We start from the raw sequence: 57671 nt of genomic DNA, 5'->3' as shown, positions 1-57671 counted from the left end.
GACAATTTGCTGAACAGGCAATCAGGACCTATATCGAAACGTCCAGGGGAAAACTGTTGAAAACGGAAGAGCATCCTTTTTTATTTGTTAACCAGAAGGGCAGTCCACTCACCGCAAGAGGTGTGAGGTACATTTTAACAAAGCTCGTTGACCAGACATCGATGACAAGCTCGATTCATCCTCATATGATCCGGCATACCTTTGCCACTCATATGCTGAACAGCGGCGCTGACTTGCGAACGGTACAGGAGTTGTTAGGTCACGCGCATTTATCTTCTACACAGTTATACACACATGTGACGAAAGAACATTTAAGAAAGACTTATCAATCTTTTCATCCAAGAGCATGAAAATGAAGGGGGAAAAGGAAATGGATCAGTTCCACGCGACTACTATTTTCGGGATCCATCACAATGGCCGTTCTGCTATGGCGGGTGACGGACAGGTAACCATGGGAAATGCAGTGGTCATGAAACATACTGCACGAAAGGTTCGAAAGCTGTTTAACGGCCAGGTCATTGCTGGATTTGCAGGGTCAGTGGCAGATGCCTTTACACTTTTTGAAATGTTTGAAGGAAAGCTTCAGGAATATAACGGAAACCTCCAACGCGCAGCTGTAGAAGTCGCCAAGCAGTGGCGGAGTGACAAAGTACTTCGGAGACTTGAAGCAATGCTGATTGTAATGGATAAAGACGGACTATTGCTTGTATCAGGAACCGGGGAAGTGATTGAACCGGATGATGGGATTCTTGCGATCGGCTCAGGCGGGAACTATGCAATGTCAGCAGGTCGTGCATTGAAAAAACATGCGGGTGACCATATGAGCGCAAAAGAGATTGCAGACGCTTCTTTACATATCGCAGCGGATATTTGCGTGTATACAAATAACAATATCATTGTTGAAGAACTGTAAGGGGGAGAGGCAGTGAGTACAGTAGAACTGACACCAAAACAAATTGTTGAGAAGCTGGATCAATACATTGTTGGACAGCGGGATGCCAAGCGGGCTGTTGCTGTAGCGCTCCGAAACCGTTACCGTCGAAATCTGCTCGATGAGTCACTGAGAAATGAAGTCATCCCGAAAAATATTTTAATGATGGGGCCAACCGGCGTAGGTAAAACGGAAATTGCCAGAAGGATTGCAAAACTTGTAGGAGCTCCTTTCGTAAAAGTTGAGGCTACAAAGTTTACAGAGGTCGGTTATGTCGGCCGGGATGTTGAATCCATGGTAAGGGACCTGATGGAAACGTCAGTACGCATCGTGAAAGAAGAAAAGATGCAGTCCGTTCAGGAAAAAGCAGAAGAAAATGCAAATAAGCGGATCGTCAAGTTGCTCGTTCCTTCTGCCAAAAAGGTGCAGAACTTTAAGAATCCGTTTGAAATGATGTTTGGGAATTCAGACCAGAATCAAAATGACACACAGGATCAGCAGGACGACGAGTCTGCATTAAAGGATAAGCGCCGTGAAATAGCTGATAAGCTTAAAAACGGTCAGCTCGAAGAACGCATTATCACGGTTGAAGTGGATGAACAGCAATCTGCTTCCATGTATGATATGCTGCAGGGCTCAGGGATGGAGCAGATGGGCATGAATTTTCAGGATGCCCTAAGCAACCTGATGCCTAAGAAAAAGAAAAAGCGCAAGCTCACTGTAAAAGAGGCTAGGAAAGTCCTGACGCATGATGAAGCAGTCAAATTGATTGATATGGATGAAGTAGCGCAGGCTGCTCTTTACCGTGCTGAACAGATGGGGATTATCTTTATTGATGAAATCGATAAAATCGCATCTAAATCAAGCGGTTCAGGTTCAGCTGATGTATCCAGAGAAGGGGTGCAGCGGGATATTCTTCCGATTGTCGAAGGGTCAACCGTAAACACGAAGTACGGCCCTGTGAAAACAGACCACGTTCTATTTGTTGCGGCTGGAGCCTTCCACATGTCGAAGCCTTCGGATCTCATTCCTGAGCTTCAGGGGCGTTTTCCGATCCGTGTTGAACTTCAGAAACTGACGGTTGAGGATTTTGTCCGTATTCTGGTTGAACCTGATCATGCGCTTATTAAGCAATATAAAGCGCTGCTTGAGACTGAAGGCATTCAGGTTGACTTTACAGAAGATGCAATCAGAAGGCTTGCTGAAATAGCTTATTCGGTAAACCAAGAAACAGACAATATCGGTGCCAGAAGACTTCACACGATTATGGAGAAGCTGCTTGAGGATCTTTCCTTTGAAGCCTCAGATATTCAGCTTGGCACAATCTCCATTACGCCGGCTTATGTGGATGAAAAACTCGGAGCGATTGCAAAAAATCGTGACTTGAGTGAGTTTATTTTATAGAGGTTTTGGGAAATCAGCTTTAGGGAAAGATAATATAAATGAGATATGATCGTAGGAGGAATTCAGGAATGAATTTACTAGGGAAAACAAGACAAATTAACTCAATGCTTCAGCAGTCAGCCGGAAAACCGGTTAATTTTAAGGAAATGGCTGAAACACTAAGCGGAGTCATTGAATCAAATGTATTTATCGTAAGCAGAAGAGGAAAACTCCTCGGCTTCGCTGTAAACCAACAGATCGAAAATGAGCGTATGAAACAGATGCTCGAAGATCGTCAGTTCCCGGAACAGTATACTAAAAATCTGTTTAACATTACAGAAACTTCACCAAACCTTGATATCGACAGTGAATATACAGCTTTTCCAGTTGAGAACCGTGATTTATTCCAGAAGGGATTAACGACAATGGTTCCGATTATCGGTGGAGGAGATCGTCTTGGAACGTTAATCCTCGCACGAGTGGAACAGGCGTTTGAAGATGATGACCTGATTCTTGGTGAATACGGTGCAACGGTTGTAGGAATGGAAATTCTTCGTGAGAAGGCTGACGAAATTGAAGAGGAAGCAAGAAGCAAAGCAGTAGTCCAGATGGCGATCAGTTCCCTGTCATACAGTGAGCTTGAAGCAATCGAGCACATTTTCGAAGAACTTGATGGAAACGAAGGGTTACTCGTCGCTTCAAAAATCGCTGACCGAGTGGGAATTACACGTTCCGTCATCGTCAATGCACTCCGAAAGCTGGAAAGTGCCGGTGTTATTGAATCACGTTCTCTCGGAATGAAAGGAACGTATATTAAAGTACTGAACAATAAATTCCTTCTTGAATTGGAAAACCTTAAGAAAAACTAAATATTCAACAAAAAATGCCAGAGGTGAAATGCGCCTTTGGCATTTTTTTTGCGTAAATTTTTATAAAAATTTTGTGTCTAATGTAGATTAAAGTCCTAATTCATGTTAAGGTGTTTTTTGGAAAAAAGATTACGTTTAGGTTTCAATTATGTCGAACATTCAAGTGAAGACGTAAAAAATAACACGAAAAATGGCTAGAATACGAGAAAGAAATGTGATATTAATAAAAATGGTCATAAAGTATTGGTTTTATAAAACAATACTTTATGACTATAAATCTTTTGGAAGAATCTATAGACTATAACTGGTCATACCATTAAAATGATGTATAAGTGATTTTTTATATAGTCTGATAATTCGACAAAACATTGATTCTTAGAGAAGTGAGGTGTTTATGTGAATTTATTTGCTGGAACAATTCAACAGCTTGAGCAGGGACTTCAATATTCGTCAATTAAGCAAAAAGTCATTGCGAATAATGTCGCGAATGTTGATACACCAGGTTATAAGTCGAAAGGCGTAAGTTTTCAGAAAATGTTACAAAGTGAAATACAAATGTCATCTAATGCGATACATAAGACGGATCCAAGGCATTTTGACTTATCTGTAAGCGGGCAATCAGTCTCGGTCAGCAAAAGACCATACAGTGTGAGAGAGAACGGAAATGGTGTCGATATGGACAAAGAAATGGCGGACCTTGCGACGAATCAGATTTATTACAACTCACTAATTGAGCGTATTAGCGGAAAATTCGGATCCCTGAACAGTGTGATAAAAGGAGGACCTCAATAATGTCCATGTTTAACGCCATGAATACGACAGCATCTGCATTAACTGCACAGCGACTGAGGATGGATGTTATTTCATCCAATATGGCCAATGTTGATACAACCCGGGCAACCTTTGAAAACGGTGAATGGCAGCCGTATAAAAGAAAATCTGTTGTTTTAAAGCCAGAGGGTGAGCAGTTTTCATCATTTTTAAACATAGCGATGAATCGCAAGGGAAATGCAGGAGAAGGTGTGACTGTATCAAGAATAATCGAAGACAACGAGACACCGGGAGAATTGCTTTATGATCCTGAACATCCTGATGCTAATGCAGAAGGGTACGTTGAATTGCCAAATGTAGACCCTCTTCGGGAAATGGTGGATTTAATGTCAGCAACACGTTCATATGAAGCGAATGTAACAGTGTTTAATGCGAATAAATCCATGATGATGCAGGCGCTTCAAATCGGCCGGTCATAATTTATAGAGAAGGGAAATAAAAAATGTCCATACAAAATATACATTCGATGGGGATTGAGAGTTTAAGTCCGTCCACATCCCAACTTTCAACAAAAGTTTCGCCATATAATGCACAGCAGAATTTTGCTCAAATGCTAAAGAGCTCTATTAACAGTTTGAACGAAGCTCAGCTGCAAAGTGATCAGATGACGCAAAGGATGATCAACGGGGAAAATGTTGAATTGCACGATGTCATGATAGCCTCCCAGAAAGCTTCTGTTTCTCTTAATCTGACAATGGAAATGCGGAATAAGGCAGTGGAAGCATATCAGGAAATTATGAGAATGCCAGTTTAACGGCGTTGTATTTAATTGATAGACCGGAGGATTGTCATGAACGAGAGATTTCAGCAATATAGCGCAAAATTTAAAGCATTCGTAACCAGCCGGTCAAAAAAATATTGGCTTTTGGCCGGCGGGATTGCGGGGCTGTTGGTGATACTGCTCATTACAGCGGTGTTTTTTTCTACAAGAACAACAATGGTACCTTTATACAGCAATTTAACGCCTTCTGAAACAGGTGTCATTAAGGAAACGCTTGATGGACGTGGAATTCAATCTGAAATCGTTGAAGGTGGCACCGGCATTCTGGTTCCTGAAGCGATGGCAGAAACATTAATGGTGGAGCTGGCTGCTGAGGGGATCCCTGATTCCGGCCAGATCGACTATTCATTTTTCAGTGAAAATGCCGGGTTTGGTATGACGGATAATGAGTTCAGGATCATGAACATTGATGCTATGCAAACTGAAATAGCAAATCTGCTTAAAGGTATTGACGGTGTTCAGGCTGCTGAAGTGATGCTTTCCATTCCTGAACAAGGCGTGTTTTTAAATGACAGTCAGGAGCAGGCATCTGCTTCAGTCGTACTGAATACACAGCCTGGTTATCAGTTTAATGAAGCACAGGTTGACGCATTGTATAGACTTGTTTCGAAAAGCGTGCAAAACCTCCCTGTTGAAAATATCGTCATCACAAATCAGTTTTTTGAGTATATCGATCTTCAGGGACAGGAAAATGTAGCTGGTGTCAATATGACAAACCAGATGGAGATCAAGAAAACGATTGAACGTGACCTTCAGCGTGAAGTTCAGCGTATGCTCGGAACGCTTATGGGGCAGGACAAGGTGGTTGTATCTGTCACGACGGATATCGATTTTGATCAGGAAACACGTGAAGTGAATGAAGTGCTTCCGGTTGATGAAGAAACGATGTCAGGAATTGAAATCAGCTCACAGCGGATATCGGAAACTTTTGAGGGAACTAATCCTGCTGGTGGCGTTCCCGAAGGAGAAGATCCTGCTGATAATCTGACAGGCTTTGTTGAAAACGGTCAGGGCCAGGGGGATTACGAGCGTGAGGAAGAAACGATCAATAATGAAGTTAACCGTATTCGCCGCAACATTGTTGAAAGTCCATACAGAATTCGGGATATCGGGTTACAGGTTCTTGTTGAGCCCCCAAACCCTGACGACCCGGCTTCGCTGCCACCGGAGAGTATCAATGATATAGAAACAATGCTTCAAACGATCATCCGAACTTCAATAGATAATGATTTCGCAGCTGATCTGACAGAAGAAGAACTTGGTGAAAAAGTTCTTGTGTCTGCACAGACGTTCAACGGCAGGGCTGACTTTGAAGATCAGCAGGCTGCAACAGTCATTCCGTGGTGGGTATATGCTGCTGGAGGCGTACTATTACTCATCATTATCGGTTTAATCTTCTTTATTGTACGTTCAAGAAGAAGAGCGCAGGCTGAGGAAGAAATCTTTATTGAGCAGGAAGAAGTTTTTGATGTTCCAGATGTCAACGATGAAAAAGAAACAGAAGGAACACTCAAACGAAAACAACTTGAAAAAATGGCAAAAGAAAAACCTGAAGACTTTGCAAAGCTCTTAAGGTCCTGGATTGCAGATGAATAGGAGTGGGAACATTGGCTAAAAAAGAAAAAGAATTAACGGGGAAACAAAAAGCAGCGATATTGCTGATCTCCCTTGGCCCGGATGTTGCCTCTTCTGTTTATAAGCACTTGGATGAAGAGGAAATTGAGAGACTGACACTTGAAATTTCCGGTGTCAAAAAAGTGGATTCAGATGTGAAGGATGAAGTGCTGGAGGAGTTCCATAATATCGCTCTTGCTCAGGATTATATATCGCAGGGAGGAATCGGGTATGCGAAGTCAGTGCTTGAAAAAGCCCTCGGAGCTGATCAGGCAAATGCCGTCATTAACCGATTAACTTCTTCTTTACAGGTAAGACCATTTGATTTCGCGAAAAGAGCAGACCCGCTGCAGATTTTTAACTTTATTCAAAATGAGCATCCTCAAACGATTGCTCTTATTCTTTCGTACCTGAATCCGCAACAGGCCGGTCAAATTCTCTCAAGTATGCCGCAGGATGTGCAGGCTGATATTGCGAAACGTATAGCGGTTATGGACAGTACAAGTCCCGAGGTCATCAGTGAAATTGAATCAGTGCTTGAACGTAAGCTGTCATCAACGGTTCAGCAGGACCACACTGAAACAGGCGGAATTGAATCCGTTGTGGAAGTGCTTAACGGGGTTGATCGCGCAACGGAGAAAACAATTCTTGATTCTCTTGAAATTCAGGATCCTGAACTGGCAGAGGAAATTAAGAAACGTATGTTTGTTTTCGAGGATATTGTTACGCTTGATGGAAGATCCATACAGCGTGTGATCCGGGATTGTGAAAATGAGGATCTGCTTCTTTCCATGAAGGTTTCCACTGATGATGTTAAAGAAATTTTATTTAAAAATATGTCCCAGCGTATGGCTGAGAATTTCAAAGAGGAAATGGATTATATGGGACCTGTGCGTTTGCGTGATGTGGAAGAGGCACAGTCGAGAATTGTTGCTGTCATCAGACGACTGGAGGAAGCCGGTGAGATTATCGTTGCTCGCGGTGGAGGAGATGATGTCATTGTCTAGAGTGATAAAATCCGGGTTTGTTGGCAGCAATCGTTCTGAAGGGATTGCAATACCTTTTAAATCAATCATACAACCTGATGAACATTCAGATCAGACCCTTTCCTGGACAGTAGAACAGGCAAAGAGAGAATCTGGACAATTGCTACATGATGCCAAAATCAAAGCCCAGGAAGTTCTTGGAGAGGCACAACTGACGTATCAGCAGACGATGGACTGGATCGAACAGCAAAAAAACAATTGGGAAGAAGAAAAGCAGCAGCTTCAGAAGAATGCATACGAAGAGGCATTTGCACAGGGATATGAGGAAGGTAGAAATAAAGGTTACGACGATTTGACCCACCTTTTGGAAGAAGCCAAGGAAATTGTCGCTTCTTCAAAGGATACTCTTCATAAACAGCTTGAGGAAAATGAATTCGTTATTCTGGAACTTGCCATCAGGGCATCTGAAAAGATCATGTCAGTGAAGCTTGAAGATGACCCTTCCGCTTTTCTTCCAATCGTAAAAAAAGGAATTAAAGAAGCGCGCGAGATGAGAGAAATCAAGATCTACACGGCAATTCAGCAATTTACCTTTTTACAGCAGGAAAGAGAAGAGCTTCTTTCCATCTTTCCGGTGGACGTCAAACTATACATTTATCCGGAAGAAGAACTCGAACCATTTCAATGTTTCATAGAAAGCAGTCAGGGCAGAATCGATATCAGTATCGATACGCAGCTAACTGAATTGAAAGCCGGATTAGCAGAAGTACTTGGGAGTGGAAAATGAAAGCAGCAGAATTGATTCAATACATTCCATCCATTAAAACAGTCAGACATTATGGAAAAGTGAAACGCGTTGTCGGCCTGATGATTGAATCACAGGGGCCGGAAAGCTCTATAGGTGAGGTATGTTACATACACGTTCACTCTAGTTCAAAGAAACGAACGATCCAGATTAAAGCTGAGGTAGTTGGATTTAAAGATGAAATGGTTGTGTTAATGCCTTTTACTCACGTTCAGGATATTGCACCGGGAAGTATTGTGGAAGCAAGCGGCCGTCCGTTAGAGATCAAAGTTGGCGAAGCACTGATCGGTAAAATTGTAGATTCTCTCGGTCACCCAATTGATGACAGCACGCTTCCTGCCGGAATGAAAGCTGTACCGACTGAACAGGATCCTCCCAATCCACTGACAAGACCGCCAATTGATGAAGTGATGGAGGTCGGGGTCAGGGCAATTGATGGAATGCTTACTGTCGGAAAAGGCCAGAGAATCGGTATTTTTGCAGGAAGCGGTGTTGGAAAAAGTACGCTTCTTGGGATGATTGCGAGAAATACGGAAGCAGATCTTAATGTGATTGCCTTAATCGGTGAGCGAGGAAGAGAGGTCAGGGAATTTATTGAACGTGACCTTGGTCCGGAAGGCGCAAAACGCAGTATTATCATTGCAGCAACATCAGACCAGCCGGCGTTAATGAGAATTAAAGGTGCTTTCACCGCAACGGCGATCGCTGAATACTTCAGGGATAAAGGTCTGAATGTCATGTTAATGATGGATTCCGTTACCCGTGTTGCGATGGCGCAAAGAGAAATAGGACTTGCTGTTGGTGAACCACCGGCAACAAAAGGCTATACGCCTTCTGTATTTGCTCTTCTGCCAAAGCTTTTGGAAAGAACGGGAACCAACCTGAATGGCAGTATTACCGCCTTTTATACCGTGCTTGTGGACGGTGATGATATGAATGAGCCGATTGCTGATACGGTACGGGGAATTCTTGACGGGCACATTGTGCTTGATCGCTCTATTGCCAACAAAGGACACTATCCTGCGATTAACGTGCTCAAAAGCGTCAGCCGTCTTATGAATCATCTGGCTGAACCGGAGCACAGGCGCTCAGCTGAAAAACTCAGAGAGCTGATGAGCACATATGAACAGGCGGAGGATTTAATCAACATAGGTGCCTACAAAAAAGGATCTTCAAAGGACATAGATCAGGCGATCCAATATCAGCCGCAGATAAAAAGACTGTTAAAACAAGCATTTGACGAAAAGATTCCCCTTTCAGACAGTGTCAGACAGCTTGTTCATCTCTCGGAAAAAGGTGAGTGGTAACAATGGCTTATCAATATCGTTTTGAACGTGTTCTGACCGTCAAGGAAAGAGAGCAGAAGGAAGCGGAAGACCGGTACCGGGATGCAGTCGCATCATTTGAGAAAATCGCGCAGAAGCTGTATGACCTGTTAAGAAAAAAAGAATTGATGGAAGCGGCACAGGCTGATGAAATGAAAAGTGGAATATCTGTCATCTCATTACGCCACGGTCAGCATTTCTTATCAAATATCGAGAAAAGCATCTCGTATCAGCAAAAGCTCGTCATTGAAGCGAGAAGCAATATGCAGCGGCATGAACACAGGCTGATGGAACGGAATATAGAGGTTCGTAAATATGAAAAAATTAAAGAACGGGATTTAAAGCAATATATTCAACTCGCTGAATCAGCTGAACGTGAGCAGATGAATGAGCTGTCGATCGTTCAATTTATGAACCGCAGAAACAGGTGATGCAAATGAATAAACAGCAGTCAATTAAGGAAGAAGCGGAAGAAACCAGGTCCCCCGGCAAACTTCAGGTGTTTTTTTTACTGATTTTTGTTCCGATCTTATTTCTTACTTTTGCCACGCTAATCGTATTAACCATATTGGATATTAATGTTTTTGAAAAAATTGAAGAAGCAGGTATTGATATTCCTTTCACAGGTGAAGACGAAGTCTCTGAAGAAATTAATGGCCCTGAAGACCAGGCACAGCAGATTGTCAGTCTTGAAGCGCAACTCGAGGAAAAAGACCTGGAACTTCAGAGATTCGAACAGGAAATCATATCTCTTGAAGACGAAAATGATCTGTTGATTGAAGAGCAGAAGCAACTGCTCGCTGAAATAGAATCTCTGGAAAATGCAGGAGAATCCGCGCGTAAGGAATTTTCAGAAGTTGTAGCGGTATATGATGAAATGGACGGTAAGGAAGCCGCACCAGTAATTTTGAATCTCAATGATGAAAATGCCATTCGAATATTATCCTCACTGTCTTCTGAAAAACTGGCAGAAATTTTTGCGGAAATGCCTTCAGAGGACGCAGCCAGATATACGGAATTAATTGCTAATCGTACGCCGTGAAGGGAGGTGAAACAAACGTGATCGGACAAATTGCCATACAACCTGTTCAGCAGGTAAACAGACTTGGATCTGTAAGTGATAAACAGCAGTCCGGAAGCAGCTTCGGTGCAATCCTTTCATCAGCTGGAGAACCATCAGGGAATCTCCTAACAGGTGTTGAGGGGAATGATGGAAATCAGGTGCTACAGGAGCTTGCTGGGATTCTTGATACTGACGACATGAAGGATTTTATGAACAGTGTCGAAGAACTTGACCCGATGATACAGCAGCTTTTTTCCGAATTTTCGAAAGAAGAGCTTGCTGAAATGAGCATTGAAGAATTGTTTATGGCAGCAGGTGTGGATCTCGGATTACTGGACAGTCTGTCTGAAACCATAAATATGTCAGAACTTGAAGGGTTTGAGCCTGCTGACATCATTGCTGTCATCCTGTCCCAGGTATTAATGGGTAAAGAGGAATCCAATTCTGATAAGCCATCAATAAATGTGATGGAAATGACTCTTTTGGAATTAAAGAATAATGCATCCTTAAATCCAGCCCAGGATCTGTCCAAAACCTCAACGAAGGGTCAAAACGATTTGTTGAAAATGGTTTTGATGATGAAAGGTCTCCTGCTCAGCGACTCTAAAGCAATGCGAATTGATAACAAAACATTGTCTGTACAAAATGTTGAAAATGTACTCGAACAGGTTCAAACGATCTTAAAAACTGCATTAACTGCAGAAAAATCTGCATTCAAGCCTATGATTTTTTCTGAAAGCATGGAAAGAGCTGCTTTCCAAAACGGGTCAACTGAAATGGTAAAGACAGAAGTTACAGCGATCAGTCTTCATTCACTGCAACTTCAGTCAGGGCCGGTAAAATGGAGCCTGCCGTTACAGCAAAGACAGCCGGATCAGGCTCAACAGCTCATGCAGCAATTTCAAAACATTATGAAACAGTCTCAGTTCGGCAAAGTAAACGGTACAGAAAAACTGATGATCAGGTTACAGCCTGAACATCTCGGTACTTTAAAAATCGAATTGATTCAACGAAATGGAATGATGACTGCAAGAATTGTGGCGTCAACGGCCGTTGCAAAGGATATGATTGACTCCCAGCTAACACAGCTAAAACAGTCATTTGTAAATCAAAATCTTCAGGTGGAGAAAATAGAGATTCAGCATTTACCAACGGGAGAAACGAGACAGGAAAAACAATCCTCTGATCAGTCAGGTCAATCTCACAAACAGCATGAACAAAATCAGCAGGATAACAATGATAACGAAGATGGTCAGTCTTTCCATGACATATTCTTAAATATTGAGGTGTAATGAGTGAACCCAACGAGTATAAATGAAAGTTTATTTCTTTCCTCACTTGAAAAACGGAAGCTTGAATCTAAAGATCAATCTGCGATGGGAAAGGATCAATTTTTGAAGCTTCTGATCGCACAGCTTCAAAATCAGGACCCAACACAGCCAATGGAGGATAAAGAATTTATCTCGCAGATGGCTAACTTCTCAAGCCTCGAGCAAATGACAAATATGGCGAGCTCCTTTGAAAAATTCGCTTCCATGCAGGAGCAAACATCTCTTATTCAGTACAACGAATTTGTTGGCAAAGAAGTAAAGTGGGACAAGCTCGAGGAGATAGATGGGGAAGAAGTTGCCACTAATGGTACCGGTGTGATTGATGTTGTTAAATTCACAGGCGGATCTGTTGAATTCACCCTCCAGGATGGAACAAAGCTCACCCCTGGGAATGTATCTGAAGTGATCCAGGCAGGTAGCCGTGACTCACTCCAGCAGGCAAGCATGCTGATTGGAAAGCAGATCAGCTGGATGGAAGAGGATGAAGAGAAGAAGAGCAAAGTTGTGTCTGTGTCTAAAAAAGACGGTGCAATTTGGCTTCTCACTGAAGACGAACAGAAGGTTTCCGTAGATGAGCTGATCAAAATAGCCCAGTAAAGGATTGAACAGGATGGAGCATATTCGATTTAACCCGCTCCCATCACCGCCCGTTTTACCGGCTAAGAAACAGCCACCTGTTAAAAGCAGAGGCTTTGCTGAAGCTTTCAAACAGGAAATCAGTCGTAATGAATTGAAAATCAGCAAACATGCTGCTGAACGTATGACTTCAAGATCAATTAATCTCACTCAGGAACAATGGAACAGAGTGAATGAAAAAGTGCATGAAGCAGGCGAAAAGGGCATAAAGGACTCACTCGTTCTGCTGAGTGATGCAGCGCTGATTGTCAGTATTAAGAACCGCACCGTTATAACGGCGATGGGAAAGCATGACATACACGACCAAATATTCACGGACATTGATGGAACAATAATTTTAGAATAGGTGGACCTTTTTAAAGGGACCTATTGGCTGCCGACCGATTGACGCAGCCTCCATAAGAAGGGAGAACAATTAAATGATTCGTTCAATGTATTCAGGTATCGCAGGTCTGAAAAACTTCCAGACAAAGCTGGACGTAATTGGTAACAATATTGCAAACGTTAATACTTTCGGATTCAAAAAAGGCCGTGTAACATTCCAGGAAGCGATGAACCAGACGATCCAGGGTGCCAGTGCAGCTGTAGAAGGCCGTGGAGGTAAAAACCCGCTTCAGGTAGGACTTGGTTCTGTAACAGCAACGATTGACAGTGTTCAGACACAGGCTTCACTTCAGACGACTGGACGTTCACTTGATTTAGCAATTAATGGAGACGGATTTTTTGTGGTTCAGGGTCCTGGTGGACAGAATCTTTACACGCGAGGCGGTAACTTTTATCTTGACCAGACAGGTATGGTTGTTACAGGTGATGGATATCGTGTACAACAATTTACCGGAACAGGTGAACTTGAAGATATTTTCGTTAATAGCTCTGCAGTTTTGGCCGCTCAGGTAACTGATACAATAACTATGCAAGGAAACTTACCTAACAATCTCGCCGATCCGAATTTCGAATTTGATACTCAGTTTAAAATTACTGATAACGTAGGTGTCGAGCACGTAGTAAGAGCAACAATTACGCCTCAAGTAGCGGCAGGAGTTGTTGTTCAAGATGAATGGAACATGGAGTTTGTAATAGGTAATGGAACTCCTTCCACAGCGACACTAGATATGACAACAGATCCTGCAGTTATGACTCCTGCAAATTTAACAATCGAACGTCCTGATGGTACTAACTTTGCTGTTCCTACCATCAATTTTGAGAACGTTTCAAACGATCCAAATGATATGACTTTCCAAACATCTGCTAATGGAAATCAGGAAGGCGTTCTTGAAAGCTTTTCAGTAAGTGCTTCAGGTGTTGTCAATGGCGTTTATTCTAACGGTCTTGTAGAAGAAATTGCAACATTGAGTATGGCTATTTTCAACAACCCATCAGGTTTAGTGAAAGTAGGAAACAATCTCTTTCAGGAGTCTGTTAACTCAGGTGTAGCAAACCTTGGTACTACAGACGATGCAGGTGGAACAATATCTTCCGGTACGCTCGAAATGTCAAACGTTGACCTATCAGAAGAATTCACAGAAATGATTACGGCACAGCGTGGATTCCAGGCGAATACTCGTATTATTACAACGTCTGATCAGATTTTAGAAGAACTTGTGAACTTGAAGCGATAATCAGGTGAAGGGGGTGACGGTGCCTTCTTAATCAGAGGGCACCGGCTGCTATGATTCAAGTAAGAAGATTAAATGGAAAAGAGTTTATGATAAACGCCATTTATGTTGAAACAGTAGAGGCTTTTCCTGACACCACGATTACTCTGACTAATGGGAAAAAATATATAGTGAGAAACTCCATGGAGGAAGTACAGGAGCAGATACGATCATTTTACCGGTCAATCCATGTACTAAATTTGAGTCAGCTGAAAGGAGATGATGACGATGAAGAATAAGTTGCTGATGATTATGCTCATCATTCTTGTATCGATCACACTCATAGGTGTTATAGCAGTCGTTGTGTTTAATCAGCTGGCTTCTGACGGTGAAGAGGGCGAAGAAGAAGCTGTTGAACTTTCTGTTGAAGAAATAGCGGAAGCGACCGTGAGTATTCCGGAAGTGACCACAAACATTAATGGTGATAATTTTGCCAGAGTGACGGTTTCAATTCAGACAGACAGCAAAGAAGCAGCAGAAGAACTGACGCAGCTTGAGTTTATGGTGAAGGATATCCTGATTGGTGAACTTTCAGAAATGTCTAAAGCGGACCTAGAAGGAAGTGCAGGAAAAGACGCCTTTAAAGAAATTATTAAAAACAGAGTGAATGAATTTATGCATGAAGGCGAAGTTCTTCAGGTGTATACGACAGATATTGTCGTCCAATAATGAATGCAGCAGATGGACGGAGGTGAATGGAAGTGGCTGGAGATATACTCTCTCAAAATGAAATTGATGCATTATTATCAGCTATCTCTACCGGGGAGATGTCTGCAGAAGAAATTAAAAAAGAAGAGCAGGAAAAGAAAGTTAAGGTCTATGACTTTAAAAGGGCGCTTCGTTTTTCAAAGGACCAGATCCGGAGTATCTCCCGGATCCATGAAAACTTTGCCCGACTGCTCACTACATATTTCTCTGCGCAGCTCCGGACATTTGTTCAAATAAATGTGGCCTCGGTGGACCAGATTCCTTATGAGGAATTTATCAGGTCCGTGCCAAAAATGACGATTTTAAATGTTTATGAGATTCCGCCGCTTGATGGGAAAATTCTGATGGAAATTAACCCGAATATCGCTTATGCGATGATGGACCGTGTGCTCGGCGGACATGGATCCAGTGTAAGTAAGGTCGATAATCTGACTGAGATTGAGACAAAAATCATGTCCACTATGTTCGAACGGGCTTTTGATAATTTGAGAGAAGCTTGGGGAACGGTTGCAGAAATTGATCCGATCCTGACCGATTTTGAGGTAAATCCTCAATTTTTACAAGTCATATCGCCTAACGAAACGGTTGTCGTGATTTCACTCAACACAGTCGTTGGTGAATCAACAGGTATGATTAATATTTGTCTCCCGCATGTGGTGCTTGAGCCGATCATGCCAAACCTGTCCATTAAGTACTGGATGCAGTCAGAAAAAAAGGCAATCAAACCGGAAGAACAGCTTCAGCTTGAGCGCCGTGTGAAAAAAGCAGATCTTGTTATTTCAGCAGAACTTGGTACATCAGTGATGGAAATAGAAGACTTTCTGATGCTTGAAGTTGGGGATGTGCTCGAACTGAATCACCGATTTGATGAGCCGGTTACGCTGAAAATTGGCGATGTGCCAAAGTTTACAGCACAGCCGGGACAGCTTGGTAAGAAAATTGGTGTTCAGATTATTGAAGAATTGAAAGGAGGAGAGGACGATGATGAGTGATGACATGCTCTCCCAGGATGAAATTGATGCTTTGTTAAAAGGAACAGCTGATGAGGAAGATGACACAGAAACAAAACCTGCAGATAATGAACCAAATCTGTCCGACTATCTGGACGATATGGCGATTGATGCTTTAGGTGAAATTGGTAATATCTCGTTTGGAAGCTCAGCTACCGCTCTTTCCACACTTTTAAATCAGAAGGTGGACATTACTACACCCGAAGTAACGGTTGTAAAAACAGAAACAGTATCCAAATCATTTCCTCACCCTTCTGCTGCTATTAATGTGCATTACACAGAAGGTTTGAAAGGAAATAACTTACTAGTTATTAAACAGCAGGACGCAGCCGTTATTGCAGACTTAATGCTTGGAGGAGATGGTACGGATCCATCCGGTGATCTCGGGGAAATTCAGCTGAGTGCCGTCCAGGAAGCCATGAATCAGATGATGGGGTCTGCTGCTACATCTATGTCGACAATTTTTGGAGCAAAGGTGGATATTTCGCCGCCGAGCATTGATCTTGTAAATCTTGATCAGTCTGAAGGGATGCATAACCTGCCAGATTCAGAGTTTGTGATTCAAATATCTTTCAATTTGAAGATTGGTACACTGATTGACTCAAATATTATGCAGCTGATTCCGCTTGAGTTCGGTCAGATGATTGTTGATCAGCTTACTGGTGCGAATCAATCGCAGCCTGATCATGAAGCTGCCGCCTCATCTGCCGTGGCAGAACGACCGGCACCTGCAGCAGTGCAAGAGCAGCCGGTTCAAAAGCAGCAGCCGGAGCCATCCAGGTTTGCTGAAGAACCTGTCGATGACGATAGAATTCAGCTTAATCGTGAGCGGCCTGCTAAAACGGTTGATGTCCAGCCGGCACAGTTTTCACAGTTTGACTCACCGGGGTTAAGTGCTGGAGAGTCCAGAAACCTTAATCTTCTTCTTGATATCCCTCTTTCAGTCACGGTTGAGTTAGGAAGAACGAAGAGATCGGTTCAGGAAATTCTTGAATTGACATCAGGTTCCATTATTGAACTTGATAAATTGGCTGGTGAACCGGTAGACATTCTCGTTAATAACCGGTTAATTGCTAAAGGTGAGGTAGTCGTTATTGAAGAAAACTTCGGTGTTCGCCTGACTGATATTGTAAGTAAATCAGATCGCTTAAATAAATTACGCTAATTATAGCTTGGGGGTATATTGAAATGGCAAAGAAGATATTAATCGTTGATGATGCAGCGTTTATGAGAATGATGATCAAGGATATTCTGACGAAAAACGGATTTGAAGTAGTCGGAGAGGCTGCTGACGGTCAGCAGGCTGTTGAAAAATATAAAGAAACATCACCTGACCTTGTTACGATGGACATCACGATGCCTGAAATGGACGGTATTACTGCGCTGAAGGAAATCAAAAAGATGGACAGTTCAGCAAAAATTATTATGTGTTCAGCAATGGGTCAGCAATCAATGGTTATTGATGCTATTCAGGCTGGAGCAAAAGACTTTATCGTTAAACCTTTTCAGGCTGACCGGGTTGTTGAGGCGATTAGTAAAGCGATAGGTTGATCAATATGAAAAAATGGTTTTGCATTTTTCTCCTCCTTGGCATCGTGATGCTGGGAGGAGAAAAATTTAGTTATGCCTCACCGGGAAATGTTTCTGATTGTATGGGTGAAAACCCTTCAGCGGAATGTGCTGAACAGGAAATTCCTTCAGTTGGTTCGTCTGAGAACTCCGGAACAGAGATTAATTTTATGACATTTGTCAGACTGATTGGAGCGCTTGCGCTTGTCATTGTGCTTTTATATGGATTGTTGAAGTTTGTTAACAGTAAAACGAGAAATTTTCAACAGTCTAAAATGATCCGGAATCTTGGCGGTACAACACTCGGAGGAAATCGTTCCATACAGATCGTTAAAGTGGCAGGAAGCTACTATATTCTCGGGGTAGGTGAAGACGTTCAGCTCATTAAGGAAGTCACCAGTGAAGAAGAAATTGAAGAACTGGAAGCATTTTATGACGAAAAAAATCATCAGGCCGTTCAAACAAGCCCGCTGTCTAATCTGTTATCAGTTAAGAAAAAGATAGCAGGCAGCCAGTCGGCAAAAGCATCTAACGAATCATCGTTTACAAAGCTGTTCGAGAGCCAGCTTAAACAGCAAAAGGAAGATCGAAAGCGGATTTTTGAAAAAGCCAAGAGCAAGGAGCGTAACGAAGATGGATGAGTTTATACAGTTTTTTAATGACAGTCCTCCGGATGACGTCGCAACCTCCGTGCGGCTTTTACTGCTATTAACGGTCCTTTCACTGGCACCTGGCATACTCATTTTGATGACATCATTTACACGGATTGTGATCGTTTTGTCGTTTGTTCGGACATCACTCGCCACACAGCAGATGCCGCCAAACCAGGTAATTGTTGGACTTGCGCTGTTTCTTACTTTTTTTGTCATGGCGCCTGTACTCAGCGAGGTGAATGAACGTGCGTTGACCCCTTTATTTAATGAAGAAATTGATCTTGAAACAGCCTATGCAGAAGCTTCTATTCCTTTTAAGGAATTTATGAGTGAGCATACACGCCAAAAGGACCTTGAGCTGTTTTTAAGCTATACAGAAGCAGAAAGGCCTGAAACGATTCAGGACATTCCGCTGACGGTTATGGTACCGGCATTTGCACTCAGTGAAATTAAAACAGCGTTTCAAATGGGATTCATGATCTTTATTCCGTTTCTCGTCATTGATATGGTTGTTGCTTCGATTCTCATGTCCATGGGGATGATGATGCTTCCACCAGTGATGATTTCGCTGCCATTTAAAATATTATTGTTTATTTTAGTAGATGGCTGGTATCTCGTAATGCAGTCGTTACTTCAGAGCTTTTAGGGCAGGTGAATCAGATTGAATGGAGAAATGGTTATTTCCATCGCAGAACGCGGTGTTTATATTACACTGGCGATCAGTCTTCCGCTGATGCTGGTTGCGCTGATAGTAGGTCTGCTGGTCAGTATTTTTCAGGCAACAACTCAGATTCAGGAGCAGACGCTGGCCTTTATTCCGAAGATTATTGCCGTTATGGTGGCACTCATTTTCTTTGGACCTTGGATGTTGACGCAGCTTGTCGCCTATGCTGAAGATATTTTTACAAATTTAACACGGTACATAGGTTAAACAGATGGAAGAATTGTATCCAAGACTTACAATTTTGTTGCTTATCGTAGCAAGGGTTTCAGCGTTTTTTGTGACGATTCCGCTGTTTTCACACAGGACAATTCCTGCTACACACCGTATAGGAATGGCGCTTTTGCTTTCGTGGATGATGTATTACACCATTGATGCTGAACCATTTGAGATTAACGGGGAATATATTCTTCTGATCATTAAAGAAGCAGCCATCGGTTTATTTATCGGCTTAATTGCCTACATTGTTTTGTCTGCTATCCAAATTGCCGGAAATTTTATTGATTTTCAGATGGGCTTCGCCATTGCAAATGTTATTGACCCCCAGACGGGTGCGCAAAGTCCGCTGACAGGTCAGTACTTATATACACTGTCTCTTTTATTACTGCTTGCTTTAAACGGCCATCATTTAATTATGGATGGGATCTTTTTCAGCTATCAGTTTATCCCGCTGGATCAGGCCACACTTAATTTTGGGAATCCGATGACAGCGGAACTGGTCATTAAAGCATTTGCTGCAACCTTTATGATTGCTTTTCAAATGGCTGCCCCTGTTATTGCCACCCTGTTTCTTGTTGATGTGGCGCTTGGAATCGTGGCCAGAACGTCACCTCAGTTTAATATTTTTGTTATTGGATTTCCGATTAAAATTACCGTTGCCTTTGTTGTCCTGATTATATTAATGGGGGTAACATTTCAGGTGATTCAGTCTCTGTTTGACCTCATGTTTGTTGTAATGAGGGATCTGATGAGTGTTTTAGGGGATGGTGGGTCATGAAGTTACAGTTGAATCTTCAGTTTTTTGCAGGTGAGAAAACGGAAAAAGCCACTCCTAAAAAACGTCTGGACTCGCGTAAAAAAGGCCAGGTTGCGAAGAGTCAGGATGTTACTACAGCGATTATTTTATTTACAGTATTTCTGTTTTTGTTTTTTGCTGGCGGCTGGTTTAGAGAGCGGATGCTGAACATGGTGGCGGTGCCGCTTATGGATTATATTAAACGTCCTGTTACGCTTGATTCAACGATGATCGTTTATGGTGAAATGCTCACGCAGGTTGCCTGGCTTGTACTCCCAATCATGGGCGTCGCGGCTATTGGTGGGATTGTTGGAAATTATGTTCAGGTAGGTTTCCTCGTTGCGACTGATCCACTGAAGCCGCAGCTCTCGAAGCTTGATCCGATTAAAGGTTTCAAAAGAATTTTTTCAGCAAGGGCACTTGTGGAACTTTTAAAATCAGTGCTTAAAATATCACTTGTAGGTTTAACGACTTTTCTGGTTATCTGGTTCAGTATTGAAGAAGTACTCCAGCTGTCGTTAATGCCTGTTGCTCAAACACTCATTACAACAGGTTCACTAACGGTTCAGATGGGATTATTTGCATCAGCATTGCTGGTCCTTTTGTCTGTTCTTGACTATCTTTACCAGAAATATGATTTTGAAAAAAATATCCGGATGTCAAAACAGGATATTAAAGATGAATATAAAAACACGGAAGGGGACCCGCTGATTAAATCAAAGATTAAGCAGCGGCAGAGGGAAATGGCGATGAAACGGATGATGTCTGAGATTCCGGACGCAGACGTTGTCATTACCAACCCGACCCACTATGCCATTGTTTTGAAATATAAAGATGGGGAATTTGAAGCCCCCGTAGTCGTTGCAAAAGGAGTCGATTTTATTGCACAGAAAATAAAATTGATTGCCAAAGAAAATGATGTCATTGCTGTTGAGAACAGGCCGCTGGCAAGAGCGCTTTATGATCAGGCTGAAATCGGTGACCCGATTCCTGAAGAATTCTTTAAGGCAGTGGCTGAAATTCTCGCTTACGTATACCGGATAAAAAACAAAGTGTAATGCTTTGAAAGGGGACCAGCATGAAAGGAAAAGATTTAGCCATACTCGGAAGCGTCATCCTGATCATCGCGATGTTGGTCATTCCGCTGCCTTCCTGGATGCTCAGCGTATTTATAATAATTAATATAACATTGGGGCTCATTGTACTTCTTGTCTCGATGAATATGAGAGAGCCGCTTGAATTTGCGATTTTCCCGGCACTGATCCTTTTGCTCACTCTGTTCAGACTGGGTCTGAACGTATCGACAACACGAGCTATTTTAAGTCGGGGGGAAGCCGGAGGTGTTGTTGAAACTTTCGGTACGTTTGTTACCGGGGGAAATATTTTAGTCGGGATCGTTGTCTTTATCATCCTGATTATAATCCAGTTTATCGTTATTACTAAGGGGGCGGAACGTGTATCAGAAGTCGCTGCCCGTTTCACACTTGATGCGATGCCTGGTAAGCAGATGAGTATTGATGCTGACTTAAATGCGGGCATGATCAATGAAACAGAAGCGCGTGAACGCCGTGAAAAAGTCGGCAGGGAAGCTGACTTTTACGGAGCGATGGATGGTGCAACGAAATTCGTAAAAGGGGATGCAATTGCCGGTATTATTATCGTCATGATCAACCTGATCTTTGGTATGGTGATCGGGATTGTTCAAATGGGCATGCCGCTTGCAGACGCTGCAAACCAGTTTTCTTTACTGACTGTCGGAGATGGCATTGTCTCGCAGATCCCAGCACTGCTCATTTCAACGGCTACTGGTATCGTTGTCACCCGTGCTGCTTCAGATGGAAACCTCGGACAGGACATTACGTCTCAGCTGTTTTCTTTTGCGCCGATTATGTATGTTGCAGCCGCAACGATTGCCCTGCTCGGTATTTTTACACCGATCAGCAACCTGCTGACGCTTCCTATCGCGATGATTTTAGCAGTAGGTGGATACATGCTGTCTCAGTCTAAGAAGAATGAGATGGAAGATCCGCTTGAAATGGAAGAGGAAACCGCAACAGATGAAATGAAGAGTCCTGAAAGTGTCGTCAGCCTGTTAAATGTGGATCAAATTGAATTTGAATTTGGTTACGGTTTGATACCGCTTGCTGATGCGAATCAGGGAGGGGATCTGCTGGATAGAATTGTGATGATCCGACGTCAGCTGGCGCTCGACCTCGGTCTTGTTATACCTGTTGTCAGGATTCGGGATAACATACAGCTTCAGCCTAACGAATACAGGTTGAAAATTAAAGGAAATGAAGTCGCAAAAGGAGAACTTCTCCTTGATCACTATCTGGCGATGAGCCCCGGGGATGATGATTCAATTGATGGTATTGATACGATTGAACCTTCATTTGGACTGCCTGCTAAATGGATTGATGAATCTGTGAAGGATCAGGCTGAGATGCTTGGATATACAGTTGTTGATCCGCCGTCTGTTGTGTCAACTCATATTACTGAAATGATCAAAGGTCATGCTGATGACCTGCTCGGACGTCAGGAAACAAAGCAGCTGATCGATCATCTGCAGCAGTCCTATCCGATCTTAGTCGAGGAGGTAACGCCATCGCCTTTATCGATCGGAGATGTACAGAAGGTTTTATCAAAGCTGCTTAAAGAAAATGTTTCTATACGGAATCTGCCGGTGATTTTCGAAACGCTTGCTGATTATGCGAAAATGACGTCAGATACTGATGTGCTGGCTGAATACGTAAGACAATCTTTAGCAAAACAAATCACTAGTCAATTTGCCCAGCCGGGTGACACGTTAAAAGTGATCACATTATCAGGCAAAGTTGAAAAGATGACAGCAGATAACGTTCAGCAGACGGAGCATGGGAATTACCTTTCCCTGGACCCGAATGATTCACAAAGAATTCTTGAGGCAATGGCTCAACAGATTGAACAGCTCTCACTGACAGAACAGACACCGATCATTTTGTGTTCACCTGCAGTGCGGATGTATATTCGTCAGCTGACAGAGAGGTATTTCCCGCAAATTCCGATTCTGTCCTATAATGAACTCGAAGCGAATGTTGAAGTACAGAGTGTAGGGGTGGTGACGGTCGATTGAAGATGAAAAAAGTTACGGCGCCATCAATGCCTGAGGCGATGAAAAAAGTGCGTGCAGAATTAGGCAGTGACGCTGTTATTTTAAATTCAAAAGTCATTTATACCGGTGGATTTCTCGGTTTATTTAAAACGAAACAGATTGAGGTAGTGGCAGGTATCGATCAAACAGAACCCGCTGCTGCCAAGGAAAGCCCAGCTTTGGTTCAAAGTCCGGGTCATGAAAAGCTGGAAGAAGAAATCAGGGAACTGAAAAAATTAATGGTGAATATGTCCGCAAGCCAGAACAATCGGTTTCAGCATTTACCATCACCTGTAGTGCACGTGTTAAATGATTACCAAAATCAGGATCTGCAAGATGAGTGGCTGCTTGAGCTCGGTGCATACCTTCATGAAAAATGGAAACAGGAATCTGATAACGAAAAACTTGCTGACTGGGCTCTTTCTTATTTTCTGCAGCCTGTTGATCAGCTCGCGCATGGCGGTGTTTTGGCTGAAAAGAAATACATCAGTCTGATCGGTCCGACAGGTGTAGGGAAAACGACGACCATCGCAAAAATGGCAGCAAAGCTTGTAGTTGAATCAAAGAAAAAAATTGCTTTTATTACAACGGATACTTACCGCATTGGGGCAATTGAACAGCTGAAGACGTATGCCCAGCTTTTAAATGTACCGATTGAAGTCGTTTATAAGCGCCAGGATTTTGATGAAGCAGCAGCGAAGTTCAGCGATTACGATCATATTTTTATTGATACTGCGGGCAGAAATTATAAAGAAATTCAGTACGTTGAAGATCTGATGAATACAATCAATTTTAACGAAGACATGCAGACATTTCTCGTTCTTTCGATGACGTCTAAACTGCAGGATATGCAGGCTGTATACAGTCAGTTTGGGGATGTCGAGCTTGATGGGCTCATCTTTACAAAATGGGATGAGAGTGCAAGTGTCGGACCTGCCTATCACCTGATGACAAACAGTGGACTTGGCGCTGCCTATCTAACGACCGGTCAGGCAGTTCCTGAAGATATTAAAGAAGCAACCCCTTCCACGATTAGAGAATTTTTGAAAAAAGGTGTGAACCCGTATGGATCAAGCTGAAACGCTGAGAAGACAGATGATGAAGATGAGTGAGAAGACGGGAAAAGCAATTGCTGTTGTAAGTGGAAAAGGAGGGGTTGGAAAATCCAATTTCTCCATTAACTTTTCTTCAGAGCTGGCGAATCTTGGGCATAAAGTGCTGCTGATGGATATGGATATAGGAATGGGGAACGTCCATATCCTGTTAGGGCAGCAGTCCGGAAAAACGATTCTTCATTTTCTTGAAGGGGATGGATCGATTGAAGAGGTCACACATCAGGTTGATCAAAATTTTTCCTATATTGCAGGCGGTTCAGGTTTGAACAAGATGGTGGAGTGGAAAGACATTGAAATAACCAGATTGCTTGATGGATTTAATGAGCTGATTCGTCAATACGATTATCTGATTTTTGATATGGGTGCCGGAGCATCTGCCAACGGGCTTGAATTAATCATGGCGGCTGATGAAGTATTCGTTATTACAACGGGAGAACCAACCTCCATCATGGACGCTTACTCTATGATGAAATTTATACATATGAAAGATGCATCAAAGGATTTCTCACTCTTATGCAATCGGGTGATGGATCGTGCGGAAGGTAAATTGGCACTTGAAAGACTGGAAACCGCTGCCGAAAGATTTCTGGGTAAAAAAGTCCGGCTGCTTGGCAGTCTTCCAGAAGATCCTTCTGTGAGAAAAGCTGTTAACAGTCAGGTGCCTTTTACTAAAATGTATCCGGCATCACCAGCTGCAAAAACGCTAAAGAGACTTACCACAGCTTATATTGAAAATCAACAATCTGATATTCATTCTGTGAAGCCGCGATTTACAGAGAGGCTTAGCGCATTTTTCAGAATAAAGTGAGGTGCTGAGATGGTAAGGGAAGAAATAATAAAAGTACTCGTTGTAGACGATTCAGCTTTTATGCGCAAACTGATTCAGGAGTTTCTGTCAGAGGACCCTTCAATTGCGGTTGTCGGGACAGCTAGAAATGGTCAGGATGCCATCGCAAAAATCCGCCTTCTAAAACCGCATGTCGTCACGATGGATGTTGAAATGCCGGTTATGAGCGGACTTGAAGCATTAAAAATCATAATGAAAGATCATCCACTGCCGGTGATAATGCTTTCAAGCACGACGGTTCAAGGTGCTGAGAACGCATTTTTAGCCATGGACTACGGGGCAGTGGATTTTATTGCAAAACCTTCTGGTACTATATCACTAGATTTACATAAGGTGAAAAAAGAACTCGTGGAAAAAGTGATACATGCTTCGAGTGCGAAAATTTCTATGATGAAACATGTTAAAAAGAAAAAGCCTGAAAATAAAATATACACTGAAAAAGTCACGGTTGATGCCGATAGTAAATATGTAGGTGCGCGCGCTCCTAAAAACTCCCTTGTTCTAATCGGGACATCCACTGGAGGACCAAGAGCGCTTCAGGAAGTCTTATCAGCTCTTCCTAAACAGTTAAAGGCACCAGTTGTCGTTGTACAGCACATGCCGCCGGGATTTACAAAATCTCTGGCCGCAAGGCTTAATCAGTTATCTGAACTGACCATCAAGGAAGCTGAGCAGGGAGACGTATTAAAAAACGGTCATGTGTATATTGCGCCAGGCGATTATCATATGACACTGAGTCAGTCTTCAACGGAAATTACCATTAGGCTGGATCAGAGTCCCCCAAGAAACGGACACCGTCCATCCGTTGATGTATTGTTTGAATCTGCTGCGCAGTTAAACATAAAAAAAATTGCCGTGATTATGACTGGGATGGGTGCAGATGGGTCTAAAGGTCTGGTACACTTACATCATCATCATGATGTGACCTCTATAGCAGAGTCAAAAGAAACATGTGTTGTTTATGGAATGCCAAAGGCAGCTGCAGCAACCGGCTTCATCAGCTATGTTGATCCATTGCCACAAATTGCAGGAAGAATCGCAAAACTTGCGGAAGGGTGAGTTCTTATGGAAATGAGTCAGTATCTGGAAGTATTCATTGAAGAAAGCAAAGATCATTTGCAGAACTGTAATACACAATTACTTGAGCTTGAAAAAAATCCGGAGGACCTTGGTATCGTTAATGAGATTTTCCGGTCAGCCCATACTCTAAAGGGAATGTCTGCAACAATGGGGTATGAAGATCTCGCCAACCTGACACATAACCTTGAAAATGTGCTGGACGGGATCCGCAATGAGAAATTGACTGTTAGTACAAACATGATGGATGTTCTTTTTGCAGCGGTTGATGATCTTGAAGAAATGATTACATCCATCGCTGGTGGCGGAGATGGCAAAAAGAACGTAGAATCGACGATCAGCAGACTCGCAGCCATTGAAAAAGGAGAAGTATTAACCGAAGATAACACGGCAAATGCTGTAGCGGTAAAGTCGGAGGTTTCATATGACCAATTTGAGCAGACTGTTCTTCATCAGTCTCTTGAGCAGGGCTATCAGGCTTATGAACTGACAGTGGCACTTCGGGATGACTGTCTGCTGAAAGCCGCACGTGTATATATGGTATTTGAAGTGCTTGAAAAAGTTGCTGAGGTCGTAAAATCCTCTCCAACTGTTGACCAGCTTGAAGAGGAAAATTTTGATCAGCATTTTACCGTTACGATCGTAACAAAAGAAGATGCTGCTTTCGTGGAGAAAAGCGTATTGAAAGTGTCAGAAGTTGAACAGGCTGTTGCTACAAAGCTTGATCTTGCAGGGTTCCAGGCAGAGGCCGAAGCTGCTGTAACGATTTTGGAAGTGGATGTGCCGTCAGCTGATGCTGAAATTAAGCTGTCGAATCAGCCAGCGGTCGAAAAGGATATTCCGAAAAATCAGGTAGCAAACAAAACAATTCGTGTAAATATCGACAGACTTGCCGTTCTGATGAATCTGTTTGAGGAGCTTGTGATTGACAGAGGGAGACTGGAACAGATTTCTAAAGAGTTGAATCATGGTGAGCTGAATGAAACGGTAGAAAGAATGTCCCGAATCTCCGGTGACCTTCAATCTATTATTCTGACGATGAGAATGGTACCGGTTGAAACAGTATTTAACCGCTTCCCGAGAATGATTCGTCAGCTTGCACGGGATTTGAATAAACAGATTAATCTTGAGATTAGTGGTCAGGATACAGAGCTTGACCGGACTGTTATTGATGAAATCGGCGATCCTCTCGTCCATCTGCTCAGAAATGCAATCGATCACGGCATTGAAAGCCCGGCAGAACGTGCAGCAAAAGGTAAACCGGAAACAGGTACGATTGATCTTAGGGCTTATCACAGTGGGAACCATGTCTTTATTGAAATTCAGGATGATGGTGCAGGAATCAGCAAGGAAAAAGTTCTTGATAAAGCGCTGTCAAAAGGAATTGTAACTGAAGAACAGGTTCAAACCATGACAGACAGCCAGATTTACGAGCTCATTATGGCATCAGGATTCTCAACAGCTGAGACAATTTCTGATATTTCCGGAAGAGGCGTCGGGCTGGATGTTGTGAAGACAACAATTGAATCTCTTGGCGGGACCATTACGATTCATTCCACACCGGGAGAAGGGTCTATTTTCTCCGTTCAGCTTCCGTTGACGCTTTCGATTATCTCAGTCATGCTGACAGAGATTGAAAATGAGAAGTTTGCGATCCCGTTGTCCTCTATTATTGAGACAGCAATCGTTAAAAATGAAGAAATCCTTCATGCCCATAATCAGCGTGTGATTGATTTCCGCGGGAAAGTCGTTCCGCTTGTTTTCCTGAATGAAGTGTTTGACGTTAATAAGGAAGCGGAAGAAGACATTCATTCGGTTATTATCGTCCGAAAGGGAGAAAAGCTTGCGGGACTCGTTGTTGATTCATTTATTGGGCAGCAGGAAGTCGTGCTGAAAACCCTGGGTGACTATCTTGGTGATATATTTGCTATCTCCGGAGCTACTATTCTTGGTGACGGTCAGGTCGCGTTAATCGTAGATTGCAACGCATTAATTCAATAAAGAAAAGAGGTGTCAGCAGATGACTGTTTTGGTAAACGATTTAAAGGTGATTGTTTTTCAACTTTTGAATAAAGAATATGCCGTTCCGGTTCAAAATGTACAGTCTATTGAAAAAGTCATGCACATTACCCGGGTACCAGGCGTTCCCTCTCACGTCAAAGGCGTCGTAAATCTGAGAGGAGTCGTTACACCTATTATCGATCTCAGAACGAGATTTGGTATTGAAGCAGGATCTTTTGATGAACATACACGTATTATTATTGTTACACTTGATGGTCGGGAAGTTGGATTAATCGTTGACTCAGCCAACGATGTACTTGATATTCCTGAAACGTCCATTGAACCGCAGCCAAATGTGGTGGGAAGTATTGAAGCAGATTTCATCAGCGGTGTTGCTAAAATTGACCGCAGATTGTTAATTCTTCTTCAGCTCGATAAAGTACTGGAGAATGTCTCATGAGTTATGAGGACACCATCACAAGCTATCATCTCGATATATTGAGGGAGATTGGGAATATTGGTGCAGGTCATGCTGCAACGGCTCTTTCCACTTTGCTTGGCAATAAAGTGGATATGTCTGTGCCCCATGTGAAGGTCGTTTCCTTTGATGAGATGATGGAGATGGCAGGCGGACCCGAGAACGTTGTAGTCAGCGTCTTTCTCCGGATTGAAGGCGAAATGACCGGGAGTATGTTCTTCATTTTATCGATTGAACAGGCTTCAGGGTTTATACGCACGATGATCAAGGATGACAGCTTCGATTTTGAACAGATCGCAGAATCAGAAATGGGGCTTTCTGCCCTTCAGGAGATGGGAAATATTCTTTCAGGTTCCTATTTATCCTCCTTGTCTGATTTTACGAATCTTAATTTATATCCAACGGTTCCTGCCATCGCAGTTGATATGGCGGGTGCCATTATCAGCTATGGTCTTGTAGAAGTATCACAGGCAGGTGATAAAGCCATCGTGATTGATACTGAACTTGCGAACGAGGGGAAAAAGACTGAAGGTGCAAACGGCCAGTTTTTTTTACTGCCTGATCCGGATTCGTTCCGGACCCTTTTTCATGCATTAGGAGTCGAATAAAATGCTTAAGGTTGGAACCGTCATAAAAATTGGCATTGCAGATTCGGGTGTAGCAGAGCCGCCGGATAAAATACGCACATCCGGACTCGGTTCATGTGTAGGTGTGATCCTATACGATGAACGCTCAAAAAAAGCGGGCTTGCTTCACGTTATGCTCCCTGATTCTGCTTTGGCAAGATCCGGAGAGATCAATCCTGCAAAGTTTGCTGACACGGGAGTCAGTCATCTGATTAAACAAATGGGACTTCCGGCAACCCGCCTAAAGGCAAAGATTGCCGGAGGTGCTCAGATGTTTCAGTTTTCCACTCAGAAAGATACGATGAGAATCGGGCCGAGGAATGTTGAAGCTGTAAAAGCTGAATTGAAAAAGTTGAATATCCCAGTAGTCAGTGAAGACACAGGGGGCAGCAGTGGACGTACGATTGAGTTTGACCCTGTCACATACCAGCTGTCTGTTCGTACTGTCAATGTAGGGGAAAAAATGATCTGATGGTTCTTTGTCATGAATTATCAACGCTATCATTTGAAAAGCAGACTCAATATGGGTCTGTTTTTTTCATCTGTGAATTGATTTGGGGAAGTTGGTGAAACAGCCACAATAAAGAGTTATTTGAGGCCTTTAGAACCAGTCTCTTTTTTAAAATGTCTAAACACAAGTCATCCTCCTTTTGATATAATGGAAAGTATATATTATCAGTCTAAAGGAGGATCCTCATGAGTCAGGCAGCGACAGACCTTGAAAAACATTATTGGCAGATGTGGACAGCCTCCAGAGATGCATATGCAGGTGATATGCTCGTTCAGCGATACATGCCATTGGTGCAATATCATGTACAGCGTATCAGTGCTGGTCTTCCGAAAAATGTTTCACGTGATGACATCAAAAGCCTGGGCTTGATGGGACTGCTGGATGCCCTTCAAAAATTTGATCCGGCTAGAGATCTGAAATTCGATACGTATGCTTCCTTCAGAATCCGCGGTGCCATCATTGACGGATTGCGAAAAGAGGATTGGATGCCAAGGTCCGCACGGGAAAAAGCCAAAAAAGTAGAATCAGTGATTGAAGAGCTGGAGCAGAAATCACTTCGTCATGTGGAACCGGATGAAGTGGCTGCAGCACTGGACGTTCCGGTTGAAGAGGTTTATCAGATCACGCAGGAGCATTTGTTTGCCAACGTTCTCTCGATGGACGAGCATGCCACGGAAGAAGACGGTGAAACAGCTGCTTTTACGATTAAGGATCGTAATTCGGTGCTGCCAGAAGAGCAGCTCGTGAAAAATGAGCTGATTGAAGATCTGGCACAAAAGATTGGTCAGCTGAATGAAAAGGAACAGCTGGTCATCAGTCTGTTCTACACAGAAGAGCTTACCCTCACCGAAATTGGAGAGGTCATGAATTTATCAACATCACGGATTTCCCAGATTCATTCAAAATGTCTGTTTAAACTGAGAAAGCTCCTCGTTGCAGAATACCAATCCTGAGGAGGAGTTTTTTGAAAGGGAGCGTGCTGTATGGCATTTAAAGTCATCAGTTTACAAATGTCCATTCCAAAAACAATTGAAGCCGGACGATCCGCCGATCAGCAGCAACAGCAGAATGCAGTCACACAAAGCCAGCTCGCAGCACTTGCTGAAAAGGATCTTTTACGAAAGCGGGCATCCGTAAACCGCTATGGGGAAAGTGAAAAAGCAAAACTTAATAAGCAGAGCGCGGGAGAATTTTCTGATCAGTCTCAGGAAACTGAAAGGCCGGAAGTGAAGGGAAAACATGAGTCGAAAAAAGATCACCATCCTTTTAAAGGAAGAAGAGTCGATTTTTCGGGCTGATGATTAAGGAGACATTATGATTTTATTTTTACTCATTCTATCGTTACTATTTAATATTGCTGCATTTTTATCGATCTACCTGCTGTTTATGAGGCAGAACCGGCTCATAGACAAGGAAATACAGCATGAAAGGGCATTAAATGAAATTGAACAGACTTTTACTGCCTATCTGCTTGAGATAAAAGAAGAAAATGACGTGTTCCTCAAACAGTTTGAAACACTACAATCAAAGCAGGCTGTAAAGGCAGCTGCTCAGCCTGCCAAAGCCGTAAAGCAGACTGAGCAGGAAGTGTCAGGGTCACTCATTAGTAAAACGGCAAAAAAAATGGCGGTGTCCTCTTATCAATCATCCCGGCCGCAGGAAACGCTGCCTTCTGAAAAGACACCTGCTGAACAGGCCGTTTTGCTTAAACAGCAGGGTCTGAGCATCGCTGACATTGCCAAAAAGCTGAATAAAGGAAAAACGGAAGTAGAACTGATGATTAAGTTCAGTCAAAACGCAAAATAACTGCTTGCTGATGACTCTGCTGTGTGGTATAGTAATTAACGGTGTTAATACACACGCTTCGTGATTTGGCGAATTGGTGCTGCCGGACTGGCAGTTTTCGACTTAAACATGACCGGGGCGGAGGAGAAAACCATAAGGAGGAACTAACACTATGTCAGTTATTTCAATGAAACAATTGCTTGAAGCAGGTGTTCACTTCGGACACCAGACTCGTCGCTGGAACCCAAAAATGAAGAAGTATATCTTCACAGAGCGTAACGGAATCTACATTATTGACCTTCAAAAGACGGTTAAGAAAGTAGAAGAAGCTTACAAGTTCGTGAAAGAAGTATCTGCTAACGGCGGAGAAGTTCTTTTCGTAGGAACGAAGAAGCAGGCTCAGGAGTCAGTGAAAGAAGAAGCAGAACGTGCAGGTCAGCACTTCATTAACCAGCGCTGGTTAGGTGGAACGCTTACTAACTTCGACACAATCCAGCTTCGTATTAACCGTCTTAAGAAAATCGAAAAGATGGAAGAAGATGGTACATTCGATGTACTTCCAAAGAAAGAAGTCGTTCAGCTTAAGAAAGAATATGAGCGTCTTGTAAAATTCCTTGGCGGAATCAGAGATATGAAGAAGCTTCCTGATGCACTATTCATCATCGACCCACGTAAAGAGCGCATCGCGGTTGCGGAAGCACGTAAACTGAACATTCCAATCGTAGGTATTGTTGATACAAACTGTGATCCGGATGAAATCGACTACGTAATCCCTGCAAACGATGATGCAATCCGTGCAGTAAAACTTCTTACTTCTAAAATGGCTGATGCGATTCTTGAATCAAAGCAGGTTGAAGAAGAGGAAGAAGAAGCAGTAGCTGCTGAGTAATGTATAGCTGAAAAGGTGATAAGCGGGAACTTCCCTTATCACCTTTTTTAAAGGAATAAAATGAATTTATATAATCCAAGGAGGAACAATTCATGGCTATTACAGCACAAATGGTTAAAGAACTACGCGAAAAAACAGGCGCAGGTATGATGGACTGCAAAAAAGCACTTCAGGAAACAAATGGTGACATGGACCAGGCAGTAGACTTCCTTCGTGAAAAAGGAATCGCTAAAGCTGCTAAGAAAGCAGACCGTATCGCTGCTGAAGGTCTAACTTTTATCAAGAGTAACGGTAATGACGCAGTTATTCTTGAGCTTAACTCTGAAACAGACTTCGTTGCGAAAAATGAAGGATTCCAGTCTCTTGGAAACGAGATCGCTGATCACCTTCTAGCTACAAAGCCTGAAACGACAGAAGCTGCTCTTGAAACAACAATGTCAAATGGATCAACTGTAGCTGATTACATTACTGCTGCTGTTGGTAAAATTGGTGAAAAGATCAGCCTTCGCCGCTTTGCAATCCGCACTAAAGGCGAGAACGCAGCATTTGGTGAATACCTGCACATGGGTGGACGTATCGGCGTTCTTTCTGTTGTGGAAGGTACAACTGAAGAGCAGGTAGCAAAAGATGTAGCGATGCATGCTGCTGCCCTTAATCCAAAATATGTTTCACGTGACCAGGTTTCTCAGGAAGAAGCTGATAAAGAGCGTGAAATCCTTACAAAACAGGCACTTGAAGAAGGCAAGCCGGAAAATATCGTTGCTAAAATGGTTGAAGGCCGTCTGAACAAGTACTTCGAAGAAATCTGTATCGTTGATCAGCCATTCGTTAAGAATCCTGACCAGAAGGTACGTGATTTCCTTGCTTCAAATAGTGCACAGCTTACGGATTTCGTTCGCTATGAAGTTGGAGAAGGAATTGAAAAGCGCCAGGACAACTTCGCTGACGAAGTAATGAGCCAGGTTAAAAAGTAATAGCTGTTACACAGCATGATTAATGAGCGGGGACACTTTGTGTTCCCTCTTTTTTGGAAAAAATGAACCATACGGGAGGATTCTATGAGTAATTCAAGATACAATCGAGTGGTGTTAAAGCTTAGTGGAGAAGCACTGGCAGGTGAAGCGGGATTTGGCATTCACCCACCCATCATTAAATCAGTCGCTGAACAGATTAAGGAGCTATCTGATCTTGGGGTAGAAGTAGCGGTTGTAGTAGGTGGAGGAAATATCTGGCGTGGCAAGATTGGCAGTGAAATGGGCATGGACCGTGCATCTGCTGATTATATGGGCATGCTTGCGACGGTGATGAATTCATTGGCCCTGCAGGATAGCCTTGAAAACCTTGGCGTTCAGACACGCGTTCAAACATCAATTGAAATGCGTCAGGTGGCAGAACCTTATATTCGCAGAAAAGCCATTCGACATCTTGAGAAAAAGCGTGTTGTGATCTTCGCAGCAGGCACGGGGAATCCTTATTTCTCAACTGATACAACAGCGGCCCTCAGAGCAGCTGAAATTGAAGCAGAAGTGATTCTGATGGCAAAGAACAATGTTGACGGCGTTTATTCCGCTGACCCGAAAGTGGAGCCGGCAGCAGTTAAATATGATGAACTGTCATTTTTAGATGTATTAAAAGATGGTTTAGCGGTAATGGATTCAACCGCTTCGTCATTATGTATGGACAACGACATTCCACTCATAGTATTCTCGATTATGGAGAATGGAAATATTAAACGTGCTGCTCTTGGTGAATCCATCGGCACAATTGTTAGGGGGAAATAATAATGGCACAGGAAACAATTAATCAGACAAAAGAGAAAATGACAAAAGCAATTCAGGCTTTTTCACGTGAATTGGCTTCGATTCGTGCAGGCCGCGCGAGCGCTTCGCTTTTAGACAAGATTACGGTTGATTATTATGGAGCACCTACACCGATTAACCAGATGGCATCAATTTCTGTACCTGAAGCCCGACTTCTTCAGATTACACCTTATGATAAGACTTCATTAGGAGATATTGAAAAAGCGATTCAGAAGTCAGATCTTGGCCTGAACCCGGCTAATGATGGTACTTTAATCCGTATTATGATTCCTGCTCTGACTGAAGAGCGCCGTAAGGAACTGGCAAAAACGGTTAAAAAAGAAGCGGAGGATGCGAAAGTAGCGGTGCGAAATATCCGCCGTGATGCAAACGACGACCTTAAAAAGCAGGAAAAAGCGGGAGACATCACAGAAGATGATCTGCGCGGATACAGCGATGATGTTCAGAAAATGACTGATGAGCATATCGTGAAAATTGATGACCTGGCGAAAGCGAAAGAACAGGAAATCATGGAGGTTTAAGCAGTCCTTTTTAAGGGATAGCTTGACATCCATTTTGTCATCAAATAGGATAAGAAAAGCCCTCTACGATGTAGGGGGCTTTATTAATGTTCTGAGTGTCGTATATTTGCCGCCATGAAGCCCCCGGAAATCTGTCAATTTTCACGGGATGGATAACACGCGGCAGGAAATATTTGATATGATAAGAAAAGCATGAATTATGCCATTAAAGTATGGGGGATGTACAATGCTCGATAAAATGAAAATATGGAAGTCCACGAAAGAGCCGGACACCCTTGATGAAAGAATAGAAGAGTGTAAATCTTATAAGATACCTGATCATATTGCAATCATTATGGATGGGAATGGTAGATGGGCGAACAAAAGGGCTCTTCCCCGCATCGCAGGCCATCATGAGGGAATGAAGACAGTAAGGCCGATCACCCGCCTGGCAAATCGGCTTGGTGTGAAAGCATTGACTCTATATGCTTTTTCGACTGAAAACTGGATCCGTCCCAAGATGGAAGTAGATTATCTGATGAAGTTACCGGAAGAGTTTCTGGGCACTTTTTTACCGGAGCTTGTGGAAGAAAACGTTCAGGTTCAAATGATGGGTGAACGTTCACAGATTCCCAAACACACATTAAAAGCGGTTGATAAGGCCATTGATGCGACTAAAAACAATACAGGTCTTGTGTTGAATTTCGCGTTAAACTATGGAAGCCGTTCTGAAATCCTGCAGGCAGCAAAGTCTTTTGCTGTGAAAGTGCAAAACGGCGAATGCTCCATTGATGAACTCGATGATGAGCAGTTCTCTTCATTGATGATGACACATCATCTGGGTGATCCGGACCTGATGATTCGAACGAGTGGTGAAATTCGTCTGAGTAATTTTATGCTTTGGCAGCTTGCCTACGCTGAGTTCTGGTTCACTGATGTACTTTGGCCGGATTTCAGCGAAGAACATTTAATTGAAGCCATTGAATCTTACCAGAAGCGTTCCAGAAGATTTGGCGGACTAAAAAGTGAGGAATCTCAATGAAACAGAGAATTATAACAGGTTTAATTGCGGCCGGTTTGTTCGTTCCGGTTGTGCTGATAGGGGGCATTTTATTTGAAATTGGCGTTTACTTAATTGCGACGATTGCGCTCTATGAAGTGCTCAGAATGAGATCGATCCAGTTCCGCTCCATTCCAGGTGCGATCTCCATGATTACTCTCTGGACTTTTCTTCTGCCGGATGAATATTATGAAGTATTGAATATGCTGAACTATTCAAAGATCGAGATGGCGCTGTTATCAGTGCTGCTTCTTCTCGTGTATACTGTTTTAAAGAAAAACCGCTTTACTTTTGACGATGCAGCATTTGCTGTTTTCGCCATGCTGTATGTCGGTATCGGTTTTTACTATTTTATTGAAACAAGAAGTGCCGATCTTTTATGGATCGTCTTTGCGTTACTGATTATCTGGACAACGGATTCAGGTGCCTATTTTATCGGTAAATCAATGGGTAAAAAGAAATTGTGGCCGGATATCAGCCCGAACAAAACGGTTGAAGGTTTTGTAGGAGGCATTGTCAGTGCAGTGGTTGTGATTCTGATCTTTTCACTTGTTGCGCCACTTGGGACGCCGATTTGGTATCTCCTGCTTGCAACCGTTATATTATCTGCATTCGGACAGATTGGTGACCTTGTTGAATCAGCGTTAAAACGCCATTATGGTGTAAAGGATTCAGGGAACATTCTTCCTGGTCATGGCGGACTGCTGGACCGCTTTGACAGTTTGTTATTTGTCCTGCCGCTTATGCATATCCTGCAACTTATCTAACAGGAGGTTAAGATGAAGACAATTTCATTAATGGGAGCATCCGGTTCAATCGGACTTCAAACGCTGGATGTAATCAGGGAGCATCGGGATACTTTCTCCCTGACTTCTTTTTCAGTTGGAAAGAATATAAACGAAGCAAGAAAAATGATTGAAGAGTTTAATCCATCCTTCGTCTCTGTACAGACAGAGGAGGATGCAGAAAAACTTAAAAGCGAATACATAGGAAAAATAGATGTTTACTTCGGCACTGAAGGACTTGAAGCAACAGCTGTTGATCCAAAAGCGGACATCCTTGTTAACGCGGTCATGGGAAGTGTGGGGCTCGGACCAACGCTGAAAGCCATTGAGGCTGGCAAAACGATTGCCATTGCCAATAAGGAAACACTTGTGACAGCAGGTCATCTTGTTATGAAAGCTGCAAAAGAGCACCAGGTTACACTGCTGCCTATTGACAGCGAGCACTCAGCTATTTTTCAGGCTCTGCAGGGAGAAAATAGTAAAAATATTGAGCGGCTTGTTGTAACTGCATCCGGAGGCAGCTTCCGTGACCTGAACCGGGAAGAATTAAAGGCTGTGACGGTTAAAGATGCGCTGAATCACCCAAACTGGAGTATGGGGTCAAAGATTACGATTGATTCCGCGAGCATGATGAATAAAGGGCTTGAAGTCATTGAAGCGCACTGGCTTTTTGACCTGCCATATGATCAGATCGATGTACTGCTGCATAGAGAAAGCATTATTCATTCAATGGTGGAATTTCATGACAGCTCAGTCATCGCGCAGCTTGGAACCCCGGATATGAGGGTGCCGATCCAATATGCACTGAGTTATCCTGACAGGCTCACACATCCTAAAGGAAAGCGTCTGAGACTTGAGGACATTGGAAAGCTTCACTTTGAAACGATGGATTTGGAGCGTTACCGCTGTCTCGCCTTTGCTTATGAAGCAGGAAGGGCAGGAGGGTCAATGCCTGCTGTTATGAACGCGGCGAATGAAGCAGCAGTCGCACTGTTTCTGAATGAAAAAATTTCATTTCTTGATATTGAAAATCTGATTGAGGAGTCAATGGGGGCTCATCAGGTCATTCAAGACCCGGATTTAGAGACGATTTTTGAGTTGGACAAGGAAACGCGTTCAAGAATTCTTTCGAAATTTAAGAGCTGAAACATTCCCCCACTTTTTTAGAACGTGCTACAATGATGTAAAGTCCTTTATGTAAAAGGTGCATTTAACAAATAAAAAGGTGGTTATGACGATGAATACAGTCATCGCGTTTATCATAATTTTCGGGGCGCTTGTGTTTTTCCATGAGCTTGGTCACTTTGTGTTTGCCAAGCGGGCCGGCATTCTTTGCCGTGAGTTCGCCATTGGAATGGGCCCAAAAGTTTTAGCTTTCCAAAAGGGAGAGACAAAATATACACTGCGACTGCTGCCGATTGGCGGTTATGTCAGAATGGCCGGGGAAGACCCGGAGATGACCGAGCTTAAACCCGGATTCCGTGTAGGTCTTGTTTTGAACCGTGACGAAACCGTTGAGAAAATGGTATTGAATAATAAAGACCGTTACCCTGACCTTCGCGTTATCGAGGTTGCAGAGGCGGATCTGGAACATGAACTGTTTATTAAAGGTTACGAAGAAGGAGAAGAAGAATTGCAGACCTTCTCCGTTTCGGAAAAAGCTGTATTTGTCGAAGATGGAGTCGAAGCACAAATTGCTCCATGGAATCGCCAGTTCAATTCAAAAAAATTGAGCCAGCGTTTTATCACCATTTTCGCAGGTCCTGCAATGAACTTCATTCTGGCGTTTCTTATTTTCACCCTGATCGGGCTGTTGCAGGGGATCCCGTCTGACGAACCGGTGCTTGGTGATATTGTAGAAGGCGGTGCTGCCGCTGAGGCTGGTCTCCTTGAAGGCGACCGCATCGTTGAAATTGAAGGGCAGTCGATCAGTCAGTGGACCGACCTAACCCAGACCGTTCAGCAGTATCCGGGTGAAGAAATCACGATCGTTTTTGAACGTGATGGAACAGCTTCGGAAGTTCAGGTGACGCCGGAAGCCATCGTATCCGGTGATATGGAAATGGGCAGAATCGGTGTTTACAATCCGGTTGAAAAAGCGCCGTTAAAGGCAGTGGCTGTTGGGGCAGAGGAAACATATGCGACAACTTTATTGATCTTTAACGCTTTAGGAGACCTGATTACAGGACAGTTTTCCATTGATGATTTAGCAGGACCGGTTGGTATTTATGAAGTAACTGAACAGCGTGCAGCATTCGGTGTATACAGTCTGATGCACTGGGCCGGGCTTCTAAGTATTAACCTTGGTATTATGAACCTGCTACCGTTACCGGCACTCGACGGTGGACGATTGATGTTCTTCGGACTGGAGGCGCTGAGAGGAAAACCGGTTGACCGTCAGAAGGAAGGTATGGTGCACTTTGTCGGTTTTGCACTGCTTATGCTTCTGATGATCGTTGTAACATGGAATGATATTCAACGATTCTTTTTATAAGAAAAGGATAAATGACACAATTACAAATTAACTGCAGATAAAAATAGAGGTGCTTATTGATGAAACAAAGCCAGACGTTAATTCCAACATTAAAGGAAATCCCTTCAGAAGCTGATGTCAAAAGTCATCAGCTCCTTTTACGGGCAGGATATATCAGACAGAATGCCAGCGGAATTTATTCGTTTTTACCGCTTGGGAAAAAAGTTCTTCAGAAGGTAGAAGCGATCGTGCGTGAAGAAATGGATGCAGCAGGTGCTGTTGAAATGCTGATGCCCGCTCTTCAGCCTGCTGAATTATGGGAAGAGTCCGGCAGATGGGCGACATACGGTCCTGAATTAATGCGTTTGAATGACAGACATGACCGAGAGTTCGCGCTCGGTGCAACGCATGAAGAAATGATTACCAGCCTTTTAAGAGACGAGGTCAAGTCTTATAAACGTCTGCCACTCACGCTTTATCAAATTCAGACTAAATACCGCGATGAGAAACGTCCAAGATTTGGTCTGCTTCGCGGCCGTGAGTTTTTAATGAAGGATGCATATTCCTTCCATAATTCCCAGGAAAGCCTCGATGAAATGTATGACCGCCTGTTTCAGGCATATCAGAATATTTTCCGCCGCTGCGGACTGAATTTCAGAGCTGTTCTGGCTGATTCAGGAGCAATCGGAGGGAAGGATAACCACGAATTTATGGTACTTTCAGAAATCGGTGAAGACACGATTGCCTATTCAGATTCATCTGATTATGCTGCAAACCTTGAAATGGCAGCTGTGAACACACAGTATGACAAGCGTTCGCACAGCGGGAAAGAAGCTGAAAAAGTGGCTACCCCTGATCAGAAAACGATTGCGCAGGTAGCGGATTTCTTCGGTATCTCAGCTGAGGAAACCGTAAAATCCATGCTGTTTATGGTGGATGAAAAGCCGGTGCTTGTATTAGTTAGAGGCGATCATGAAGTAAATGATGTGAAAGTTAAAAATGCAGTGGACGGTAAAGTGGCAGAGCTTGCAACGGAAGAGGAAACAGTCCTTTATATGGGCGTAGAGCCAGGTTTTGTCGGTCCCGTAAAAGTTTCTGACGAAGTGACAATTATTGCTGATCATGCTGTTGAGTCAATGGGTGATATTACGGCCGGAGCCAATGAAGACGGCTATCATTACACACATCTTCAGGTTGGCAGAGACTTTTCGATCACACAATACGCTGATCTGCGCTTTGTTGTTGAGGGTGACCCTTCACCGGACGGAAATGGTGTCATTCAATTTGCGCGTGGCATTGAAGTCGGTCACGTTTTCAAACTAGGTACTGTTTACAGTGAGCCGATGGGTGCGACTGTACTTGATGAGAACGGCCGTGCAAAACCGATGATCATGGGCTGTTACGGTATTGGTGTTTCCCGTACGCTTGCAGCAATGGCTGAACAATTTAATGATGAAAATGGCTTAATCTGGCCGGTTAATATCGCACCATATGACGTTCATCTGATTGCTGTCAACATGAAGGACGAAAATCAGGCTCAAATGACAGAAGAGCTTTATAAGCTACTGTCGGACTATCGCTACCAGATCCTGATGGATGACCGTGCTGAGCGTGCAGGTGTTAAATTTGCTGATTCGGACCTTATTGGTCTGCCGGTACGTATTACAGTTGGTAAACGCGCTGCTGAAGGTATTGTGGAAGTGAAAATACGTCACTCAGGTGAAACCCATGAAGTTCAGAAAGAGGAATTAACGGACAAACTCCAGGAGATTTTCCGTCAGCTTTCAAATGAATCATAATGATGAGATGTCATAGAAAGGATACGCTTATCCTTTACATATGACTGTTAAACTTTTAAAACGAAGGCTGGTGCGACCCGTACCAGCCTTCAGTGTCTGAAAGGGAGGAAAACCATGAGTGCAGATCTCTCAAAAAAGGATAAATTCCGACTGCTGCTGACTCAGCTCAACCTTACCGGTGATATGCATATGAAGCATTTTGAAGGAGCGGAAATTGAAAAGCTTTCGGTACATAAAAAGGAGAAAAAGTGGCATTTTACGTTCCGCTTTGATCAGGTGATTCCTTGTACACTAATGAAAGAGTTCTCTTCCCGTCTCATTTCCTCATTCAGTCATATCGCAAGTGTTACATTCTCCGTTAACCTTGATCAGGCAGAATGGACAGATGAACAGATCCTTGATTACTGGGAGGTTTGTCTTGAAGAGCTTCAGGGCATTGCACCACCACTCCTTAAGCTCTTGACCGGACAAAAGCCGGTGATCAACGGGAAAAGGCTGACGATCCATGTTTCAAATGAAACAGAAGGCATGCAAATAAAAAATAAATATGCGGATATTCTTTGTGATGCTTATGCAAAATGGGGGTTTGGCCAGCTCCAGCTGCAAACAGAAGTAGCTGCCGGCCAGTCCGATGAAGAGTATCAGGCATTTGTAGAATCAAAGAAAAAAGAAGAAGAAGAATGGGCCAAGCAGGCACTTGTTGAAATGCAGAAAGTGGAGGACCAGAAAAATGCAGCAGAATCTCATTCGGGTCCTGTTGCAATCGGATATTCCATCAAGCCGGATGAGCCGGTCGCAATCAAAACCATTCAGGAGGAAGAACGTAAAATTGCCATTCAGGGTCTCGTGTTTGATGCAGAAGTGAAAGAGCTCAGAAGCGGGCGTTCCCTGTTGACCTTTAAAGTAACGGACTATACAGATTCAATACTTGTCAAAATGTTTTCCCGTGACAAGGAAGACGCTGCGATCATGAATCAGCTGAAAAAAGGGATGTGGGTCCGTGCGAAAGGGTCTATTCAAAACGATACATTCGTAAGAGATCTCGTGATGATCGCGCAGGATGTTATGGAAATTCAGCCTGATCTCCGTCAGGACACAGCACCGGATGGAGAAAAACGGGTTGAGCTTCATCTTCATACACCGATGAGTCAGATGGATGCTGTTTCATCAGTGTCATCACTCGTTTCCCAGGCGAAAAAGTGGGGTCATAAAGCAATTGCCATCACGGATCATGCGGTTGCCCAGTCATTCCCTGAAGCTGCAGCTGCCGGAAGTAAAAATGATATTAAAATCTTATACGGCGTGGAAGCAAATCTCGTCGATGACGGCGTACCGATTGCATACAATGATGCAGACCGCGATCTTGAAACAGAAACGTATATTGTATTTGACGTGGAGACGACAGGTCTGTCTGCGGTGTACGATAAAATTATAGAGCTTGCAGCAGTGAAGATGAAAGAAGGCGAGATTATTGACCGTTTTGAACGGTTTGCCAATCCGCACCACGCACTATCAGCGACAACGATTAATCTGACAGGTATTACGGATGATATGGTGCGCAATGCTCCGGAGATTGAAGAGGTACTTGGTGATTTCAAAGAGTGGTGTGAGGATCATACCCTGGTTGCCCACAACGCTTCATTTGATATGGGCTTTTTAAACGTAGGTTATATACGTGCAGGAATGGAGCGGGCGAAAAACCCGGTTATTGACACGCTGGAACTTGCGAGACTGTTACATCCTGAAATGAAAAACCACCGTCTAAATACACTCGCCAAAAAGTTCGATGTGGAACTGACCCAGCATCACCGCGCAATCTATGATGCTGAAGCGACAGGTTACATCCTAGCGAAGCTATTAAAGAAAGCGAAAGAAAAAGAGATTACCAATCATAATCAGCTGAATGATTATATGGGGCAGGGTGATGCTTTTAAACGGGCCCGTCCGAGTCATATCACTCTTTTGGCGCAGGATCAGGAAGGGTTGAAAAATTTATTCAAGCTCGTGTCAATTTCACATATTGACTATTTTTACCGCGTTCCGAGAATCCCAAGATCTCTTCTCCAAAAACACCGTAAAGGTCTGCTCGTCGGTTCTGCCTGTGATAAAGGAGAAATTTTTGAAGGCATGATGCAGAAATCGCCTGAAGAGGTTGAGGAGATTGCAGGATTCTATGATTACATTGAAGTTCAGCCCCCTGCAGCCTACAGTCACCTGATTGAGCTTGAGCTGGTGCGGGATGAGCATAATTTGAAGGAAATCATCAAAAAAGTGGTGGAGCTGGCAGATAAAATGGAACTGCCGGCAGTTGCAACGGGGAACGTTCATTATTTAAATGAAAACGATAAGATCTACAGGGAAATCCTGATCTCGTCACAGGGTGGAGCAAACCCGCTGAACCGTCATAACCTGCCAGACGTGCATTTCAGAACAACCAACGAAATGCTGGATGCTTTTTCATTTCTCGGGGCTGAGAAAGCCAAAGAGATTGTCGTGACGAACACGAATAAGGTTGCTGATATGGTCGGAGATGTGACGCCGATTAAAGATGAGCTATTCACACCTAAAATTGAAGGCGCAGATGAAGAAATGCGTAAGATGAGCTATGATATGGCGCGCAGCATCTACGGGGATGATCTTCCTGAAATTGTTGAAGCCCGGCTTGAAAAAGAATTGAAGAGTATCATTGGTCACGGGTTTGCCGTTATCTATCTGATTTCACACAAGCTTGTTAAAAAGTCACTCGTTGACGGGTATCTCGTTGGATCGCGGGGATCTGTCGGATCGTCATTTGTCGCAACGATGACAGAAATTACAGAGGTAAATCCTCTTCCGCCGCACTATGTATGTCCTGAATGTAAAAAATCAGAGTTTTTCAATGATGGTTCTGTCGGATCCGGATTTGACCTTGAGGACAAAAACTGCCCTGATTGCGACATTCCGTATGTCAAGGACGGTCAGGATATTCCGTTTGAAACGTTCCTTGGGTTTAAAGGAGATAAAGTGCCGGATATTGACCTGAACTTCAGTGGTGAATACCAGCCGGTTGCCCATAACTACACGAAAGTTCTGTTTGGTGAGGAATACGTGTATCGTGCCGGAACGATTGGAACGGTTGCCGATAAGACGGCATTCGGTTATGTAAAAGGATATGCCGGCGATCGCAACCTTCATTTCAGAGGAGCGGAGGTGGAGCGGCTCGCGAGCGGCTGTACCGGTGTTAAACGGACAACGGGGCAGCACCCGGGTGGAATCATCGTTGTGCCGGATTATATGGATATTTACGATTTCTCTCCTATCCAGTTCCCGGCAAACGCGAGTGAATCCGAATGGAAAACGACCCATTTCGACTTCCACTCCATCCACGATAATTTATTAAAGCTTGATATTCTCGGTCACGATGATCCGACTGTGATCCGGATGCTTCAGGATTTATCAGGTATAGATCCTAAAACGATTCCGACTGACGATCCTGAAGTGATGAAGATTTTCAGCGGGACGGAATCTCTTGGTGTCACCCAGGATCAGATTTTGTGTAAAACAGGAACGCTCGGCATACCGGAGTTTGGAACACGGTTTGTTCGTCAGATGCTTGAGGATACGAAACCGACGACGTTCTCTGAACTCGTACAGATCTCAGGGCTGTCGCACGGAACGGACGTATGGCTAGGCAATGCCCAGGAACTGATTCATAACGGGATCTGTGAGCTGTCTGATGTAATCGGATGCCGGGATGACATTATGGTTTATCTCATTTACCAGGGACTTGAGCCTTCTCTTGCGTTTAAAATTATGGAGTTTGTGCGTAAAGGTAAAGGATTAAATCCTGAGTGGGAAGAAGACATGAAAAATAATGGGGTTCCCGACTGGTACATTGATTCCTGTAAAAAGATCAAATACATGTTCCCGAAAGCACACGCAGCAGCCTACGTGCTGATGGCAGTAAGGATCGCCTATTTTAAGGTCCATCATCCGATTCTTTATTACGCGGCTTACTTTACCGTGCGTGCAGAGGATTTTGATCTTGAAGCGATGGCAGCCGGTTCACAGGCGATAAAGGCAAAAATCGAGCTGATTAATTCAAAAGGTCTCGATGCTTCTCCGAAAGAGAAAAATCTGCTGACAGTCCTTGAGCTTTGTCTCGAGATGTGTGAGCGTGGATATTCCTTTAAACAGGTCGATCTGTATAAATCAGATGCAAAAGAGTTCAAAATCGAGGGAAATTCACTGATCCCGCCGTTTAATGCAATCCCGGGCCTTGGTACGAATGCCGCGATTAACATCGTGGAAGCACGAAAAGGCGGAGAATTTCTGTCGAAGGAGGATCTTCAGAAGCGTGGGAAAGTGTCGAAAACGATTCTTGAATACCTCGACTCTCAAGGATGCCTTGAAGGGCTGCCGGATCAGAACCAGCTTTCTCTGTTTTAGAGCATTTGCACGGGTTCGCAATATATGGTATTATAATTTCGGAAATGTTTTAGATAACTCTGACGTCAAAAGAGTGGGTGCCGCCCGCTCTTTTGTGTTGTTTCAGGCATTTTTCAGAGATGATGGAGGAAACAGATGAGTAAAATTACTGAACTAACAGAGCAGCTGGCAGAGCCTATCCTGAAAGATATGAACCTTGAACTCGTTGATGTTGAATTTGTGAAAGAAGGCTCAAGCTGGTTCTTACGAGTATTTATTGACAAGGAAACCGGTGTGGATATTGAAGAATGTGGCCAGGTGAGCGAGCGGTTAAGTGAAAAGCTTGATGAACTCGATCCGATTCAGCAAAATTACTTTCTGGAAGTTTCATCACCGGGTGCCGAGCGGCCTCTGAAAAAAGAAAAAGACTTTCATAATGCTGTTGGGAAACAGGTCTTTGTAAAGACTTATGAACCAGTTGAAGGCTTTAAGGAAATCGAAGGCGTGCTCGATGAATATGATGGACAGAGCCTGACCGTAACCATGACCATTAAAACGAGAAAGAAACAAATAACGGTTCCAAAGGAAAAAGTGGCAAAAGCCCGTCTTGCGGTAACCTTTTCTTAAGGACCAAATGAAAGGAGAGTCTTAGATGAGTACAGAATTACTGGATGCGCTGACGTATCTGGAAAAAGAAAAAGGAATTGACAGAAACGTCTTGATTGAAGCGATTGAAGCAGCTTTAGTATCTGCATACAAACGCAACTTCAACCAGGCGCAGAATGTCCGCGTGGATCTTAATCTTGATAACGGGTCAATGCGTGTTTTTGCAAGAAAAGAAGTGGTGGATGAGGTATTTGATTCACGACTCGAAATCGCTGTTGCTGATGCGCAGGAAATTGCTCCTTCCTATGAGGTTGGGGATATCGTTGAGCTTGAAGTAACGCCGCGTGACTTCGGGCGCATTGCTGCCCAGACAGCTAAGCAGGTCGTAACGCAGCGTGTCCGTGAAGCAGAGAGAGGTATTATTTATACTGAATTTGTTGATCGTGAAGACGATATTATGACGGGGATTGTGCAGCGACAGGATCACCGCTTCATTTACGTGGCGCTTGGAAAGATTGAAGCATTACTGCCTTTAAATGAGCAAATGCCGAATGAATCCTACAAACCGCACGACCGTATTAAAGTGTATATCACGAAGGTTGAGCGTACGACGAAAGGCCCTCAGATTTTTGTATCAAGAACACATCCGGGTCTTTTGAAGCGTCTGTTTGAAATTGAAGTACCTGAGATTTTTGACGGTACCGTTGAGATCAAATCCGTTTCCCGTGAAGCCGGAGACCGTTCGAAGATTTCCGTACACTCAGATAACGAAGAAGTCGATGCAGTCGGTGCATGCGTAGGTTCAAAAGGTGGACGAGTTCAGGCGATTGTCAATGAGCTTAAAGGCGAAAAAATTGATATCGTAGAATGGTCTGAGGATCCTGTTGTATTCGTAGCAAACGCCCTCAGCCCATCTAAGGTTGTAGACGTTCAGGTGAACGAAGATGAAAAGGCAACGACGGTAATCGTTCCGGATTACCAATTATCCCTTGCAATCGGTAAGCGCGGTCAAAACGCACGTCTGGCTGCCAAGCTGACGGGCTGGAAGATTGATATTAAGAGTGAAACAGATGCCCGCGAGATGGGCATTTATCCACGGGATGACCAGCCTTTGTTCTCAGAGGATGAAATGGACAATTCTTTTCATTATTCAGATGACGACATCGAATAAGGGAGAGCGGATACCTTGACTAAAAAGCGTAAAGTTCCATTAAGAAAATGTGTAGCAACGAATGAAATGAAAGATAAAAAAGAGATGATCCGCATCGTCCGTTCAAAAGAGGGCGAGGTATCCATTGATCTGACCGGGAAAAAATCCGGCAGAGGAGCGTATGTTTCGAAAGATAAAGACGCAATTTTAAAGGCTAAGAAGAAAAATATTCTTGGCACCCACCTGGAAGCAGAAGTCAGTCCTGAACTATATGAGGAACTGCTGATGCTGGTGGACGCAGGAGACCCGAAATGAGCCAGTCCAAATGGATGTCTCTTCTGGGCCTTGCAACTCGGGCAGGAAAAGTGATTTCCGGTGAAGAATTAGTGGTAAAAGAAATCAGGAGCAATAAAGCAAAGCTTGTTCTTCTTTCAGAAGATGCTTCTTTGAACACTACAAAAAAAGTAACGGATAAGGCAGCTTACTATCGCGTTCCTGTGAGAAGGGTAGAAGACCGCTACCTGCTAGGACAGCTGATTGGTAAAGATGCCAGAGTTACGGTGGCAGTTCTTGATAAAGGATTCGCCGAAAAGCTGATAACACTGCTCGATGAATCTTAACGGGGGTGAACGAATGAGTAAAGTACGTGTTCATGAATATGCAAAAAAACAAAATGTTTCCAGCAAAGATGTGATTGATAAGCTGAAGACAATGAATATTGAAGTAAAAAATCACATGGCAACATTGGAAAATGATGTGATTACAAAGCTTGACCAATCGTATAACGGAAAGACTGCAGAAAGTAAGCCAAAACCTGCAGGTAATCAGACTCAAAGTCGTCCACAGGGACAACAGAATCGTCCGGCTGGACAGCAAAACCGCAGTGGCGGACAGCAGAATAACCGTGGCCGTGGCGGACAGGGACAAGGTCAGGGACAGGCAAATAATAAAGGCCGTGGCGGTCAGCGTCCAGGGAACCAGCAGAACCGTGGTGGTAAAAACAACCGTGGTCAGAAAAACAAACCTGCTTTCCAACCAGCGCCTCCTAAGCAGAAGGAGCTGCCGGAAAAAATCACTTTTGTTGAATCTTTAACCGTCGCTGAACTTGCGAAGAAGCTGCACCGTGAACCTTCTGAAATTGTGAAGAAACTGTTCATGCTTGGTGTGATGGCAACGGTAAATCAGGAACTTGATAAGGATTCAATTGAACTGATTTGTGCAGACTATGGAGTAGAGGTTGAAGAGGAAATTTTAATTGATTCTACGGACCTTGAAACGTATTTTGAAGAGGAAGTAAATGAGGAAGACCTGGTTGAACGTCCATCAGTCGTAACGATTATGGGTCACGTTGACCATGGTAAAACAACACTACTTGACTCAATCCGTAAAACAAAGGTTACGGAAGGCGAAGCAGGCGGTATCACGCAGCACATCGGTGCCTACCAGGTTGTCAATGAAGGCAAGAAAATTACGTTCCTTGATACACCGGGACACGCTGCTTTCACAACGATGCGTGCACGCGGAGCGAAGGTAACGGACATTACGATTCTTGTTGTCGCTGCAGATGACGGTGTTATGCCTCAGACGGTTGAAGCGATCAATCACGCGAAGGCGGCAGAAGTGCCAATTATCATTGCGGTGAATAAAATGGATAAACCATCTGCAAATCCTGACCGTGTGATGCAGGAGCTGACAGAACATGGTCTTGTACCTGAAGCGTGGGGCGGAGATACGATCTTCGTACCGGTTTCGGCATTAAATGGTGAAGGAATTGACAGCCTGCTTGAAATGATTCTGCTCGTTACAGAAGTGGAAGAATTAAAGGCCAATCCTAAACGCCGTGCAATGGGAACTGTCATTGAAGCAGAGCTTGATAAAGGCCGTGGATCTGTTGCCACACTGCTCGTTCAGGATGGAACGCTTCGCGTTGGAGATCCAATCGTAGTAGGAAATACCTTCGGCCGCGTTCGTGCCATGGTTAATGACCTTGGTCGTCGCGTGAAAGAAGCGGGACCTTCTACTCCGGTAGAAATTACGGGTCTGAATGATGTACCTCAGGCCGGTGACCGTTTTGTCGTATTCGAAGACGAAAAGACTGCCCGTTCAATCGGTGAATCACGTGCCCAGCAGGCGCTTCAGGCTCAGCGTGGTGAAAAATCACGCGTTTCCCTTGATAATCTGTTTGAACAGATGAAACAGGGCGAAATGAAGGAACTGAATGTGATTGTAAAAGGTGACGTACAGGGCTCTGTTGAAGCCGTTGCAGCATCCCTTCTCAAGATTGATGTAGAAGGGGTTAACGTTAAGATTATCCATACAGCTGTAGGTGCCATTACAGAATCAGATATTACTTTAGCTGCTGCATCAAATGCGATTGTCATCGGGTTTAACGTTAGACCAGATGCAAATGCCAAGCGTGCTGCTGATGCTGAGCAGGTGGATGTACGTCTCCACAGAATCATTTACAAAGTTATCGAAGAGATTGAGTCTGCGATGACAGGTCTACTTGATCCTGAATACGAAGAAAAAGTAATCGGTCAGGCTGAAGTTCGTCAGACGTTCAAAGTTTCTAAAGTCGGTACGATCGCAGGAAGCTATGTGACAGAAGGAAAGATCACCCGTGACAGCGGCGTGCGTCTGATCCGCGACGGTATCGTTGTATTTGAAGGAGAGCTTGATACGCTCAAGCGCTTCAAGGACGATGCTAAAGAAGTCGCTAAAGGCTATGAGTGTGGTATCACGCTTAAGAATTATAATGATGTAAAAGAAGGGGACATTTTTGAAGCGTTTATCATGGAAGAAATTAAACGCTGATGATTGTCAGGGCAGAATGTGAATTTCATGTGCCTGATTCCCATTCCCTGAAAGAAAAGAGATCCGTGTTAAAAAGGGTCCTTACAAGGGTAAAACAAAGATATAATATTTCCGCTGCAGAAATTGATCATCAGGACACATGGCAAAGATCATTGATTGAACTCGTTTCAGCAGCAGCTGATTATAGTGCTGCTGAAAAAGAAGTTCAGCGGGCCATATCCTATTTGGAGTCATTTCCTGAGTGGGAGCCCGTGTCGTGTTATGTAGAGCGTCTGTAGAGGAAATAAATTTCCTTACGTAAAGAGGTGGAGTGTTATGTCATTACGCTCAAATCGTGTCGGGGAACAAATGAAAAAAGAACTCGGCGATATCATCGGACGCAAAATAAAAGATCCAAGAATCGGATTTGTCACTGTAACGGATGTTGAGGTTACAGGTGACCTTCAACAGGCAACGGTGTACATCACGGTGCTTGGAGATGAAGAACAGCGTGAAAATACGCTTCGCGGTTTAGTGAAAGCAAAGGGCTTTATCCGTTCAGAAATCGGACAGCGAATCAGACTTCGCAAAACGCCTGAGCTGCTGTTTGAATTCGATGAGTCAATCGAAACAGGTAACCGGATTGAATCTCTGATCCGCGACCTGAAAGAGCGCGAATAATGTTAAAGCAGGCAGAATCTTTCTGCCTGCTTTTCAAATTGTTTTATTAACTTACATAATCAACTATAAATGCGGCTGGGGGATTAAAGATGAATGGTATTCTTCCTTTATGGAAAGAGGCTGGGATGACGTCTCATGATTGTGTGTTTAAAGTGAGAAAGATATTACGGACAAAAAAAGTGGGTCATACAGGCACCCTTGATCCGGATGTAGACGGAGTGCTGCCGCTTTGTATCGGAAGAGCAACGAAGATTGCAGAATATGTGACGGATGCCGGTAAATCCTACAGAGCGGATATCGTCATTGGGGAGTCAACTGAAACAGAAGATGCATCAGGTGAATTGGTTGAAAAAACAGATGTTGATGAAGCCATTTCTCTGTCGGCTATATTAAATGTGGCTGAATCACTGACAGGCGAGATTGAGCAGATTCCGCCAATGTATTCTGCAGTGAAGGTAAACGGGAAGAGGCTTTATGAGTATGCTCGGGCAGGACAGGTGATTGAACGGCCATCAAGAAAAGTCTCGATCCATTCAATTATTATTGACGATGAGACACTTGCGTGGGACGAAGAGAAGAAAACATTTTCTTTTTCAGCTGATATTGTGTGCGGTAAAGGCACCTATATCCGGACACTTGCGGTGATGTTTGGAGAGCGGCTTGGTTATCCTGCACATATGAGCCGTTTAACAAGGACATCCTCTGCATCATTTAAGAAGGAGCATTGCCTGACACTTGAAGAACTCGCGCAAAAACTGACTGAACAGTCAGCTGATGACCTTCTGCTGCCTCTTGAAATGGGGCTCTCCGGATTGAAGATGCTCGTCGTTAGTGATAAAGTTGCAAGTAAAGTGAAACATGGAGCAGTGCTTCCGGTGCCTTCCGGCTGGACGGGAGAAGAAGGAGAACCTGTTGCGGTTTATCACAACAATGAAGCGTTAGCTATTTATCAACTTCATCCTACAAAGTCAGGGCTGATTAAACCTGTAAAAGTCATCTTCACGGGGTGAGAAAGGATTAATTTATGAAAGTATATACTCTTCATCATCCACATGAGCTTGTAAAGGAAGAACTGCCGAAGCTGTCGATTGCACTCGGCTTTTTCGACGGTGTACATAAAGGGCATCAAAAGGTCATTCAGACCGCTGTCGATTACGCAGCGCAGCACAGATTAAAAAGTGCAGTCATGACATTTGAACCTCATCCCTCCATTGTACTCAGTTCCAAAAAGGATCCGGTCAGACTGTTATCAACACTTTCTCAAAAGCTTGAAAAGATCAGGCATCTCGGAGTCGATTATGTTTTTGTTGTCAGGTTCACATCGGCTTTTGCAGGTCTTGAACCCCAGCAGTTTGTCGACCAGTACCTGATTAACCTGAATGTCGTCCACGTGACGGCAGGATTTGATTTTTCCTACGGCAAAATGGGGAGAGGGAAGATGGATACACTCCCTTTTCACTCCAGAAATGCCTTTACCTCAACAATTGTTGAAAAGCAGGAGCTCAGTGACGAAAAGATCAGTTCAACCCGTATCCGTCAGTTAATCGGGGATGGTGAAGTACAGGCAGCAGCAGAATTGCTCGGAGAGGAATATATCACTGAGGGAAGTGTGATTCACGGTGAGAAACGCGGCCGGAAAATCGGTTTCCCTACTGCAAATATCTCATATGATCCGGTTGGTATGATCCCATCACCAGGTGTTTACGCTGTTCAACTGCACGTATTAGGCCGCTGGCATGACGGGGTGTGTAATATTGGGTACAAACCGACCTTTAATGATCCGGGCTCATCAGCATTGTCTGTTGAAGTTCATCTCTTTGATTTCTCTGAGAGCATTTACGGGGAAGAAGTAAAAGTTAAATGGGTCAAAAGAATTCGCAGTGAGAAAAAATTCGACGGGATCGATTCACTTGTCCGTCAGATTTCCCTTGATAAGGATTCTGCGATCGAACTGTTCAGGGAGCGGAATAAGAAGTCCTGACCAGTTTTGATAAAGGTTGCATCAGCCTGCGCGTCCCAATCAGCTGATTTTACCCGGACTATTGCAGACCGTGACTGTCTATGATAGTATATTGATGTATGACATGAACCTTTGCTTGGCATTCCGGTGACTCCGCCGTATGCTCGGTAACAGGGGATTTAAAAATATTTTTAGGAGGGCTATACAAATGGCTATTACACAAGAACGCAAGAACGAAATCATTCAGGAATTCCGTACACACGAAGGAGATACAGGATCTGTAGAAGTACAGGTTGCGATTCTTACTGAAGACATCAACAACCTGAACCAGCACCTTCGTACACACAAGAAGGACCACCATTCACGCCGCGGACTGTTCAAAATGGTTGGACGCCGCCGTAACCTGTTGACTTATCTTCGTAACAACGACGTAGCTCGTTACCGCGAACTGATCAACAAACTTGGCCTTCGTCGATAAGAATGAATGCAGAGATGAAAAGCGGGACTTGTCCCGCTTTTTTATTAGGATAAAATTTTTATGTAAATACATAGCGAAACCATTGCACAAGCTAGTAAGAAGTAATTCTTTCCTATGTTCAGAGCAGAAAGGGGTTTATTTATGGATCAGACAAAACAGGTTTTTTCTACAGACTGGGCCGGCCGTAAACTGACAGTTGAAGTCGGACAGCTTGCAAAACAGGCAAGCGGAGCAGCGCTTATCCGCTACGGGGATACCGTGGTGTTAAGTACGGCTGTAGGATCAAAAGAGCCGAAACCGCTGGATTTTTTCCCGCTTACCGTTAACTATGAAGAACGTATGTATTCTGTCGGAAAAATTCCGGGAGGATTTATCAAAAGAGAAGGACGTCCAAGTGAGCGTGCTGTATTAACAAGCCGTCTTATTGACCGTCCGATCCGCCCGCTTTTCCCGGACGGATTCCGTAACGATGTTCAGATTATGAGCATGGTCATGAGTGTGGACCAGGACTGCTCATCTGAAATGGCTGCTATGCTCGGATCATCATTATCACTTTGTGTATCCGATATTCCGTTCGGTGGTCCGATCGCAGGTGTGATGGTCGGTCTGATTGATGGTGAATTCATTATTAACCCGTCAATTGAACAGCAGAACAAAAGTGAAATGGAACTGATTGTTGCCGGAACAAAGGATGCCATCAACATGGTAGAAGCCGGAGCTTTTGAAGTACCGGAAGAAAAAATGCTTGAGGCAATCATGTTCGGTCATGAAGAAATTAAAAAGCTGATTGCATTCCAGGAAGAAATCGTCGCTGCATGCGGTAAAGAAAAGCGTGAAATTACGCTTGCTGAACTGGATGCTGACGTTGTAAGCCGCGTTCAGGAAATGGCAGGAGACAAAATGGTTTCCGCTGTTCAAACGCAGGAAAAGCACGCACGTGAAGAAGCCATTTCAGCAGTAAAAGAAGAAGTACTGGCTGTCTTCGAAGCGGAAGAAGCAGAAGAAGCTGTGATCAAGGATGCTAAAAAAGCACTTGATAAGATGGTCAAGGAGGAAGTTCGCCGCCAGATCACCCAGGATAAAATCCGTCCTGATGGCAGACGTCCTGATGAGATTCGTCCACTTGCTTCTGAAGTGGGAATGCTGCCTCGTACACACGGTTCAGGCCTTTTCACCCGCGGACAGACTCAGGCAATGAGCATCGCTACACTTGGTGCTTTAGGAGATGTTCAGATTATTGATGGACTTGGCGTGGAAGAGTCAAAACGCTTTATGCATCACTATAACTTCCCGCTGTTCAGTGTCGGTGAAACAGGTCCGATCAGAGGACCGGGCCGCCGTGAAATCGGTCACGGTGCACTCGGTGAGCGTGCGCTTGAAAAAGTACTGCCAAGTGAAAAGGATTTCCCATATACGATTCGTCTTGTATCAGAAGTGCTTGAATCAAACGGTTCAACTTCACAGGCAAGTATCTGTGCGAGTACACTTGCCATGATGGACGCAGGAGTTCCGCTTAAAGCGCCGGTTGCCGGAATTGCGATGGGGCTTGTTAAATCCGGTGAGGACTACACCATTTTGACTGATATTCAGGGAATGGAAGACTTCCTTGGAGACATGGACTTTAAAGTAGCTGGGACGGCGAAGGGTGTTACAGCTCTTCAAATGGATATTAAGATTGACGGACTTACAAAGAACATTCTTGAAGAGGCACTGACTCAGGCGAAAGAGGGAAGACTTCACATTCTGAATTCCATGCTTGAGACTATCAGCGAGCCTAGAAAAGAGCTGTCAGAGTATGCACCGAAAATTATCCAGCTTTCTATTAATCCTGATAAGATCCGTGACGTCATCGGACCAAGCGGTAAAACGATCAATAAAATTATCGAGGAAACAGGCGTTAAGATTGATATTGAGCAGGATGGAACAGTCTTCATTGCATCTGCAGATTCAGCGATGAATGAAAAAGCAAAACAGATCATTGAAGACATGGTACGTGAAGCGAAAGTCGGTCAGAACTACCTCGGTAAAGTTAAACGCATCGAGAAGTTCGGTGCTTTTGTGGAAATCTTCAGCGGCAAGGATGGACTCGTTCACATTTCCGAGCTTCAGGAAGAACGCACAAACAAGGTGGAAGACGTATTATCCCTTGGTGACCAGATTGAAGTAAAAGTAACGGAAATCGATAACCAGGGACGTGTAAACCTTTCCCGTAAAGCTGTTTTGAAAGAGCAGAAAGAAAGAGAAGAACAGGCAAAATCTTAATCCATCAGGATATTTTTCAGGATTGCGGAGAGCGTCTGCTTTTCGTTCGGCTTATCAATTGAGAATAAGAGGGCGGGACACAACTCCATCAGAGTTTTGTCCCGCCCTCTTTCTATGTACAATCTGCTAATGAAAAGACTAAATGAGTGAAAAAATCATTCAAAAGTAGTAAAATGCTAACGTGAGTCCATCGAATAGCAGGATGGCTGAAAATAGGCAGTAAATGATAGTAGGAGATGTTTAATATGATTACTCGTCACACGTGTAAAAATGGTTTGCGTGTGGTTTTTGAACAGATCCCGACCGTCCGCTCGGCAGCGGTAGGTGTCTGGATCGGTACAGGATCGCGTCATGAAAATGAACACAATAATGGGGTGTCCCATTTCCTTGAGCATATGCTTTTTAAAGGAACAAAAGAAAGATCTGCAAGAAAGATCGCAGAAGAATTTGACCGTATCGGCGGGCACGTGAACGCCTTTACTTCTAAAGAGTACACGTGCTATTACGCCAAAGTGCTCGACAATCATGCAGAGCACGCGCTTGAAGTGCTCGGGGATATGTTTTTCAATTCAGTCTTCGACCCGGCTGAACTTGAAAAAGAAAAAAACGTTGTACTTGAAGAAATCAAGATGTATGAAGATACGCCTGATGATATCGTCCATGACCTCCTTGGTGAAGCCGTATATGGAAACCATCCGCTTGGCTACCCTATTTTAGGAACGGAACAGACGATCCGCTCATTCAGTCAGGACAGCCTGAAACAATATGTATACGAAATGTACCGTCCTGAGGATGTGGTCATTTCTGTTGCAGGAAATGTGGATCCTTCATTTATTCAAAAGGTCGAGGCTTTGTTTGGTGATTACGAGTCAAATGGACAAAAAAGAATGGAACCGTTAAAACCTTCATTTCATTATGAACAGCTATCAAAGAAAAAAGAAACAGAACAGGCTCACCTTTGTTTCGGCTTTGAAGGGCTCCCAATTGGACACGAGGATACGTACAGCCTGATCATCATGAACAATGTTCTTGGTGGCAGCATGTCTTCCCGTCTTTTTCAGGATGTCAGAGAGGATAAAGGACTTGCTTATTCTGTATTCTCATACCACTCTGCCCACAAGGATAATGGCCTTCTAACCATTTATGCAGGTACGGGCGCAGAGCAGTTGGATGAGTTATTTTCAACCGTAAAAACGACACTCGATTCATTTAAAAAGAACGGCATGACAGAGCAGGAGCTTTCTTTTTCAAAAGAACAATTGAAAGGAAACCTGATGCTTGGGCTTGAAAGCACCAATGCCAGAATGAGCAGAAACGGCAAAAACGAACTTATGCTGGGTCGTCACCGTTCAATGGACGAGTTAATTACCAGAATCGATGAAGTCACACTCGATTCCGTTAACCGCATCACACAGCAGGTCCTAACAGATCGCCATGCAACATCCATCATTTCACCAAAAGAAGTAAAACCATACCAGCACGCTTAACAACATGATACATTTATAAAAAGTAAATGTTGATTTTTAACCTTAGGGTCTGTGGCACCCGAAGACTCCTGTGGAGGTGAACCCCTTGTGCGGAGCACAAGGGGTTCACCTCCCGGCCACCGAAAAGTGGAGGCGGGCGTTTAGGGACGTACAAACTGGACTGGCCTCGACGAAGATAAAGGAAACACGGTGAACGAAGTGAACCGACGTTGACTTATCGAACGAGAGGACGGGAAGTTTGCTAGTCCCTGCCCGCCGGAGCTAGACATAGGAAAGCGGAGGATGAGTTCCGACCCGGCTTTTTAGACAAATATTTTAAACCCGAGAGTAGCTGTATCAAAGCGACTTTCGGGTTTTTTATATTTTCTTAAGAACTTAAAAAGATGATTATAATAATATTATGTAAACAAAAGACATGAAATCATCCCCAAAACCATAAACTCCAGTATACACAAAAGGAGGTTTTCATATGAGACTGAGTGAGCTGTACAGAAAAGAAATCATCCATATTAACCGGGCAGAAAGAATGGGGGTACTCGGGAATGCCGACCTGGAATTTAACCAGACAACCGGACAAATTGAAAAGATGCTGATCCCTGCAGCAAAAATGAACCCATTTTCAAGAGTAAAGGAAGAATATTTCATTCCGTGGAACGATATCACCTCTGTCGGAAAGGAAATGATCTTAATTCAGGAACATGAATCACAGTTAAAAGAGAACATACATAAAATACCTGAGAAAGAAGAATAGTGAAATGAGTGAGCTGGAATGGCAGATGAAAAACACGGGTCAGTAATAAACATCGCCGTTATCGGTGGAGATGCAAGACAGAAAATTATCGCACAGACATTATGCCAGAAGGGTTTTCATTTATATTTAGCGGGTTTTGATTTACTGGCACTGTCTGAACCGGGGTATACAAAATGCACGCTTGATGAACTTCCTTTACACATGCTTGATGCGATGATCTTTCCGGTAAGCGGGGTTATGTCAAACGGTGAAGTCCGGTCATCCTTTTCAAAGCACAACATTATCCTGTCTGATGAAAATATGGAGAGAGTAAA

General features: G+C 43.6%; 62 protein-coding genes (2 of these 62 running past the window's edge). All 62 read left to right on the top strand.

Annotation, left to right across the window (positions count from 1 at the left end; all coding sequences use genetic code 11):
* Positions 1–350: the end of a tyrosine recombinase XerC gene (xerC, locus tag H7968_RS07405; protein WP_227395544.1), read on the top strand. Its footprint begins 550 nt before the window's first position; 350 of the gene's 900 nt are visible here — the last part of the coding sequence; its start codon lies beyond the left edge, outside the window; its stop codon occupies positions 348–350.
* Positions 351–370: 20 nt separating this feature from the next.
* On the top strand, positions 371–913 hold the full coding sequence (gene hslV / locus H7968_RS07400) for an ATP-dependent protease subunit HslV (protein WP_134371853.1): 543 nt from the start codon (positions 371–373) through the stop codon (positions 911–913).
* 12 nt (positions 914–925) lie between these two features.
* Positions 926–2335, top strand: coding sequence for an HslU--HslV peptidase ATPase subunit (gene hslU, locus H7968_RS07395; protein WP_227395543.1), 1410 nt, complete (start codon positions 926–928; stop codon positions 2333–2335).
* A gap of 68 nt (positions 2336–2403) precedes the next feature.
* Positions 2404–3183 carry a GTP-sensing pleiotropic transcriptional regulator CodY gene (gene codY, locus H7968_RS07390; RefSeq protein WP_227395542.1) on the top strand — a complete coding sequence of 260 codons (780 nt, stop codon included), beginning with the start codon at positions 2404–2406 and terminating at the stop codon, positions 3181–3183.
* A gap of 396 nt (positions 3184–3579) precedes the next feature.
* On the top strand, positions 3580–3975 hold the full coding sequence (gene flgB, locus H7968_RS07385; RefSeq protein ID WP_227395541.1) for a flagellar basal body rod protein FlgB: 396 nt from the start codon (positions 3580–3582) through the stop codon (positions 3973–3975).
* Complete coding sequence (flgC, locus tag H7968_RS07380) at positions 3975–4433, top strand: flagellar basal body rod protein FlgC (RefSeq protein ID WP_227395540.1); 459 nt, start codon at positions 3975–3977, stop codon at positions 4431–4433. The genes flgB and flgC overlap by 1 nt, the downstream gene beginning before the upstream one ends.
* A gap of 23 nt (positions 4434–4456) precedes the next feature.
* On the top strand, positions 4457–4768 hold the full coding sequence (gene fliE, locus H7968_RS07375; protein WP_227395539.1) for a flagellar hook-basal body complex protein FliE: 312 nt from the start codon (positions 4457–4459) through the stop codon (positions 4766–4768).
* Positions 4769–4804: 36 nt separating this feature from the next.
* Positions 4805–6391: a flagellar basal-body MS-ring/collar protein FliF gene (fliF, locus tag H7968_RS07370; protein ID WP_227395538.1), complete on the top strand. Its 1587-nt coding sequence runs from the start codon at positions 4805–4807 to the stop codon at positions 6389–6391.
* Between the two features lie 11 nt (positions 6392–6402).
* Complete coding sequence (gene fliG / locus H7968_RS07365) at positions 6403–7416, top strand: flagellar motor switch protein FliG (protein WP_134371839.1); 1014 nt, start codon at positions 6403–6405, stop codon at positions 7414–7416.
* Between the two features lies 1 nt (position 7417).
* Positions 7418–8182 (top strand): flagellar assembly protein FliH, encoded by a 765-nt coding sequence (gene fliH / locus H7968_RS07360; protein WP_227395900.1) that lies wholly within the window; start codon positions 7418–7420, stop codon positions 8180–8182.
* Positions 8179–9507, top strand: coding sequence for a flagellar protein export ATPase FliI (gene fliI / locus H7968_RS07355; RefSeq protein ID WP_227395537.1), 1329 nt, complete (start codon positions 8179–8181; stop codon positions 9505–9507). Before fliH ends, fliI begins: the two co-directional genes overlap by 4 nt.
* A gap of 2 nt (positions 9508–9509) precedes the next feature.
* Positions 9510–9956, top strand: a complete 447-nt coding sequence (gene fliJ / locus H7968_RS07350; protein ID WP_227395536.1) for a flagellar export protein FliJ — start codon at positions 9510–9512, stop codon at positions 9954–9956.
* A 5-nt stretch (positions 9957–9961) separates the two neighbouring features.
* On the top strand, positions 9962–10567 hold the full coding sequence (locus H7968_RS07345) for a MotE family protein (RefSeq protein ID WP_227395535.1): 606 nt from the start codon (positions 9962–9964) through the stop codon (positions 10565–10567).
* A 17-nt stretch (positions 10568–10584) separates the two neighbouring features.
* A complete protein-coding gene (locus H7968_RS18100) occupies positions 10585–11880 on the top strand; it encodes a flagellar hook-length control protein FliK (protein WP_227395534.1) in 1296 nt (431 codons plus the stop codon).
* 3 nt (positions 11881–11883) lie between these two features.
* Positions 11884–12516 (top strand): flagellar hook assembly protein FlgD, encoded by a 633-nt coding sequence (gene flgD, locus H7968_RS07335; protein ID WP_227395533.1) that lies wholly within the window; start codon positions 11884–11886, stop codon positions 12514–12516.
* Positions 12517–12529: 13 nt separating this feature from the next.
* Positions 12530–12901 carry a TIGR02530 family flagellar biosynthesis protein gene (locus tag H7968_RS07330; protein WP_227395532.1) on the top strand — a complete coding sequence of 124 codons (372 nt, stop codon included), beginning with the start codon at positions 12530–12532 and terminating at the stop codon, positions 12899–12901.
* A 73-nt stretch (positions 12902–12974) separates the two neighbouring features.
* On the top strand, positions 12975–14174 hold the full coding sequence (locus H7968_RS07325) for a flagellar hook protein FlgE (RefSeq protein ID WP_227395531.1): 1200 nt from the start codon (positions 12975–12977) through the stop codon (positions 14172–14174).
* 50 nt (positions 14175–14224) lie between these two features.
* On the top strand, positions 14225–14449 hold the full coding sequence (locus H7968_RS07320; RefSeq protein WP_134371822.1) for a flagellar FlbD family protein: 225 nt from the start codon (positions 14225–14227) through the stop codon (positions 14447–14449).
* Positions 14439–14879 (top strand): flagellar basal body-associated protein FliL, encoded by a 441-nt coding sequence (gene fliL / locus H7968_RS07315; protein WP_227395530.1) that lies wholly within the window; start codon positions 14439–14441, stop codon positions 14877–14879. Before H7968_RS07320 ends, fliL begins: the two co-directional genes overlap by 11 nt.
* Before the next feature lie 32 nt (positions 14880–14911).
* The gene (gene fliM, locus H7968_RS07310) at positions 14912–15910 is read left to right on the top strand and encodes a flagellar motor switch protein FliM (protein ID WP_227395899.1); all 999 of its coding nucleotides are present in this window, start codon (positions 14912–14914) and stop codon (positions 15908–15910) included.
* Positions 15900–17093, top strand: coding sequence for a flagellar motor switch phosphatase FliY (gene fliY, locus H7968_RS07305; RefSeq protein ID WP_227395529.1), 1194 nt, complete (start codon positions 15900–15902; stop codon positions 17091–17093). The genes fliM and fliY overlap by 11 nt, the downstream gene beginning before the upstream one ends.
* A 23-nt stretch (positions 17094–17116) precedes the next feature.
* The gene (locus H7968_RS07300) at positions 17117–17479 is read left to right on the top strand and encodes a response regulator (protein WP_134371818.1); all 363 of its coding nucleotides are present in this window, start codon (positions 17117–17119) and stop codon (positions 17477–17479) included.
* A 5-nt stretch (positions 17480–17484) separates the two neighbouring features.
* A complete protein-coding gene (locus tag H7968_RS07295) occupies positions 17485–18138 on the top strand; it encodes a flagellar biosynthetic protein FliO (protein WP_227395528.1) in 654 nt (217 codons plus the stop codon).
* Positions 18131–18796 (top strand): flagellar type III secretion system pore protein FliP, encoded by a 666-nt coding sequence (fliP, locus tag H7968_RS07290; protein WP_227395527.1) that lies wholly within the window; start codon positions 18131–18133, stop codon positions 18794–18796. The genes H7968_RS07295 and fliP overlap by 8 nt, the downstream gene beginning before the upstream one ends.
* A 15-nt stretch (positions 18797–18811) precedes the next feature.
* Positions 18812–19081 (top strand): flagellar biosynthesis protein FliQ, encoded by a 270-nt coding sequence (fliQ, locus tag H7968_RS07285; protein ID WP_134371812.1) that lies wholly within the window; start codon positions 18812–18814, stop codon positions 19079–19081.
* A gap of 4 nt (positions 19082–19085) precedes the next feature.
* Positions 19086–19868: a flagellar biosynthetic protein FliR gene (gene fliR / locus H7968_RS07280; protein WP_227395526.1), complete on the top strand. Its 783-nt coding sequence runs from the start codon at positions 19086–19088 to the stop codon at positions 19866–19868.
* A complete protein-coding gene (gene flhB, locus H7968_RS07275; protein WP_227395525.1) occupies positions 19865–20944 on the top strand; it encodes a flagellar biosynthesis protein FlhB in 1080 nt (359 codons plus the stop codon). The genes fliR and flhB overlap by 4 nt, the downstream gene beginning before the upstream one ends.
* Positions 20945–20964: 20 nt before the next feature.
* On the top strand, positions 20965–22998 hold the full coding sequence (gene flhA / locus H7968_RS07270; protein ID WP_227395524.1) for a flagellar biosynthesis protein FlhA: 2034 nt from the start codon (positions 20965–20967) through the stop codon (positions 22996–22998).
* Positions 22999–23000: 2 nt separating this feature from the next.
* The gene (locus tag H7968_RS07265; RefSeq protein WP_319799490.1) at positions 23001–24095 is read left to right on the top strand and encodes a flagellar biosynthesis protein FlhF; all 1095 of its coding nucleotides are present in this window, start codon (positions 23001–23003) and stop codon (positions 24093–24095) included.
* Positions 24082–24939, top strand: coding sequence for a MinD/ParA family protein (locus H7968_RS07260; RefSeq protein ID WP_227395522.1), 858 nt, complete (start codon positions 24082–24084; stop codon positions 24937–24939). The genes H7968_RS07265 and H7968_RS07260 overlap by 14 nt, the downstream gene beginning before the upstream one ends.
* 9 nt (positions 24940–24948) lie before the next feature.
* Positions 24949–26037, top strand: a complete 1089-nt coding sequence (locus tag H7968_RS07255) for a protein-glutamate methylesterase/protein-glutamine glutaminase (protein WP_227395521.1) — start codon at positions 24949–24951, stop codon at positions 26035–26037.
* Between the two features lie 6 nt (positions 26038–26043).
* Positions 26044–28056 (top strand): chemotaxis protein CheA, encoded by a 2013-nt coding sequence (locus H7968_RS07250; protein WP_227395520.1) that lies wholly within the window; start codon positions 26044–26046, stop codon positions 28054–28056.
* A 19-nt stretch (positions 28057–28075) separates the two neighbouring features.
* Positions 28076–28516, top strand: coding sequence for a chemotaxis protein CheW (locus H7968_RS07245; protein ID WP_227395519.1), 441 nt, complete (start codon positions 28076–28078; stop codon positions 28514–28516).
* A complete protein-coding gene (locus H7968_RS07240) occupies positions 28513–29142 on the top strand; it encodes a chemotaxis protein CheC (protein ID WP_227395518.1) in 630 nt (209 codons plus the stop codon). Before H7968_RS07245 ends, H7968_RS07240 begins: the two co-directional genes overlap by 4 nt.
* 1 nt (position 29143) lies before the next feature.
* Positions 29144–29632 carry a chemotaxis protein CheD gene (locus H7968_RS07235; RefSeq protein WP_227395517.1) on the top strand — a complete coding sequence of 163 codons (489 nt, stop codon included), beginning with the start codon at positions 29144–29146 and terminating at the stop codon, positions 29630–29632.
* A 224-nt stretch (positions 29633–29856) separates the two neighbouring features.
* Positions 29857–30624 carry a FliA/WhiG family RNA polymerase sigma factor gene (locus H7968_RS07230; RefSeq protein ID WP_227395516.1) on the top strand — a complete coding sequence of 256 codons (768 nt, stop codon included), beginning with the start codon at positions 29857–29859 and terminating at the stop codon, positions 30622–30624.
* A gap of 30 nt (positions 30625–30654) precedes the next feature.
* Entirely contained in the window at positions 30655–30969 is a 315-nt protein-coding gene (locus H7968_RS07225; RefSeq protein WP_227395515.1) for a hypothetical protein, read from the top strand.
* A gap of 16 nt (positions 30970–30985) precedes the next feature.
* The gene (locus tag H7968_RS07220) at positions 30986–31477 is read left to right on the top strand and encodes a DUF6115 domain-containing protein (protein ID WP_227395514.1); all 492 of its coding nucleotides are present in this window, start codon (positions 30986–30988) and stop codon (positions 31475–31477) included.
* Between the two features lie 151 nt (positions 31478–31628).
* Positions 31629–32345 (top strand): 30S ribosomal protein S2, encoded by a 717-nt coding sequence (rpsB, locus tag H7968_RS07215; RefSeq protein WP_134371784.1) that lies wholly within the window; start codon positions 31629–31631, stop codon positions 32343–32345.
* A gap of 92 nt (positions 32346–32437) precedes the next feature.
* Entirely contained in the window at positions 32438–33319 is an 882-nt protein-coding gene (gene tsf / locus H7968_RS07210) for a translation elongation factor Ts (RefSeq protein ID WP_227395513.1), read from the top strand.
* Between the two features lie 84 nt (positions 33320–33403).
* Complete coding sequence (gene pyrH, locus H7968_RS07205) at positions 33404–34126, top strand: UMP kinase (protein ID WP_134371780.1); 723 nt, start codon at positions 33404–33406, stop codon at positions 34124–34126.
* 2 nt (positions 34127–34128) lie between these two features.
* Complete coding sequence (gene frr / locus H7968_RS07200; RefSeq protein WP_134371778.1) at positions 34129–34686, top strand: ribosome recycling factor; 558 nt, start codon at positions 34129–34131, stop codon at positions 34684–34686.
* A 226-nt stretch (positions 34687–34912) separates the two neighbouring features.
* The gene (locus H7968_RS07195; protein WP_227395512.1) at positions 34913–35707 is read left to right on the top strand and encodes an isoprenyl transferase; all 795 of its coding nucleotides are present in this window, start codon (positions 34913–34915) and stop codon (positions 35705–35707) included.
* The gene (locus H7968_RS07190; RefSeq protein ID WP_227395511.1) at positions 35704–36492 is read left to right on the top strand and encodes a phosphatidate cytidylyltransferase; all 789 of its coding nucleotides are present in this window, start codon (positions 35704–35706) and stop codon (positions 36490–36492) included. Before H7968_RS07195 ends, H7968_RS07190 begins: the two co-directional genes overlap by 4 nt.
* A 12-nt stretch (positions 36493–36504) precedes the next feature.
* Complete coding sequence (gene dxr / locus H7968_RS07185; protein WP_227395510.1) at positions 36505–37656, top strand: 1-deoxy-D-xylulose-5-phosphate reductoisomerase; 1152 nt, start codon at positions 36505–36507, stop codon at positions 37654–37656.
* A 91-nt stretch (positions 37657–37747) separates the two neighbouring features.
* Positions 37748–39004: an RIP metalloprotease RseP gene (rseP, locus tag H7968_RS07180; protein ID WP_227395509.1), complete on the top strand. Its 1257-nt coding sequence runs from the start codon at positions 37748–37750 to the stop codon at positions 39002–39004.
* Positions 39005–39063: 59 nt separating this feature from the next.
* Positions 39064–40782 (top strand): proline--tRNA ligase, encoded by a 1719-nt coding sequence (locus tag H7968_RS07175; RefSeq protein ID WP_227395508.1) that lies wholly within the window; start codon positions 39064–39066, stop codon positions 40780–40782.
* 114 nt (positions 40783–40896) lie between these two features.
* A complete protein-coding gene (locus H7968_RS07170) occupies positions 40897–45210 on the top strand; it encodes a PolC-type DNA polymerase III (RefSeq protein ID WP_227395507.1) in 4314 nt (1437 codons plus the stop codon).
* Positions 45211–45345: 135 nt separating this feature from the next.
* The gene (gene rimP, locus H7968_RS07165; protein WP_227395506.1) at positions 45346–45816 is read left to right on the top strand and encodes a ribosome maturation factor RimP; all 471 of its coding nucleotides are present in this window, start codon (positions 45346–45348) and stop codon (positions 45814–45816) included.
* A gap of 25 nt (positions 45817–45841) precedes the next feature.
* Complete coding sequence (nusA, locus tag H7968_RS07160) at positions 45842–46966, top strand: transcription termination factor NusA (protein WP_227395505.1); 1125 nt, start codon at positions 45842–45844, stop codon at positions 46964–46966.
* Between the two features lie 15 nt (positions 46967–46981).
* The gene (rnpM, locus tag H7968_RS07155) at positions 46982–47260 is read left to right on the top strand and encodes an RNase P modulator RnpM (protein ID WP_227395504.1); all 279 of its coding nucleotides are present in this window, start codon (positions 46982–46984) and stop codon (positions 47258–47260) included.
* Positions 47257–47565 (top strand): YlxQ family RNA-binding protein, encoded by a 309-nt coding sequence (locus tag H7968_RS07150; RefSeq protein WP_227395503.1) that lies wholly within the window; start codon positions 47257–47259, stop codon positions 47563–47565. The genes rnpM and H7968_RS07150 overlap by 4 nt, the downstream gene beginning before the upstream one ends.
* Before the next feature lie 13 nt (positions 47566–47578).
* Positions 47579–49759, top strand: a complete 2181-nt coding sequence (infB, locus tag H7968_RS07145; RefSeq protein ID WP_227395502.1) for a translation initiation factor IF-2 — start codon at positions 47579–47581, stop codon at positions 49757–49759.
* On the top strand, positions 49759–50037 hold the full coding sequence (locus H7968_RS07140; protein WP_227395501.1) for a DUF503 domain-containing protein: 279 nt from the start codon (positions 49759–49761) through the stop codon (positions 50035–50037). Before infB ends, H7968_RS07140 begins: the two co-directional genes overlap by 1 nt.
* A gap of 37 nt (positions 50038–50074) precedes the next feature.
* On the top strand, positions 50075–50419 hold the full coding sequence (gene rbfA / locus H7968_RS07135; RefSeq protein ID WP_227395500.1) for a 30S ribosome-binding factor RbfA: 345 nt from the start codon (positions 50075–50077) through the stop codon (positions 50417–50419).
* 89 nt (positions 50420–50508) lie between these two features.
* Complete coding sequence (gene truB / locus H7968_RS07130; protein ID WP_227395499.1) at positions 50509–51429, top strand: tRNA pseudouridine(55) synthase TruB; 921 nt, start codon at positions 50509–50511, stop codon at positions 51427–51429.
* 14 nt (positions 51430–51443) lie between these two features.
* Positions 51444–52400 (top strand): bifunctional riboflavin kinase/FAD synthetase, encoded by a 957-nt coding sequence (locus tag H7968_RS07125; protein ID WP_227395498.1) that lies wholly within the window; start codon positions 51444–51446, stop codon positions 52398–52400.
* Positions 52401–52587: 187 nt separating this feature from the next.
* Positions 52588–52857 (top strand): 30S ribosomal protein S15, encoded by a 270-nt coding sequence (gene rpsO / locus H7968_RS07120; RefSeq protein ID WP_039808972.1) that lies wholly within the window; start codon positions 52588–52590, stop codon positions 52855–52857.
* Positions 52858–52998: 141 nt separating this feature from the next.
* The gene (gene pnp / locus H7968_RS07115) at positions 52999–55119 is read left to right on the top strand and encodes a polyribonucleotide nucleotidyltransferase (RefSeq protein ID WP_227395497.1); all 2121 of its coding nucleotides are present in this window, start codon (positions 52999–53001) and stop codon (positions 55117–55119) included.
* Positions 55120–55364: 245 nt separating this feature from the next.
* The gene (locus H7968_RS07110) at positions 55365–56606 is read left to right on the top strand and encodes a M16 family metallopeptidase (RefSeq protein ID WP_227395496.1); all 1242 of its coding nucleotides are present in this window, start codon (positions 55365–55367) and stop codon (positions 56604–56606) included.
* 469 nt (positions 56607–57075) lie between these two features.
* Positions 57076–57357: a YlmC/YmxH family sporulation protein gene (locus tag H7968_RS07105; protein WP_134371742.1), complete on the top strand. Its 282-nt coding sequence runs from the start codon at positions 57076–57078 to the stop codon at positions 57355–57357.
* Between the two features lie 18 nt (positions 57358–57375).
* A protein-coding gene (dpsA, locus tag H7968_RS07100) for a dipicolinate synthase subunit DpsA (protein ID WP_227395495.1) crosses the window boundary here: on the top strand, positions 57376–57671 show its 5' end (the start). 592 nt of this gene lie beyond the right edge of the window; the window shows 296 of its 888 coding nt (coding positions 1–296); its start codon is at positions 57376–57378; the stop codon falls past the right edge of the window.

Origin of the sequence: Jeotgalibacillus aurantiacus, from assembly GCF_020595125.1 — a bacterium.
Taxonomy (GTDB): domain Bacteria; phylum Bacillota; class Bacilli; order Bacillales; family Jeotgalibacillaceae; genus Jeotgalibacillus; species Jeotgalibacillus aurantiacus.
This window is presented reverse-complemented; position numbering and strand designations above follow the sequence as displayed.

Excerpts from the sequence above, each read along its gene's own strand:
- hslV (WP_134371853.1), top strand. The coding sequence starts at position 371 with ATGGATCAGTTCCACGCGACTACTATTTTCGGGATCCATCACAATGGC.
- codY (WP_227395542.1), top strand. The coding sequence starts at position 2,404 with ATGAATTTACTAGGGAAAACAAGACAAATTAACTCAATGCTTCAGCAG.
- flgC (WP_227395540.1), top strand. The coding sequence starts at position 3,975 with ATGTCCATGTTTAACGCCATGAATACGACAGCATCTGCATTAACTGCA.
- fliE (WP_227395539.1), top strand. The coding sequence starts at position 4,457 with ATGTCCATACAAAATATACATTCGATGGGGATTGAGAGTTTAAGTCCG.
- fliF (WP_227395538.1), top strand. The coding sequence starts at position 4,805 with ATGAACGAGAGATTTCAGCAATATAGCGCAAAATTTAAAGCATTCGTA.
- fliI (WP_227395537.1), top strand. The coding sequence starts at position 8,179 with ATGAAAGCAGCAGAATTGATTCAATACATTCCATCCATTAAAACAGTC.
- fliJ (WP_227395536.1), top strand. The coding sequence starts at position 9,510 with ATGGCTTATCAATATCGTTTTGAACGTGTTCTGACCGTCAAGGAAAGA.
- H7968_RS07345 (WP_227395535.1), top strand. The coding sequence starts at position 9,962 with ATGAATAAACAGCAGTCAATTAAGGAAGAAGCGGAAGAAACCAGGTCC.
- H7968_RS07330 (WP_227395532.1), top strand. The coding sequence starts at position 12,530 with ATGGAGCATATTCGATTTAACCCGCTCCCATCACCGCCCGTTTTACCG.
- H7968_RS07325 (WP_227395531.1), top strand. The coding sequence starts at position 12,975 with ATGATTCGTTCAATGTATTCAGGTATCGCAGGTCTGAAAAACTTCCAG.
- H7968_RS07320 (WP_134371822.1), top strand. The coding sequence starts at position 14,225 with ATGATTCAAGTAAGAAGATTAAATGGAAAAGAGTTTATGATAAACGCC.
- fliL (WP_227395530.1), top strand. The coding sequence starts at position 14,439 with ATGAAGAATAAGTTGCTGATGATTATGCTCATCATTCTTGTATCGATC.
- fliY (WP_227395529.1), top strand. The coding sequence starts at position 15,900 with ATGATGAGTGATGACATGCTCTCCCAGGATGAAATTGATGCTTTGTTA.
- H7968_RS07300 (WP_134371818.1), top strand. The coding sequence starts at position 17,117 with ATGGCAAAGAAGATATTAATCGTTGATGATGCAGCGTTTATGAGAATG.
- H7968_RS07295 (WP_227395528.1), top strand. The coding sequence starts at position 17,485 with ATGAAAAAATGGTTTTGCATTTTTCTCCTCCTTGGCATCGTGATGCTG.
- fliP (WP_227395527.1), top strand. The coding sequence starts at position 18,131 with ATGGATGAGTTTATACAGTTTTTTAATGACAGTCCTCCGGATGACGTC.
- fliR (WP_227395526.1), top strand. The coding sequence starts at position 19,086 with ATGGAAGAATTGTATCCAAGACTTACAATTTTGTTGCTTATCGTAGCA.
- flhB (WP_227395525.1), top strand. The coding sequence starts at position 19,865 with ATGAAGTTACAGTTGAATCTTCAGTTTTTTGCAGGTGAGAAAACGGAA.
- flhA (WP_227395524.1), top strand. The coding sequence starts at position 20,965 with ATGAAAGGAAAAGATTTAGCCATACTCGGAAGCGTCATCCTGATCATC.
- H7968_RS07265 (WP_319799490.1), top strand. The coding sequence starts at position 23,001 with ATGAAAAAAGTTACGGCGCCATCAATGCCTGAGGCGATGAAAAAAGTG.
- H7968_RS07260 (WP_227395522.1), top strand. The coding sequence starts at position 24,082 with ATGGATCAAGCTGAAACGCTGAGAAGACAGATGATGAAGATGAGTGAG.
- H7968_RS07255 (WP_227395521.1), top strand. The coding sequence starts at position 24,949 with ATGGTAAGGGAAGAAATAATAAAAGTACTCGTTGTAGACGATTCAGCT.
- H7968_RS07250 (WP_227395520.1), top strand. The coding sequence starts at position 26,044 with ATGGAAATGAGTCAGTATCTGGAAGTATTCATTGAAGAAAGCAAAGAT.
- H7968_RS07245 (WP_227395519.1), top strand. The coding sequence starts at position 28,076 with ATGACTGTTTTGGTAAACGATTTAAAGGTGATTGTTTTTCAACTTTTG.
- H7968_RS07240 (WP_227395518.1), top strand. The coding sequence starts at position 28,513 with ATGAGTTATGAGGACACCATCACAAGCTATCATCTCGATATATTGAGG.
- H7968_RS07235 (WP_227395517.1), top strand. The coding sequence starts at position 29,144 with ATGCTTAAGGTTGGAACCGTCATAAAAATTGGCATTGCAGATTCGGGT.
- H7968_RS07230 (WP_227395516.1), top strand. The coding sequence starts at position 29,857 with ATGAGTCAGGCAGCGACAGACCTTGAAAAACATTATTGGCAGATGTGG.
- H7968_RS07225 (WP_227395515.1), top strand. The coding sequence starts at position 30,655 with ATGGCATTTAAAGTCATCAGTTTACAAATGTCCATTCCAAAAACAATT.
- H7968_RS07220 (WP_227395514.1), top strand. The coding sequence starts at position 30,986 with ATGATTTTATTTTTACTCATTCTATCGTTACTATTTAATATTGCTGCA.
- rpsB (WP_134371784.1), top strand. The coding sequence starts at position 31,629 with ATGTCAGTTATTTCAATGAAACAATTGCTTGAAGCAGGTGTTCACTTC.
- tsf (WP_227395513.1), top strand. The coding sequence starts at position 32,438 with ATGGCTATTACAGCACAAATGGTTAAAGAACTACGCGAAAAAACAGGC.
- pyrH (WP_134371780.1), top strand. The coding sequence starts at position 33,404 with ATGAGTAATTCAAGATACAATCGAGTGGTGTTAAAGCTTAGTGGAGAA.
- frr (WP_134371778.1), top strand. The coding sequence starts at position 34,129 with ATGGCACAGGAAACAATTAATCAGACAAAAGAGAAAATGACAAAAGCA.
- H7968_RS07195 (WP_227395512.1), top strand. The coding sequence starts at position 34,913 with ATGCTCGATAAAATGAAAATATGGAAGTCCACGAAAGAGCCGGACACC.
- H7968_RS07190 (WP_227395511.1), top strand. The coding sequence starts at position 35,704 with ATGAAACAGAGAATTATAACAGGTTTAATTGCGGCCGGTTTGTTCGTT.
- dxr (WP_227395510.1), top strand. The coding sequence starts at position 36,505 with ATGAAGACAATTTCATTAATGGGAGCATCCGGTTCAATCGGACTTCAA.
- rseP (WP_227395509.1), top strand. The coding sequence starts at position 37,748 with ATGAATACAGTCATCGCGTTTATCATAATTTTCGGGGCGCTTGTGTTT.
- H7968_RS07175 (WP_227395508.1), top strand. The coding sequence starts at position 39,064 with ATGAAACAAAGCCAGACGTTAATTCCAACATTAAAGGAAATCCCTTCA.
- H7968_RS07170 (WP_227395507.1), top strand. The coding sequence starts at position 40,897 with ATGAGTGCAGATCTCTCAAAAAAGGATAAATTCCGACTGCTGCTGACT.
- rimP (WP_227395506.1), top strand. The coding sequence starts at position 45,346 with ATGAGTAAAATTACTGAACTAACAGAGCAGCTGGCAGAGCCTATCCTG.
- nusA (WP_227395505.1), top strand. The coding sequence starts at position 45,842 with ATGAGTACAGAATTACTGGATGCGCTGACGTATCTGGAAAAAGAAAAA.
- H7968_RS07150 (WP_227395503.1), top strand. The coding sequence starts at position 47,257 with ATGAGCCAGTCCAAATGGATGTCTCTTCTGGGCCTTGCAACTCGGGCA.
- infB (WP_227395502.1), top strand. The coding sequence starts at position 47,579 with ATGAGTAAAGTACGTGTTCATGAATATGCAAAAAAACAAAATGTTTCC.
- H7968_RS07140 (WP_227395501.1), top strand. The coding sequence starts at position 49,759 with ATGATTGTCAGGGCAGAATGTGAATTTCATGTGCCTGATTCCCATTCC.
- rbfA (WP_227395500.1), top strand. The coding sequence starts at position 50,075 with ATGTCATTACGCTCAAATCGTGTCGGGGAACAAATGAAAAAAGAACTC.
- truB (WP_227395499.1), top strand. The coding sequence starts at position 50,509 with ATGAATGGTATTCTTCCTTTATGGAAAGAGGCTGGGATGACGTCTCAT.
- H7968_RS07125 (WP_227395498.1), top strand. The coding sequence starts at position 51,444 with ATGAAAGTATATACTCTTCATCATCCACATGAGCTTGTAAAGGAAGAA.
- rpsO (WP_039808972.1), top strand. The coding sequence starts at position 52,588 with ATGGCTATTACACAAGAACGCAAGAACGAAATCATTCAGGAATTCCGT.
- pnp (WP_227395497.1), top strand. The coding sequence starts at position 52,999 with ATGGATCAGACAAAACAGGTTTTTTCTACAGACTGGGCCGGCCGTAAA.
- H7968_RS07110 (WP_227395496.1), top strand. The coding sequence starts at position 55,365 with ATGATTACTCGTCACACGTGTAAAAATGGTTTGCGTGTGGTTTTTGAA.
- H7968_RS07105 (WP_134371742.1), top strand. The coding sequence starts at position 57,076 with ATGAGACTGAGTGAGCTGTACAGAAAAGAAATCATCCATATTAACCGG.